A 53666-nucleotide genomic window follows, 5' to 3' on the forward strand; every position below is an offset into this window, starting at 1 on the left:
AATAGCGCGGTGGTCCCACCTGACCCCATGCCGAACTCAGAAGTGAAACGCCGTAGCGCCGATGGTAGTGTGGGGTCTCCCCATGCGAGAGTAGGACACTGCCAGGCATCAAACAAAGCAAAAAGCCTCATGCGAAAGCATGGGGCTTTTTGTTTTGTCTGTTATCTGGCGTTCTGCTCGAGCATGGGCATGCGAAAGGCCCGTCGGGAACGGGCCTTAACGCCGCGTGCGGCGGCCCCGGAGGGGAGAGTCTCAGGATGAGACGAATTGTGTAGGACACTGCCAGGCATCAAATAAAGCCGAAAGCCCTGAACTGACGTTCAGGGATTTTTGCTGTGCGTAAAATGGAAAATCCCCGTTGTAATCCGCTTCAGCTTTCATCGTACTGTTTAATATTCATCACAAAACCAACGCATTGTTTCTCTGAATGTCAGATATTCTTCGTCCGCTATTAAGTTTGGCTGTTAACTTATAAATAACAATAAAGTAACAACCAGGGCGGCAGGAAGCCAAATTTCATCATTGTTATGGCTCGGAGAATACATCATGACAGAAACAACATCGGCTCTTGGGGATGAGCACGGCGTCGAACAGGGGGCGCTGGATAACAAGAAACGCATTTTCGCTATCGTCGGGGCTTCATCAGGCAATCTGGTGGAGTGGTTTGATTTTTACGTTTACTCCTTCTGTTCCATTTATTTTGCCGCCTCGTTCTTTCCAGCGGGCAACAGCACCACGCAGCTGCTGCAAACCGCCGGTGTTTTCGCCGCCGGCTTCTTTATGCGACCTATCGGCGGTTGGCTGTTCGGCTATATTGCCGACAAGCATGGCCGAAAAAACTCCATGCTGCTTTCAGTCTGCATGATGTGCGCCGGATCGCTGGTGATCGCCTGCCTGCCGACGTATGAATCGATCGGCAGCTGGGCGCCGGCGTTGCTGCTGATCGCCCGCCTGTTCCAGGGGCTGTCGGTAGGGGGAGAATACGGCACCAGCGCGACCTATATGAGCGAGGTGGCGATCAAGGGGCGACGCGGCTTTTACGCCTCGTTCCAGTACGTGACGCTGATCGGCGGGCAACTGTTGGCGTTGCTGGTCCTGGTGATCCTGCAGCAGATATTGCCCGCCGAAGAGCTGAAAGCCTGGGGATGGCGCATTCCGTTTGCCCTGGGGGCCGTGTTGGCGGTAGTTGCGCTGTACCTGCGCCGTTCGCTGAATGAAACCTCCGATGCGAAGACGCGTAACCACAAAGATGCCGGTTCGCTGACGGGCCTGTGGAAAAATCGCAAGGCGTTCCTGATGGTGCTGGGCTTTACCGCCGCCGGTTCGCTGACCTTCTACACCTTCACCACCTACATGCAGAAATATCTGGTGAATACCGCCGGTATGGACGCCAAGCTGGCCAGCGCCATCATGACCGTCGCGCTGTTCGTCTTTATGCTGCTGCAGCCTGCGGTAGGCGCGTTTTCGGACAAAATCGGCCGTCGCAGCTCGATGTTGATCTTCTCGGCCTTTGCCACGGTGTTGACGGTGCCGATCCTGTTCGCTCTGAAAGAGGTGAGTAATCCTTATATGGCGTTTGGCCTGATCGTGCTGGCGCTGTTCATCATCAGTTTTTACACCGCGATCAGCGGGCTGCTTAAAGCCGAAATGTTCCCGCCGGAGGTACGTGCTTTAGGGGTGGGCTTGTCTTATGCGGTGGCGAACGCCATGTTCGGCGGCTCGGCGGAATATGTCGCGCTGTCGCTTAAATCGTTTGGCGTGGAGAACGCTTTCTTCTGGTATGTCTCCGGCATGTGCCTGCTGGCGCTGCTGGTCTCGCTCCGGTTGCATCGCAAAGGCAAGGAGATACAGCTGTAATAAAAACCCCGGCCTTGGCCGGGGTCAGCATACCGCTTACAGGATACGGCTGATCAGCCGATCGATACGGATACGGCGCAGACGCCGAATCAGCTTACGCACCTTGATCGGATACTGCTGAATGCTTTGCAGTTCCTGATAATGGCCGACTACAGTGGTATGAGTACGGATGCATTCCAGCTCTTTCTGCCGTTGCTCGCGCAGCTCTTGCTTGGGATCGTGGATCAGAATGGCGTTTTCCAGATCCAGCCGCCAGGCGCGCGGGTTGAGGTTATTGCCGGTAATCAGCTGCCACTCTTCGTCTACCCACATGCCTTTCAGGTGATAGCTGTTATCGCCATCCTTCCACAAACGCACGATCAGTTGGCCGGTGTCGATGTAACGCTGCAACCGGCTCAGGAAGCGGCGCAGGTTGATCTCATACAGGTAGGGCAGCGCGCCGATGATTTTGAACGGCTGGTCTTCCGGAATATAGAAATCGTTGGCGGTTTTATCGCCGACGATGATTTCCACCTGCTTGCCCTGTCGCAGCAGATAAATGATGTTGCGCACCAGCAGCGCCGGCAGGTTGAAATAGGGAGTGCACAGCGTCAGTTTCTGGTCGGTGCATGACATCAGGTGATGAATGGTTTTATTCAGCACGCTTTGTTTGCCTAGCCCAACCATCGGCGTCACCGCCAGCTCATCGTTGCCAGCTTTGCCGCGGAAGTGGTAACCGGCACGGCGCAGGGCGAAACGGAACAGACGGGTTTCGTTTTTGATCTCCGGGCTTTTCGGCCGATCGCTGCGATCCAGGCGTTGTACGGCGCCGGCGGTGAGCAGATGCTGCTTGATGTAATCGATCAGGGTATCGGCCAGCACGCCGTTGGTGATCAACTGGTAGCGATCGTAACGGTATTTCTCATGCTGATGCAGATAGACGTCGTTGATGCTGGCGCCGCTGTAGATAACGGTATCGTCGACCACAAAACCTTTCAGATGCAATACGCCCAGCGCTTCGCGAGTATTGACCGGTACGCCGTAGATCGGCACCGATTGTTCCGGATGCTGGCTGGCCATGGCGCAGTACCAGTCGGCGTTGGTATTGGCGGCGGCGGCGCCGATGCGCCCGCGCTGTGCGCGGTGCCAGTCGACCAGCACGCAGATTTCCAGCTCGGGCCGCCGCTGTTTGGCTTGATACAGCGCGTTGAGGATCTCACGCCCGGCGTCGTCATGCTCCAGATACAGAGCCACCAGATAGATACGTTGGGTGGCGTTGGCGATGGAATCCAGCAGCGTGGCGCGAAAGTCGGACGGCGCGTACAGAGTACGAACATCAGCAACCGTCTGGGGGAGTTTGGGCAGTTGTGCAAGGTGTTGTTGATGTTTGCTACGTTTAAATTTTGACAACATCACAGTGCGCTTCTTCTCTCATGATTGATGGCCGGAACGCCACAGACTTAAAAACAATAAACCGAATAATCGGGCGATAATACCATTAGTTGCCTCGATTGTGCGTATGTTTTGGCGTTAAGTGGTGGATTCGTAGCGCATTGCGACGCAGGTCACTGCGCGTCGTCGGCCTGCAGCGGCAGCGTCAGATTGACGATGCCGTCCTCAAGCTGCACCTCGATGCCAAAGCCCAACCGCTGCGCCAGCGCGATCATGCCGCGGTTATTCGGCATGGTGATACCGCTCAGGCGGGTCAGGCCATGCGCGCGCGCATAGGCGATCATTTTCTCCAGCAGCTGGCGGCCGAGCCCCACGCCTTTTAGGTCGGAACGTACCAGCACGGCGAATTCGGCGTCGGTGTTGTCCGGATCGGACAGCGCGCGGGTCACGCCGATAATCTCGTCTGCCCGCACCGCCACAAAGGCCATTTCCCGATCGTAGTCGATCTGCGTCATGTTGGCCAAATCGTCATGGGTAAACTCGTTGATCTCGCTGAAGTAGCGATAATAGAGGTCTTCCTTGGTCACCCGGTCGATGAAATGCTTCAGCGCCGGCTCGTCTTCCGGCAGGATCGGGCGGAACAGGCATTGGCTGCCGTCTTTCAGCGCGATGGTCTCTTCCAGCTCATGCGGATAAGGCCGAATCGCCAGCCGCGCCTGCGGATCGCCGCTGAACGGTGCGAGCTGCATCGAAACGTCCAGCAGGGTGAACTCGCTGCCGGAAGCCAGCACCGGATGAATATCCAGTCGGGCGATCTCAGGGCAGTCAAGGATCAGGTTGGAAACCTGCACCAGCAAGCGGCTCAGCCCGGGGATATCTAAAGGCCGCAGTGCGCTGCGCCCGCGGATCTTGCCGCCTTTCACCGCCTGCAGCACCAGATAACGCGCCAGCGCCATATTCAACGGCGGCAGCGCGACCGCGACCTGATTTTCCTGGCGCCACTCTACGCCGCCTTCACCCAGCATGATCAACGGGCCGAAAATGGCATCCTGCTCCACGGCGATGCGCAGCTCCTGGGCGCCGGCGCGGTTGGCCATGCTCTGCACCAACAGGCCGTGGATGCGCGCCTGAGGATAGGTACGCTTCACGCGGTCGAGGATCGCCTCCGCCGCGCGCTGCACTTCGGTCGCGGTGCGCAGGTAGAGCATCACGCCCTGAACTTCCGACTTGTGCGGGATATCCGGCGAGCGCAGCTTCAGCGCTACCGGGTAGCCGATCTGCTCGGCGATGTGCACCGCTTCGGCGCTGTCTTCGGCGATCCAGGTCGGCAGGGTGCTCAGGTCATAAGCCTGCAGAATGGATTGCACCTCGTGGGTATCCAACTGGGTGGCGCCTTCGGCCAGCGCCTGATGGATCAGGCGGTGAGCGTCGGCGGTATTGGCGGTCAGGCCGACCGGCAGCGCCGGCGTCTCCTTCAGCTGCTTCTGGTTGCGGCGGTATTCCACCATATGCATAAAAGCGGTCACAGCGCCTTCCGGCGTGCGGTAAGTCGGAATGGCGGCCTCGGTAAACAGCCGGCGTGCCTCTTGCGAAGAGTATTCGCCGCACCAGTTGGTCAGCAGCGTGATGCGCTTGCCGCGCGCATGGCGATGCAGCGCGTCGATCAGCCGCTGCGCCGTGGCGGTGCCGGGCGCAGCGGCGCTCGGCGCGTGGATCAGCAGCAGCGCGTCATAGTCGTGGCTGTCGAGCAGCGCTTCGAGAGCCGCCAGATAACGCTGCGGCGTGGCGTCGTCGCGCAGGTCGAGCGGGTTGCCGGCGCGAATGAAGTCCGGCAGCGCGTCGCTCAGCGTCGCCAGGCTCTCCTCGCTCAGCGTCGCCAGCTTGCCGTTGCGGCCGAGCAGTTCGTCCAAGGCCATCGCCGCCGGCGCCGCCCCATTGCTGACGATCATCAGCCGTTCGCCGCGCAGCGGATGCATATGGCTGAGGGTTTCCACCGCCGAGAACAGCTCATGGGTATCCTGGACGCGCAGCAGGCCGGCGCGCTGGATGGCGGCGTCATAGGCGGCGTCCAGCCCCAGTTGGCTGTTGAGCAGTAATTGCGCCTGTTGGCTACGGCCGCTTTTGATCACCAGAATGGGCTTGTTGCGCGAGGCGCTGCGCGAGGCGGAGAGAAAGCGCCGCGCATCGCTGATGTTTTCCAGATACAGCAGGATGGCGCTGGTCTTGCTGTCGCGCGCCAGAAAGTCGAGCAGGTCGTCGACGTCGATATCCAGGCTGTCGCCCAGCGCGATGAAATAGGAGAAGCCGACTTCGCGCTGCTGTGCCCAGTCGAGAATGGTGTTGGCGACGGCGGCGGACTGCGAGATAAACGCCAGCTTGCCCTTTTGGATCGGCACCGGCGAGAAGCTGGCGTTGATGCCTTGCCACGGCGCCAGCAGCCCCAGACTGTTGGGGCCCAGCAGCCGCATGGCGTAACGCTGCGCGCAGGCTTTGAGCTCGGCGAACTGTTCCGGCGGCGAAGAGAGCACGATGGCGGTTTTGCAGCCGCGTTGGCCCAACGCTTCAATCAGCGCCAGATTACGGCTGGCGTGGGTGCAGATGATCGCCAGATCCGGCGTCAGCGGCAGGCTGGCGACGTCGGGATAGGCCATGACGCCGCATACCGCCTTGTAGCGCGGCGTCACCGGCAAGATGGGCCCGCCGAAACCGCCGGCCAGCAGGTTGCTCATCATCAGGTTGCCGGCGCGGCCCGGCTGCTGCGAAGCGCCCAGCACGGCGATCGATTTGGGACGTAGTAGCGCTTCTAACCCTCGCTGGCTCATGCACGGCTCCTTTTGGCAACGTTACGCCTGATTTTAGGCGCTTTATGGCTACATTGCTGTGACCGGTGCCTCCGGTCGGGTCGGTTTTCCCGCCAGATACTGTTGACGGAAATAGCGGAAATGCTGATTCAATCCGTCAGCGGCCGGCATATCGCCCGCCTGTTGCAGCAGGGCGGCGGCCACTTCCGCCGTGCAGTGTTGCTCGGCGCGGCTGGCTTCGCGCAGCTGGTAGGCCGATGCGGCGTCGACGTTGAGTGAAAACACCGGGAATTTATTGAGATACGGGCTTTTACGGAACATTTTGCGCGCTTCCGCCCAGGTGCCGTCCAGCATGATGAACAGCGGCGGTTTGCCGCCGACGGGCAGTTCGCTGAACACCGGCCGCTCGGCGTCGGCGTAGGATGCGGGGAACACCACGTAAGGCTGCCGTGTCGGATCGTTGATGGCCGCCAGCAGGGCGGGATCGACCTCGGTACGCGACCAGAGGAACGCCTGGGTGTCCGGCAGGATATCGGCGATCAGGCGCCCGGTGTTGCTGGGCTTGAGCGGCTCGGCGCCGAACATGATCAGGCAGAAACGGCTGCCGGCCTGCTGCGGGCGAATGGTGTCGCACAGGCAGTTCTTATGCGGCAGCAGGCACCCCTGACAACGCGCCACCCGGCAACCGCGCGCCAGAAAGGGGCGGGTGGCGCGGTCTAAACGGAATTGGCGCAGGCGAAGTACGGCGTTGTCGGTCATAACGATCCTGGGGAAAAACCGCTATTGTAACGCAGAAAAAAGCCCGCCGGGAGGGGCGGGCTCGATCGGGGCGCGTTCGCGCGCGATGGCGGGATACGGCCTATACTTGCCGAATCACACTAACTCGTTGAGCCAGTTGTCAAACGGCGCCTTCGGCATCGCGCCGTTGAGCATGTCGACCATCTTGCCCTGACGGAACACCATGATGGTCGGGATGCTGCGGATGCGGAAACGTGCGCTCAGTTCCGGCTCGGCTTCGGTGTTCACTTTCACGAAGCGCACTTTGCCGGCGCGCTCTTCGGCCACGTCTTCAAAGATCGGCGCAAAGCTGCGGCACGGGCCGCACCACGGCGCCCAAAAATCGACCACGACCGGCAGATCGTCCTGCAGCAACTGGTCCAGCGTGGCGGCGGTGGCGTTGATCACTTCACCGTCGAAGAGCTCATGGCCGCAGCGGCCGCATTTCGCGTTGTCCGCCAGACGTTCTTCCGGCACACGGTTGGTGGCATTGCAAGCTGCACAAACTGTATTCATGTTGACCTCGGGTACTGAGAAAGCCGGGTCCCCGCAACGCGGTTGCGGAGATGTTTCTTTAATGCTGACGATTATCGGCAAAACCCGGCGCATGAACAATGAGGTTTGTTCAATGGATGTGATAGTTGGGAGCTTTTAGCGCAAGTTGGTGGCTTCATGCACCAACATCAGGTAATCTTCGCGCCCTGCGCGTTGGTGGAGAAGACAATGAACGATTCATTTAGTGGCAAGAACGGTAAGGTCAAAGTGATGTACGTCCGCAGCGACGACGACAACGGCGACGACCGCAACAAGAATAAACGTCCGGCCGGCAAAGGCCGTCCGGCTGACGGTGCGCGCTCGGGCCGCACCGGTCAAGACAAGGCGCGCGGCGGCAATGACCGTCGCGGAGCCGATTCCCGCCGCAGTGAAAGCGATCGTCCTCGCCGTCCGGCGCGCTCTGAAGATCGCGGCGGCAACGAGTCGCCGTGGAGAACCGTGTCGCGCGCGCCGAGTGAAGAGCCGGCGTTCGATCACGGCGGCATCAGCGGCAAAAGCTTTATCGATCCGGAACAGCTGCGCCGCCAGCGCGCGGAAGAAACCCGCGTTTACGGTGAGAACGCCTGTCAGGCGCTGTTCGCCAGCCGTCCGGAAGCGATCGTGCGCGCCTGGTTCGTGCAGTCGGTCACGCCGCGCTTCCGTGAAGCGCTGCGCTGGATGGCGGCTAACCGCAAAGCCTACCACGTGGTGGATGAGGAAGAGCTGGCCAAGGCTTCCGGCACCGAGCACCACGGCGGCGTCTGCTTCCTGATCAAAAAGCGTCAGGGCCTGGATGCGCAGACCTACCTGAAAACTGCGCCGGCGACCGACTGCGTATTGGCGCTGGAAGAAGTCGGCAACCCGCATAACCTGGGCGCCATCGTCCGTTCGTGCGCCCACTTCGGCGTCAACGGCGTGCTGCTGCAGGATCCGGCGTTGCTGGAATCCGGCGCGGCGGTGCGTACCGCAGAAGGCGGCGCGGAGCACATCAAGGCGATCAACGCCGATGATTTCCTGTCGGTGCTGGATACCTTCCGCAAGGCGGGTTACACCATCGTCACCACCTCCAGCCACAAAGGCACCGCGCTGGCGCAGGCCAAGCTGCCGGCCAAGATGGTGCTGGTGCTTGGCCAGGAGCGCGACGGCCTCAGCGACAGCGCCTGGCAGCAGGGCGATATGAACGTGTCTATCGGCGGCACCGGCAAGGTAGAAAGCCTGAATGTTTCCGTGGCGACCGGCATTCTGCTGGCGGACTGGTGGCGTCAGAATCAGGCGTGATTTTCATTACGTCGAATAAAAAAACGGGCGCCTCAGGGCGCCCGTTTCGTTTATTGAAGCTTAGTGAGCGCCACCGCCCCCGCCGCCGCCGGAGCTGAATGGCGGTTTCGCTACCCACACCAGCGCCAGCAGCACCAGGAATACCCCGGCCGACAGCCAGAAAATCTCGTTGGCGGAGATGATCAGCCCCTGTGCCGTGATCTCGTTGGCGATGTAGGCCGACGCCTGCTGCTTGCTCATGCCGAGCTGCTCGAGCTGCCGGTACATCTCCTGCGACTGCGGATTGTACGGGTTGACGAACTCCGTCAGCTGCGCGTGATGCTGCGATTCGCGCTGCGTCCACAGGGTGGTGGTGATAGAGGTGCCGATCGACCCTGCCAGGGTTCGCGTAAAGTTCGACAGGCTCGATGCCGCCGCCATGCGTTCCGGCGGCAGGCCGGACAGCGTGATGGTGGTCAACGGCATGAAGAAGCAGGCGATGGCGAAACCTTGAACGAACTGCGGCCAGGCCGAAGCGCCGAAGTCCATGCCCGGTTCAAACGTATAGGCGCGCCAGTAGAAGCACACGGCATACATGATGAAGCTGAAAGTCACCAGCTTGCGCATGTCGAGCCGGTTGCCGAACTTACCGATGATCGGCGACAGCAGCACCGGGATCAGCCCGACCGGCGCCGACGCCAGCCCCGCCCAAGTGGCGGTATAGCCGTACACCTCTTGCAGCAGCTGCGGCAGCAGAACGATGGCGCCAAAATACAGCATGTACGCCAGGCTGATGCACAGACAGCCGATGGTAAAGTTGCGCGACTTGAACAGCGACAAATCCACCACCGGATGATCGTCCGTCAGTTCCCAGACCACCAGGAACAGCAGCGCCACGACCGCCACGACGGTCAGGGTGATGATCTCGGTCGAGTTGAACCAGTCCAGCTCCTTGCCCTGATCGAGCATCACCTGCAGCGAACCGATGCCGACGATCAACAGCACCAGACCGACGGTGTCGATCGGCTTGATCTCGGTTTTGGTTTCTCGCCCCTTCAGCGTCGCCATCGCCGCCAGGATAACGAAGGCGCCGATCGGGATGTTGATGAAGAAGATCCAACCCCAGTGGTAGTTGTCGCTGATGTAACCGCCGAGAATTGGCCCGAAGATCGGCGCGACGATCACGGTCATCGACCAGAGCGCCAGGGCCATCGCTCGCTTGGCGGGCGGGTAGTTGTTCAGCAACAGGCTCTGCGACAGCGGGATCAGCGGCCCGGCCACCACGCCCTGGATCACGCGGAAGAAGATCAGCATGCCGAGGCTGTTGGAGATGCCGCACAGCCAGGAGGCGAGAACGAACAGCGCGGTGGACCAGAGGAACAGCCGCACTTCGCCGATGCGCTTCGCCAGCCAGCCGGTGATCGGGATCGAGATGGCGTTCGCCACGCCGAACGAGGTGATCACCCAGGTGCCCTGCGAGTTGGAAGACCCGAGGTTACCGGCAATGGTGGGGATCGCCACGTTGGCGATGGTGGAGTCCAGCACCTGCATGAAGGTCGCCATGGCGAGCGCGACCGTCATCCAGGCAAGCTGGGCGCCTTCAAGCGGTTTCTGTGGCAAGATGGCCTCCCGCGCGCTTAGCCGGCGTTCGCATGGATCACGTCGGCGATCAGCTGGTTAACCGGCGCCAGATTCAACGCCAGCGCGTCGCTCTGATACAGCGGTTTGTCGCGCACCACGTCAGACAGCACGCGGCCGTCCAGGTTGGCGGTGTCGACGGTCACCAGCGTCGAAAGACCGATGCGCAGCGGATGATCGGCCACCTGCTTGGCGTCGAGCTCAATACGCACCGGCAGACGTTGCACCACCTTGATCCAGTTGCCGGTGGCGTTCTGGGCCGGCAGCAGCGAGAAGGCGCTGCCGGTGCCCATGTCGATACCGACCACTTTGCCTTGATACACCACGTCGTCGCCGTAGACGTCGCTGACCACCGTCGCCGGCTGGCCGATGCGCATATTGGCGATTTGCGTTTCCTTGAAGTTGGCGTCAACCCAGATGTGATCGGCCGGCACTACCGCCATCAGCGGCGAACCGGCGGCGATCTGCGCGCCGACCTGCACGCTGCGGCGCGAGACATAGCCGGTAATCGGGCTGATCACTTTGGTACGCTGCAGCGCCAGCCAGGCGTCGCGCATCTGCGCGGCGGCTTGCTGGATCGCCGGCTGCTGTTCCAGCGGGGTGTTCAGCACCATCGCCTGGTTGGCGTTGTATTGCTGCACCGCCACTTCCAGCGCGGCTTTGGCGCTGTCGACCGCATCGCGAGCGTGTTGCAGCTCTTCGCGGCCGATGGCGTCAACGCTGCCCAGCACCACGCGACGTTTCAGATCGTTCTCGGCCTTGCTCAGATCGGTCTTGCGCAAGGCGATGTTGGCCTGATACTGCTTACTGTTGATGATCAGCTGGTGGGTCTGACGCACGCTGTTGGCCAGGCCGGTTTTGGCGCGTTCAAACGCCTGCTCGGCATCGGTCGGATCGAGCGTCAGCAGCACGTCGCCCTGCTTGACGTAGTCGGTGTTGTCGAAGTTGACGCTGTTCACGCTGCCGGACACCTGGGCCATGATCTGCACCTGGTTGCCGGAGACGTAGGCGTCGTCGGTTTCCTGGTGATGACGCAGCACCAGGAACCAATACACTAAATAAGCCACCCCTATAACAATGAAAATAACCGTCAGCAACAGCAGCCAAAATTTGCGCTGCTTCTTTTTGCCGCTCGGCTGCTGCGGGTTTTGGGTTTCCGCGCTTGCGCTCATGGTGTTCTCCAAACCTTATATTATTATGCTTTCGAATCCGCTGCGGCCGGGGCCTGATAGCCACCGCCCAACGCGCGGATCAGTCCTATCTTCGCCTGCAGTAAATTGCTGCTGGCATTCAACTCCGCCTGTTGCTGCTGCAATAGCTGCGTCTGGCTGGTCAACAGATCGTCGCGCCCGATAATCCCTGCCTGGTAACGGGCGTTGGCGACCTGATACACCTGTTGCATCGACTGGGCCGCGGACGCCGCCTGCAGCTGCTGTTGTGCAGAGCTCTGCTGGATGGTGATGGCGTCGGCGGTTTCCTGTACCGCATTCAGGATGGTTTGGTTGTAGGATTCCACCGCTTCGTCATACAGCGCGGATTCCTCGCCCAGCTTGCTGCGCAGGGCCCCGGCGTGGAAGATCGGCAGCGAGATCGCCGGCATCACGTTCCAGGCCTGGCTGGCCGCTTCAAACAGATTCGGGCTGGTGCCACTGGTATTGGTGGTCATCAGGCCAGCGAAGGCTGAAATGGTCAGGCTGGGGTAAAACTCTTTACGCGCGGCGCTGACGCGCTGGCTGTAAGACTCCACCAGCTGGCGTTGCGCGGCGATGTCCGGGCGTTTGCCCAGCAGATCCGCCGTCAGTTCGCCCTGCGGCGCCATCAGGTTGTCTGCAGGTAGCGGCACCTGACGCAGGTGCTGCATGGCGTTCGGCCCCTGGCCCGCCAGCGCGGCGAGCTGGTGTCTGAGCTGTTCGATTTGCGACTGCAGCTGCAGAATCTGCTGTTTGGCGACGTCGGACTGCGCCTGGGTTTGTTGCGGCACGTCGACGCCGGTCAGGCCGGCCTGATAGCGCTGTTGGCGCAGCGCGGTCAGGCGCTCGTTGTTGTTCACTTCCTGCTGCAGCAGCTTCTCGAGCGCGAGATTGCTCTGCAGCTGATAATAGGCGGACGCCACCGAGCTGGTCAGCGTCAGCGCCGCCTGTTCCTGCTCGGCGCGCGCTGCGTTCACTTGCGCCTTGGCGGCGTTCACCTGGTTGCGGTATTTGCCCCACCAGTCGAACTCGTACGCCAGGTTCAACCCCAGCGAGTTGGAGCTTGAATAGATCGGCTTATGCGGATACCCCAGCCCCATATTGACGTTCTGCGGCACGCGCTGACGCTGGGTACTGGCGTTCAGATCCAGGTTCGGCCCGTTGGCGGCGTTGGCTTCGCCTACCACGCTCTGCGCTTCGCGCACGCGGGCGGCGGCCTGACGCAGGGTCGGCGAACTTTGCAGCGTTTGCGTCATCAAGGCGTCCAGCTGCGGATCCTTGAGGGCGCGCCACCACTGCGGGCTGACGGCCAGCGAACTGACTTTCGGCTGAGCCAACTGCAGGCTCTGCGGATCCATCAGCGTGGATTGCGGGGCAATATTATCGGTAGAAGCACACCCGGCCAGCAGCAACACGGCGAACAGCGGGGTGAATCTCCAGTGAAATGGGGATCGCATAAGTAGGTACCTGAACAGAAATTGTGAATTAGGGTAACTGTTCTGTGATTTCCATTTGATCCAGACGTGCCAGCAATTTGCGCGTCAGCTGTTCCAGCTGTTTTTGCTCATCGTCGGTCAGCGTGGACCACAGGAAATGCAGACATTGGTGCTGCGGCGGCAGCAGTTGACTGAGAAATTCTTCCCCCTGCGGCGTCAGATGCAGATGCAGGCAGCGGCGATCGTTGTCGCTTTCCCGGCGCTCGATCCAGCCGCGCTTCTCCAGCTCGTCGGCGATGCGGGTCGCATTGGTGCGCGAGGAGCCCAGGGCAGAGCTTAGCTCAGAAGGTTGGATGCTGTGGCTTTCCTGCGCATCCAGGGTAATCAGCGCCATAAACAGTGTTTCGTTAATCCCCTGCGCTTTCAGCATCTTATTGCGATTTTCCAGCAGCTTGCCTTGCATGTGCATGCACAGACGGGTCAGCAGGATTTCCTGATAAGGGAAATCTTTCTGCCGCGTGGCGCGGAAATTCAGCATTTGTTCTATGGGGGCAAACGAGCTTTCCATAATTTAGGGCCTCATTAATTTCGTTCGAGATAGTAACGACGGTGACAAATAATGTAAATGTTCAGCCGTGCGGATAATTTAGCAATTCGTGTCATTTGTCAGTGTTTGTAAAGATGTGACGCCTGAAAACGCCAGTGTGAAGCCAAACGGTCGGAGGCGGCGTCAGCCAGGACCGAAAAACATTAACAATTTTAATGTGACGCCAAAGGCCGTCGCGCCGAGCAGCGTCGACAGAATGATGCTTTTACTGCGGTAGAAACACAGCGCCAGCGCGGCGAACCCCGCTAACGTCGGCAGCAGCTTGTCCGGTTCGCGCATCACCACCGGCGTGCTGGAGACCACCAGCAGGGCGCAGATGGAGGCGATGCCGATGCTGTCGAGCAGCAGGGCGGCTTTGCCGCGTTTGATGCCGGGCTGAGCGCGCGCCGGCGCCAGCCGCAGCGGCAGATAACGGAACAGGTAGTTGGCGCAGCCCACCACCAGGCCGATCACCAACACATCAGTGTTCATGGCTGGCCTCCGCGTGCGGGGGTTGGAACAGGGCGGCGGCGCAGCCGGCGCCGATGCCGGCCAAAATGGCGACCGGAATGGAGAACAGCACCACGCCGAGCAGCGCGCCGGCCAGCGCGGCGGCGATGGTCAGGCTCTGCGGGCGCCGGAAAGCGGCCAGCAGGAAACTGAGAAACAGCGCCGGCAGCATGAAGGCGAGCGAGGCCTCGATCACCGGGAACTGCTCCAGCGGGCCGTTGCCGAACAGCGCGCCGAGCGCGGTGCCGGCCACCCAGGAGAGCCAGGAACAGAGCGCGATGCCCAGCATCCAGTTTTCGCTCCAGCTGCGGTTATTGCGCATCAGCCTGGCGGTGGCGGCGGCGAAGACCTCATCGGTCAGGCCAAAGGCCCACAGCGCCGTTTTGCCGGGCGACAGGCGCGAGACGATGCGGTGACGCAGCGCCGGGCCATACAACAGGTGGCGCACGTCCATCGCCATTACCGTCAGCGCGGAGACCCACAGCGACATGCCGGCGCTCAGCAGGGCGGTGATCACGAACTGGCTGGCGCCGGCGTAGATGATGCAGGAGAAGAAAATGCTTTCCAGCGGGGAAAAGCCCAGTTTGACGGCGCTGAGGCCGAAAGCGAACGCCACCGGCACGTACCCGATGACGATCGGCAAACTGTCGACGACGCCGTTGGCGAAGGTGGCGCTGACGGCGGGCGGAGTAAGGCTGTCTGCAGCTTGGCTTTGCATGGTTGTGGGTCGCAGGGTAGATAGGTCGTCAATAGTTTATGCCCAGAACATTACCAGAGAGTAAGTAATGTTTATACCCTGCACCGCTAATAAATTTCTTTAGTGACTATTTGCACGATAATCAGATTGCCGCCGGCCCCTGCGGATCGTGATGCTTGCCGAGCCACCAGGTCAGCAGGTTGAGCAGGCATAACACCCCTCCGACGGCGGCCACGCCGTACCAGCCGGCATGCTGATAGGCGGACGCGGAGAGCAGCGAACCGAGCGCGCCGCCGATAAAGTAGCTGGTCATGTAGCCGGCGGTCAGGCGGTTGCGCGCCTCCGGCATGATGCGATACATCACGCTCTGGTTGGTGACGTGTACCGCCTGCACCGCCAGATCGAGGATCAGGATGCCGGCGATCAGCGCCCACAGCGATTGTTTAGCCAGCGCGATAGGTATCCAGGACAGCAGCAGCAATACCAAGCCGACGGTGGTGGTCAACCCGGCCTTGCCTTTGTCCGCCAGATGCCCGGCGCGCGAAGCGGCCAGCGCTCCGGCGGCGCCCACCAGACCGAACAGTCCGATCACCCCTTCGGAATAGTTGAACGGCGGCGCGGCGAGCAGAAAGGCCATTGAGGTCCAGAGCACGCTGAAGTTGGCGAACGACAGGGCGCCGAGGATGGCGCGGGTGCGCAGCAGCGGCGTGCGGCAGAACAGGCTGAAGATCGAGGCCAGCAGCTGCGGGTAGTTCAGCCCGGAGTGTTGCTTATAGCGCGGCAGCGCGCGCCACAGGATCAGCGCCATCAGGATCATCAGCACGCTGGCGACCCAGTAGATGGTGCGCCAGCCGCCGAACGACGCCAAGGCGCCCGCGACGGTGCGCGCCAGCAGGATGCCGAGCAGCAGACCGCTCATGATGATGCCGACGGTCTTGCCGCGCTTTTCCGGGTGGGCCAGCGTGGCGGCCAGCGGCACCAGGATCTGCGCCACCACCGAGAACAGCCCGGTGAGCGCGGTGCCGAGGATCATCATCGGCAGCGTGGCTGAAGTGGCGGTGATCAGCATGCCCCCGGCGGCCAGCAGCGTCATGAACACGATCAGGCCGCGGCGTTCGAACATGTCGCCGAGCGGCACCAGCAGCAGCAGGCCGGTGGCGTAACCGAGCTGCGCGGCGGTGACGATAAAGCCGGCCTGGTTGACCGACAGGTTGAAACCGGTGGCGATGGTTTCCAGCAGCGGTTGCGCGTAATAGTTGCTGGCGACCGCCAGACCGGTTGCGATGGCAATCAGCACGGTCAGCGCCGGACTGAGGCCCGGATGGGCGTTTTGTTGGTTCATGTTTTTTTCATCACGGGAAGAAGATAGCGCGCAGTATCCGGCAACGCGTCTGCGGAAACCAATGTATAATTTTCATTTGATTTATCTCATTTCAAGATAGATGCCATGAACCTGAAACAGATCCGCTATGCGCTGGCGGTGGCGGAAGAACAGAGTTTCACCCGGGCGGCGCAGCGCTGCCATACGGTGCAGTCCGCGCTCAGCCACCAGATCGCCAAACTGGAAGAAGAGCTGGGCTGTACGCTGTTTGAGCGCACTTCGCGCCGGGTGCGGTTGACCCCTGCCGGCCAGGCTTTCATTCCGTCGGCGCAGCGCCTGTTGGCGGCGCAGCAGGCGCTGGTGGAAGAGGTGACCGCCGCCGGCGATGCGGTGTCCGGCACCCTGACCATCGGCACGATTTCAACCATAAACGCGATTGATCTGACCGAAAAGCTCGACAAGTTTCATCGCCACTATCCGGCGGTGAACATCCGCCTGTACGTTGGCATGAGCGAAGTCCTGCTGGAGGATGTGCGTCTGCAGAAGTGCGATATGGCGTTCGTCGGCATCTGGCCCGGCGATGTCGATCTGCTGCCGATGTCGCACCGGCAGTTGACCGATGAGCCGCTGGTGGCGCTGGTGGCGCCGCAGCACCCGCTGGCCAACCGCGAGCGGGTGAACCTGCAGGCGCTGGCGGAAGTGCCGCTGGTGGATTTCTACAGCGGCACCGGCGCGCGGCGCCAAACCGACCGCGCCTTTCAGGCGGCGGGCATCCGCCGGCACGTCAGTTTTGAAATCGATCATATCGAATGGCTGGAGAATCTGGTGCGGCGCGGGTTGGCGGCGGGCATCGTACCGATCTCGACCGCGCAACGCTTAAGCGCGCTGGTGTCGATTCCGATTGAAGACGGGCCGCGGCGCCAGGTGTATTGCATCTGGCCGCAGCCCTTGTCGAACGCCGCCGCCCGTTTTTTACAGTTCAGCGGCATCGATCTGGCGGGGTAGGGGTGCGGCAGAGGCGCCCCCGATCGGTTACGGCTTCGCCGCCTCGGCGGCGGTTTTCACCCAGCCGTCGAAGGTCGCCTGATGCGCCTTGATCCAACCGTTGACGTGGTTTTGGATGTCGGCCTCCGAAGCCTGGCCTTCATGCATGCGCAGGTTTTGCGCGTTGATGTCGGCGATCGGCAGCTTCATGATGGCGAACAGCTTGGCGGCCGCCGGGTTGGCTTCGGCCCACTGCTTGTTGGCGGCGATGCGCATGGTGTTGACCGGGAAGCCGTAGTTGGCGCCGTTAGGCAGCTTGGTATCGACGTTCTTCTGCTCGCCCGGCAAGGAAGAGAACGGTACCTGCAGCCAGACCACGTCGCGGCCCGGCACCATCACATCGCTGACCCAGTACGGCGTCCAGGTGTAATACAGTACCGGTTTGCCCTCTTTGTAGCGGGTGATGGTGTCGGCGATCATCGCCGCGTAGTTGCCCTGGTTGTGTTCGACGGTATTGCTCAGGCCATAGGCCTTGATGTGGTGGTTGATCACCGCCTCGCAGCCCCAGCCCGGGGTGCAGCCGGTCAGATCGGCCTTGCCGTCGCCGTTGGTGTCGAACAGCTTGGCGATCTTGGGATCCTTGAGCTGTTCGACGTTGGTGATGTGGTACTGCTCGGCGGTTTTCTTGTCGATCAGGTAGCCCTGCGCGGCGCCGTTGACGTAGACGCCTTCGCGGTAGAACTTGGCGTCGCCGCCGGCGGCCTTGTACTGATCGGCGTGCAGCGGATCCCAATTGACCGCGATAAAGGTGGCGTCGCCGGAGGCGATGGAGGTGTAGGCGACGTTGTAATCCACTTCGCGCGGTTCCTTCACGTCGTAACCCAGTTTTTCCAGCGCCTTGCTGACCAGCAGCGTCTGGAACGTCTCTTCGGAAATGGTGCTTTGCACCGGCTGTACCGCTATTCCCTTGCCGGGTAAATCCGCCGCGATGGCGCTCTGTGAGCCAATCAGTGTCGTCAGGGCGAGAGCCCAGATGCCCGTGGTGCGCATAGTGTTTCCCCTCTTTTGATGTGGTGGTGCCCTGGCCCGCCGGGGCCGCAGCCGCCGGCGGGAAAAGCGTCAGGCTTGTTTGATAAATGGACGGGTAAACAGCCCGATGGGGCCGCGACGGTACCAGCGGCCGATGCCCTTGCTGCGGCGATCGCGCCCCAGCGATTGGGTGAGGCGATCGAGAATGATCGCCAGGATCACGATGCCGACCCCGCCGATGGCGGCCAGGCCCATATCCAGCCGGCCGATGCCGCGCAGCACCATCTGGCCCAGACCGCCGACGGCGATCATCGAGGCGATGACGACCATCGACAGCGCCAACATCAGCGTCTGGTTCACGCCGGCCATGATGGTCGGCATCGCCAGCGGCAGCTGCACCTTGAACAGCAGCTGGCGCGGGCTGGCACCGAAGGATTCGGCGGCCTCGATCAGATCCTCCGGCACCTGCTTGATGCCAAGAATGGTCAGACGCACGATCGGCGGCAGCGCGAAGATAATGGTCACCACCACGCCCGGCACGTTGCCGATGCCGAACAGCATGACGATCGGCACCAGATAGACGAAGGCCGGGGTGGTTTGCATGGCGTCGAGCAGCGGCCTAATCACTTTGGCGGCATGCTTGCTGCGCGCCAGCCAGATGCCGAGCGGCAGGCCGATAAGGATGCAGAAGAACAGCGCGGTCAGCACCAGCGCCAGCGTAACCATCGCCTGCGACCAGGCGCCGATGGCGCCGATGGCGACCAGAGAGAGCAGCGTCGCGGCGCCCATGCCGAGGCCCGCGATCTGCCAGGCGACCAGCGAGAACACCAGAATGGCGATCGGCGCCGGCATGCCCAACAGCAATTGCTGGAAGCCGCTCAGGATCACGTCTACCGGCACGCGGATGCCCTGGAACAGCGGGCGGAAGTGCAGCACCAGCCAGTCGATACCTTGCGTGACCCAGGAATCAAACGGCACCCAGGCTTTGTGGAACGGATCAAGCAGGCTGAAGTGCTCAGGCTGCGCCGGGGCGCTGCTGAGCCAATCGGCGCCTTGCCCGGCGGCGTCATGAGCGGCCGGTGGCGGCGCGCTGGACCAGGCGTCGCCGGCGTTGGCGGCGGCATCGTGAGCGGGGGCCGCGCCGGCATCGGCCGGTGCGGTAGCCCAGGGATCTTGGGTTTGCGTGGTATCACTCATTGGCTGAGCCCTCCTTGTCCAACGCCTGCAGCAGCATGGCCTTGGAGATGATGCCGAGATAGTTATGTTCTTCGCCCACCACCGGCACCGCGCACGGCGCCTGGGCGACCAGGGAGATCAGATCGCTGAGCGGCGTGTCGGCCGGCACGGCGGCGGGGGCCTCAAGCAGGGCATCGTCCAGCGTTTGATTGGCGGACAGCGCCTTTTTCAGCGACTCTATCGACACCACGCCGATAAATTTCTTCCCGCGTTCAACAACATAACCATAATCACGGTCCTCATCGCGCAGCAGCTGCAGCGCCGAGCGGGGGCCAAAACCGGGGGTTTTGCGGATCAGCGTCACCGGACGCCGCTGGGCGATATCCTTGGCGCTGAACACATGACTGATGTCCACGCCGCGGAAGAAGGTGCGCACGTAGTCGTTGGCCGGATTATTGAGGATCTCGTCCGGCGTGCCGACCTGGATCACCTCGCCGCCCTGCATGATGGCGATGCGATCGCCAATGCGCATCGCTTCGTCCAAATCGTGGGAAATAAACACGATGGTGCGCTGATGCTGAGCCTGTAATTTCACCAGCTCATCCTGCATTTCGGTGCGAATTAACGGATCGAGCGCCGAGAAGGCTTCGTCCATCAATAATATATCCGGGTTATTGGCCATCGCGCGGGCTAATCCCACGCGCTGACGCATGCCGCCGGATAATTCATCCGGATAAGACAGCGAATAATTTTCCAGCCCGACCTGACGCAGGGCGTCTAGCGCTTTTTCCTGGCGTTCCTGCAGCGGCATTCCGGCTAATTCCATGCCAAAGGCGGTATTATTCAGAACATTCATGTGCGGCATTAGCGCGAATGACTGAAATACCATGCTGATCTTATTTCGCCGCACGGTGCGCAGCGCGGTGTCGGATATTTTGGCGATGTCCTCACCGTCGATCAGCACCTGACCGCGGGTGGGTTCTATCAGACGATTGAGAAGGCGTACCAGGGTGGACTTGCCGGAACCGGAGAGCCCCATGATGACAAATATCTCGCCTTCTTCAATGGCCAGAGTGGCGTCTTTTACGCCGAGCGATAAGCCGGTTTTTTCAAACAGCTGATCTTTTGTCAGACCTTTATCCAGCAGTTTGAATGCGCGTTCCGGGTGCTCGCCAAATATCTTATACAGGTTCTTTACTTCGAGTTTAATTGCCATGCAATTTGCTGTTTCCTCTGGTTTAATTAAAGCGTTATGGGCTGTCCTTAGCAAAATAAAAGAGCTTTTTACCCTAACACAGTGAATATCTGAAACAACCCTCAATGTCATTTAAATGGGATATTAGTGGTTTACATCAAGGTTTTAATTAGTTATGGTAATTTGGCCCGTGACTCAAAATTGACGGCCATTATTCGCCATAATGGTTTGGTTTTTGGGGAAATAATACGGTGTGGCGCAGAGAAATATTTGGGCGCCGCGCCTGCCGTTCGGATAATAAAAAACCCGACCAGAGGCCGGGCAAAAGTCATCAGTATTTCATCAGTTTTAACGACAGGTGCCGATATCGAGGGGGATATCGTCGAGCGTCATGTTATCGCCTTAGTATGACAGCCAGATGGCAGCCTTAGGCCTTGCGATACAGCCTGCGCGGATGGCCGATATTGCCGTACAGCATCTCCACCCGCACGAACTGGGTGGCGACGCAATATTCCAGATAACGGCGAGCGGTGGTTTTGCTGATGCCGACCTGTTCGACCACGTCTTCCACCGCATGCGCCACCGCCGGCTGGGCGATAAACAGCGCCTGCACCAGCTCCAGCGTGTTGGTTTCTATGCCTTTGGCGCTCGGTTCGCTGGAGAACTGCTTCGACTGCAGGTTGTACAGCGCATCGACATTGTCCTGATCGATGATTTTGAAGGTGCGCTGGGTCTGCACGAACTGCATGAAGCGCTCGAGCGAGTTGCGCAGCCGTTTGTAAGACACCGGCTTGATGATGTAGTCGAAGGCGCCGTTGCGGATCGCCTGGCTGCAGGTATGCATGTCGCTGGCGGCGGTGATGAAAATCACCGAACAGGCGGGATTCTTTACCGCCGGTTCTTCCATCAGCTCAATGCCCTGGCCGTCCGGCAGAAAGTTGTCCAGCAGGATCAGCCGCGGCTGATGCTCGTTGGCTTTGGCCCGCGCTTCGGCCAGCGTGGCGGCGTAGGCCACCACCCGCAGGTTGAAATTTTTCTCGATGAACTCTGCGTGCAGCGTCGCCAGTTGCGGCTCATCTTCCACGATCAGAACGTCCAGTGTTTGGTGTGACATAATCGGGTGCTCAAAAAAATCGGGTTATGGGTTTTATTTAGGGATAAATATAGAGAATATCGCGCCGTGCGGCTCGTTGTCCGACACTTCTATGCTGCCGTGCGCCTGCGCCACGTGGCTGGCGACCAGATGCAGGCCGATGCCGTGGTCGCTTTTATCCGCTTTGGTGGTCACGCCCTGTTCAAACAGCGTATCACGAATCTCCTCGGCGATGCCGGTGCCGCGATCCGCCACCTCGATCACCAGCTCGTCGCTGCCGTCGCTGATATAGAGTTCGATCGCGTCGTGCGGAGCCGGGCAGTGCAGCGTCGCCTCCACCGCATTATCCAGCAGGTTGCCGACGATCGACATCAGTTCGGTCTCATTCAGCGCCGCCGGGATCTGCCGCAGCTGGCAGGCCGGATCGAAACGCAGTTCGATGCCTTTCTCTCTGGCGCTGGAGTATTTGCCCAGCAACAGCCCGCACAGCGCCGCCGAACTGAAGCGCTGCGAGATGAAATCGAGGATCTCCTGCGCCCCCTCCGACTGGGCTTCCACATAGCGGATGGCCTCGTCGTAGCGCTGCATATGCAGCAGCCCGGCCAGCGTGGCGGTCCAGTTCAGCTGCTCGTGGCGCATGATGCGCAGGTTGTCGGCATAGCGTTTCACCTGGCTGAGCTGGCTGCTCAGGGTATTGATATCGTTCTTGTCGCGGAAGCTGATCACCCAGCCTTGCAGCTCCTGCTCCTGCATGATGCGCACCCGGCTGGCGATCACCCGCACGTGGTTGAAGCGGCACACCTCGTCATGGGTGTCGTGCTCCAAGTGCGCGACGGCGAAAAAGTCCGGCTGGGCCTGGATCACGTCGCCGATCGGCCGGCCCAGCAGGCCGGTGGCGGGCTGATGCAGATCCAACAGCTCACGCGCCGCATGGTTGATGGTGATGATTCGCAGCTGCGGATCGATGGCGATCACGCCCTCATAGATGGCTTCCAGCAGCGCTTTTTGCTGGCGCACCAGCAGCGCGATCTCTTTCGGCTCCAGCCAGAACATTTGGCGTTTGAGATTTTTCGACAGCAGCCAGGAAAAAACGAACAGGGCGATCAGCAGCAGCACGATGGAACCGATAATTTGCGTTAATGTCCTGGCATTTAAATTATCGATATGCGATTTCAAATAGCCGACGGAAACGATGCCGATGACGTGATTATTTTCATCCAGAATCGGCGCCTTGCTGCGTAATGAAACGCCGATGCCGCCCTTGCGAATGGAAATAATGCTTTTTCCTTCCAATACTTCTTTATTATCACCGCCGATCATCGGCGTGCCCAGGCGGCCCTCATATTCTGAATGATAGAGATGACGGGCATGATTATCACCGATGACGATATAGCTGGCGTCGCTGCTGGCGCGGATTTTTTTCATCAACGCAGCGATCCTGGCGGCGTCGTTTTTTTCTACGGCATCCACCAACGAAGGGATAAGGGCGATTTCACGCGCCTGCACCTGGGCGCGGGCGCCGAGATCGCGGTGCAGCTGCGCATCCAGCTGGTAATAGGTGTAGGCGCCGATGCAGCTCAGCAGCAGGCAGGAGAAGGCCACCAGGCACAGAAACAGCTTGATTTGAAATGAGAGTTTAAGGCGCATGGCGGAGCTTCACCGTAAAGAGATCCTGAAGCCTTACCCTATCACGAGATACGGGGTGTGTAATATTGCGCCCGATCAACTTGTGATCCCTCACACGGGATTAGAGTGAACCGGACGAGAATTGTTCGTCTGCGATAAAGTTGATAAGCTTTAAAATAAAAACGGCATTAACACCATTAAAACCACGCTGATTTTTACATAATCTTAATTAACCCCATAGAAACCATAACCACCATTAAAAACCCTTTTTAATTTTGAACATAATCACAGCAGATAATCCGTGCGCTTCTCTATGATGGCTGAACAAACTAATAAGAGGCCAGATTATGAGCACAACAGATGATTCTTACCTCGTAGCCAAAGACAAGGCCGCTGATATTCCTCTGCGTGAGAAATGGTGGCGGATACTGGATAATTATAAAGTAGGGATTATTCCGTTACCGTTCTTTATTCTGGCCGGCGTGTTGATTCTGCTCGACTGCCTGGAAGGCAAATTGCCGAGCGATATCGTGGTGATGGTCGCCACCCTGGCGTTCTTCGGTTTCGCCTGCGGCGAATTCGGCAAGCGCCTGCCGCTGATCGGCAAAATGGGCGCGGCGGCGATCTGCGCCACCTTCATTCCTTCCGCGCTGGTGCACTATGGCTTGCTGCCGGACGTGGTGGTGGAGTCGACCACCAAGTTCTACAAATCGACCAACATTCTTTACCTCTACATCTGCTGCATCATCGTCGGCAGCATCATGAGCATGAACCGCCAGGTGCTGATCCAGGGCTTCCTGCGCATCTTCATCCCCATGCTGTGCGGCGAGATCGTCGGCATGCTGGTGGGGATGGGCGTCGGCATGGCGCTGGGCCTGGAACCGTTCCAGATCTTCTTCTTCCTGATCCTGCCGATCATGGCCGGCGGCGTAGGTGAAGGGGCGATCCCGCTGTCGATGGGCTATGCCGCGATCCTGCACATGGAGCAGGGCGTGGCGCTGGGGCGCATTCTGCCTATCGTGATGCTCGGCAGCCTGACCGCTATCGTCATCGCCGGCCTGCTCAACCAGCTGGGCAAGCGTTATCCGCACCTGACCGGCGAAGGCAGCCTGATGCCGAGCAAGCAGGGTGAAAGCGACATGAGCGCGGTGGAAAAAATCAGCGGCAAGGTGGACGTCAGCACCATCGCCTGCGGCGCGCTGTTGGCCATTCTGCTGTATATGGTGGGCATGCTGCTGCACCGTCTGATCGGCCTGCCGGCGCCGGTGGGCATGCTGTTCGCCGCCGTGGCGGTGAAGTTGGCGCACGGGGTGTCGCCGCGCATTCAGGAAGGCTCGCAGGTGGTGTACAAATTCTTCCGCACCGCCGTGACCTATCCCATCCTGTTCGCCGTCGGGGTAGCCATCACGCCGTGGCAGGAACTGGTGGACGCGTTCACCGTACAGAATCTGATCGTGATCGTCACCACCGTCAGCGCGCTGGTAGCGACCGGTTTCTTCGTCGGCAAGAAAATCGGCATGCATCCTATCGACGTGGCGATCGTCTCCTGCTGCCAGAGCGGGCAGGGCGGGACCGGCGACGTCGCGATCCTCACCGCCGGCAACCGCATGTCGTTGATGCCATTCGCCCAGATCGCAACCCGTATCGGCGGCGCTATCAACGTTTCGCTGTCGCTGCTGGTGTTGGCCAAGTTCTTCGTATAACTCCTATAAATCCTTAGCGTTACTTTGCCTTTCCCCGCCCCCGCGGGGATTTTTTTTGCCCGCGCGCCGGCCCGACGCGCGGGCGGGGAACTGCCGGTTACGCCGCTTGCTTCATGGCGGCGTCGTACCACGCGAAGTAGCGCTCTACGCCGCGACGGCCGGATTCGATCAGCGCGCGTTTCTTCTCCTCGCTGATGCCGAACTCCAGAGTGCCGACGTCGAGCGTGTCGACATACACGGTGCGCTTCCAGTCATCGCTGTCCAGATGCACCTTGGTTTGGATGTCCAGCATCACGTTGGCCACCGCCAGGGTGAAATCAAACAGGTTGTTGACCGGCGTGCGCGGGCCGGCCTGACCGGCGGCCTGAGCGATTTCACTGGCGGAGTCCAGGCGAATGCCCAGCGTACGGGTGTTGATGCGCTGGCTGGTGCTGTCGATGTAAGGCGGCGTGGCGGAGAAGTCATAGTCGAACAGCCGCACCGGGTAGTTGTCGATCATGCCGCCGTCGATGCACAGGTCGCCCAGGGCATTTTTCTTCGCCACGAAGGCGAACGGGAACGACATCGAAATGCGCAGGCCATCCGCCACTTTCATGCGCGGCGTGGTACGGTGAGAATAAACCTCTCGCTGGCCGCTGTTGAGGTTGGCGCCGATAAAGTAAATCGACTTGAACCCTTTCGCCGCCTTCATCGCTTCGAACTGTTCGAAGGTAATATCCGGGTTGCCGGTATATTGTTTGATAATATCGCGTGACCATTGATAGAAATAATCGCCGGGCGCGATGCCGTATTGATTGAACAGGCGATAGGCGTCCTGGAGCGTGCCGAAAAAACCGCCGTTATAATCGAGGAATTTTTTAAAATCCATCGCCGACAGAATCTTGGTCACGTCGGCCGAGCTGCAGCCCAGCCCGACCAGCAGCGCGGCGATGGCGCCCGCTGAGGCGCCGGAAGTTTGCTTGATCTGCGGCATGATGCCTTTGGCCTCCAGCAATTCCAGTGCGCCGCCATAGGCGATGCCTTTTACGCCGCCGCCTTCAAAGACCAGGTTTTCGAATTGATAGCTCATCATATTTCCTTACTCGTGGTTTAGGGAGTAAGAAAAATAACGAAGCGGCGCACGAGAAAATATGGATTGGGGTTGTGTGGCTTGGCAAACAAAATTATTCATAATGAATATATTATTTATATATTTATCAAAGGCATTTATTAAACAGGCGCATCGGACTTTTTGCGTCAATACTTAGCGCTGTTCAATTCTCACAAGGAGTCATCATGTTCTGGAAACGTTGTCTGTTGGGCGCGGCGCTGGCCGTTATGTCGTTACAGGCCGGCGCCGCCGCGCCGCAGGCCAAAACCCCGACGCCGGGATTTTACCGCATCATGCTGGGCAGCTTTGAAGTGACCGCGTTGTCCGACGGCATTATTCGCCTGCCGGCGGATAAGCTGTTACTGGGCCGTACGCCGCAGCAGATCGCCGCCGGGGTAGCCGAGCAGCATCAAAGCCTGCCGGTGGTCACGTCGGTCAATGCTTATCTGATCAATACCGGCGACAAGCTGGTGATGATCGACAGCGGCGCCGGCCAACTGCTGGGCGACGGCCTGGGCAAGCTGGTGGATAACCTGCGTGCGGCGGGCTACCAGCCGGAGCAGGTGGATGAGATCTACCTGACCCACATGCACCCGGACCACCTCGGCGGGCTGACGCACGACGGCAAGGCGGTATTCCCCAATGCGGTGGTGCGCGCCGCCAGCCAGGACGCGGACTTCTGGCTAAGCGCGGACAAACTGAAACAGGCTAGCGCGGGCAGTAAAAGCAACTTCGAAAGGGCTCAGGCAGTGATCAAGCCGTATCAGGCGGCCGGCCACTTTAAGCCGTTCAGCGGCGACGGTGAGCTTTCCCCGGGCATTGCCGCCTTTGCCGCCCACGGCCATACGCCGGGGCATAGCGTGTATCAGGTGACCAGCCAGGGCCAGAAGCTGTTGCTGCTGGGGGATCTGATCCACGTGGCGGCGGTGCAGATGCCGCATCCGAAGGTGGCTATCAGCTTTGATAATGACGCCAAGGCGGCGGTCGCTCAGCGGCTGCGGATATTTGGTGACAGCGCGCGGCAGAGCGAGCTGGTGGGGGGCGCACACCTGTCGTTCCCGGGGTTGGGGTATTTGAACCGCCAGGGCGACGGTTACACTTGGGTGCCATTGAACTACGGCGCGCTGTAATGGAGATGGCCGCCCAACGGGCGGCCATCGTAAGCGCCTTGGGGACATTGTTCGATAATTTGGGATGATGATGCCAGAGAATCGGGGCTTATTCGCCGTGATAAAGAGTGCATGATTAACGTTACCCTCGTCGTTTTCTTTAAGGATCTCCCGATGAATCAGAAAACTCCCTCCGTCGCCATCGTCACCGGCGCATCGCGCGGTATCGGCGCGGCCATCGCCGAGCGTCTGGCCGCCGATGGCTTCACCGTCATCATCAACTATTCGGGCAACCCGGCGCCGGCCGATGAGCTGGTGCGCAAGATTGAACAGGGCGGCGGCCGCGCCTTGAGCGTCAAAGCCGACGTCAGCGATGCATCTGCGGTCGCCCGCCTGTTCGACAGCGCCGAACAGGCGTTTGGCGGCGTCGACGTGCTGGTCAATAACGCCGGGGTGATCGCGTTGGCGCCGGTGGCGGACATGCGTGATGAAGACGTAGATCGCCTGCTCGACATCAACCTGAAAGGCAGCTTCAATGCGATGCGCGAGGCGGCGAAGCGCCTGCGCGACAACGGCCGCATCATCAACTTCTCCTCCAGCGTGGTAGGATTGCTGCAGCCGGGTTACGGCATGTATGCCGCCAGTAAGGCGGCGATCGAAGCGCTGACCAGCGTGCTGGCGAAAGAGCTGCGCGGCCGCAATATCACGGTGAACGCCGTCGCGCCGGGACCGACCGCCACCGGTTTGTTCCTCGACGGCAAAACCCCGGAGCTTATCGAGCGGCTGGCGAAGATGGCGCCGCTGGAGCGCCTGGGCACGCCGGACGATATCGCTGCGGCGGTGGCCTTCCTCGCGGGGGCCGACGGCGGTTGGGTCAACGGCCAAACCCTGCGCGCCAACGGCGGCATCATCTGATTGACGACGCGCCGCCGCAGGATCGGGTATCCTGTGGCGGAACTCATCACATCAAGGGCAGCGTATGGCGGGCGACAATCAGCAGTTTCATCCCGGCGTCAGGTCGCCCTGCGTCAGCCTGTGTCGGATCGACGACGAAACCCAGCAGTGCCGCGGATGCCGGCGCACGCGGGCGGAGATCGCCGCCTGGCCGACCGCCAGCGATGTGGAGAAACGCGCTATCTGGCGGCGGCTAGAGCTGCGTCAATCGGTGAAATAATCCTCTGCATTATTGCGCTGCCAGACTGCATGTAGCACAATTGAGCTACATGTGATTGACCGACGTTAGGAGCGATTATGTCGACGACGACCATTCGTATTCCAGATGAGCTTAAAGCCCGAGTCGCTGCCGTCGCCGAGCAGGTTGGCGTAACGTCTCACAGCTTTATTTTGCAGGCAATAGCGGAGAAAACGCAGCAGGAAGAGTTGCGCCGCGACTTTGAGAATGAAGCGGAAAAACGCTATGCCAAGATAATTGCGACGGGAGAGACGGTCTCTTGGAAAGAGATGCGCGGTTATTTGGAAAATTACGCAGCGGGTGATACTGCCGCTGTCAAACCTCCGGTTAAAAAATTGGGGCGCTGATGGCAAATGTCGAGTTGGCGCCAGAGGTCAGGGATGATATCGAATGTATTCTCGCTCATTTGGCTCAGTATGGCGCTGCGGATTCAGGGCGGCGCATTCAGGAAATCATCCAGGCAATTGCGGTATTGGAACATAATCCATTGATCGGACGGTCCCTTGGCGCAGGGCTGCGTGAATTGATTATTGGGCAGCAAGCTCGCGGTTATTTGGCGCTCTACAAATACATTCCTGATATCGATACGGCGTTTGTTCTGGCGATCCGCAGTCAGAAAGAACAAGGGTATTGAATGCACGATACCGGCCTGAAAGACCGGCATCGCTGTCATGTCCTCAGAAGTCCCAGTCCTCATCCTCGGTGTTGACCGCCTTGCCGATGACGTAGGACGACCCTGAACCGGAGAAGAAGTCGTGGTTTTCGTCGGCGTTCGGCGACAGCGCCGACAGGATCGCCGGGTTGACCTCCGCCATCGCCGGTGGGAACAGCGCTTCATATCCCAGGTTCATCAGCGCTTTGTTGGCGTTGTAGTGCAGGAAGGTCTTCACGTCTTCCGTCCAGCCGACGCCGTCGTACAGTTCCTCGGTGTAGCGCACCTCGTTGTCGTACAGATCCTGCATCAGGTCGAAGGCGAAATTTTTCACCTGTTGGCGCCGTGCGGCGTCCACTTTCTCCAGCCCTTTCTGGAACTTATAGCCGATATAGTAGCCGTGCACCGCCTCGTCGCGAATGATCAGGCGGATCAGATCGGCGGTGTTGGTCAGCTTGGCGCGGCTGGACCAGTACATCGGCAGGTAAAAGCCCGAATAGAACAGGAACGACTCGAGGAATACGCTGGCGACTTTTTTCAGCAGCGGATCGTCGCTGCGGTAGTGCGCCAGAATGATGCCGGCTTTCTTCTGCAGCGCGCGGTTTTCCTCGCTCCAGCGATAGGCGTCATCCACGTCCGGCGTTTGGCACAGGGTAGAGAAGATTGAGCTGTAAGAGCGGGCGTGCACCGCCTCCATAAAGCTGATGTTGGAGTACACCGCCTCTTCGTGCGGCGTCAGCGCATCGGCGATCAGGGCCGGCGCGCCGACGGTGTTCTGGATGGTGTCCAGCAGCGTCAGCCCGGTAAACACCCGAATGGTCAGCTGCTGCTCCTTCGGCGTCAGCGTGGCCCAGGACGGGATATCGTTGGACAGCGGCACCTTCTCCGGCAGCCAGAAGTTGGAGGTCAGGCGGTTCCACACCTCCAGATCCTTGTCGTCTTCGATGATGTTCCAGTTGATGGCGCGCACCAGCGGCGCCGATGTTACGGTCGTCATAAGTTGCCTCACAGCGCGCAGGACACGCAGCCCTGCACCTCGGTGCCTTCCAGCGCCATCTGGCGCAGGCGGATGTAGTAAATGGTCTTGATGCCTTTGCGCCAGGCGTAGATCTGCGCGCGGTTGATGTCGCGGGTGGTGGCGGTATCGCGGAAGAACAACGTCAGCGACAGCCCCTGATCGACGTGCTGCGTCGCGGCGGCATAGGTATCGATGATTTTTTCCGGGCCAATCTCGTAGGCATCCTGGTAATACGCCAGGTTGTCGTTGGTCATGTACGGCGCCGGATAGTAAACGCGGCCGATCTTGCCTTCCTTGCGGATCTCGATGCGCGAGACGATCGGATGGATGCTGGAGGTGGCGTTGTTGATGTACGAGATGGAGCCGGTCGGCGGCACCGCCTGCAGATTCTGATTGTACAGCCCGTGCATCATCACCGACTGGCGCAGCGCGCGCCACTCGTCGCGGCCCGGAATAGCGATGCCGGCGGCGGCGAACAGCTCGCGCACCCGCTCGGTTTGCGGCAGCCAGTCGCGTTCGGTGTACTTGTCGAAGTACTCGCCGCTGGCATAGCGCGAGTGCTCAAAGCCGTCGAACGTGCCGCCGCGTTCGATCGCCAGCCGGTTCGAGGCGCGGATGGCGTGATAGGCCACGGTATAGAAATAGAGATTGGTGAAGTCGATGCCTTCTTCCGAGCCGTAGAAGATGCGCTCGCGCGCCAGGTAACCGTGCAGGTTCATCTGGCCCAGACCGATGGCGCGGGCGCTGCGGTTGCCTTCGGCGATCGACGGCACCGAGCGGATATCGCTCATGTCGGCCACCGCGGTCAGCGCGCGGATCGCGGTCTCGATCGCCTTGCCGAAGTCCGGCGCGTCCATGGTTTTGGCGATGTTCAGCGAGCCGAGGTTGCAGGAGATATCCTTGCCGATGCGATCGTAGCTCAGATCCTCGTGATAGGTGCTGGCGCGGTTGACCTGCAGGATCTCCGAACACAGGTTGCTCATGTTGATGCGCCCGGCGATCGGATTCTCCCGGTTGACCGTGTCCTCGAACATGACGTAGGGGTAGCCGGATTCGAACTGGATCTCCGCCAGCACCTGGAAGAACTCACGCGCGTTGATGCGCGACTTGCGGATGCGCTTGTCGTCCACCATCTCGCGGTATTTTTCACTGACGCTGATTTCAGACAGCGGCGTGCCATACACCCGTTCGACGTCGTAGGGCGAGAACAGGTACATTTCTTCGTTGTTCTTCGCCAGCTCGAAGGTGATGTCCGGGATCACTACCCCCAGCGACAGCGTTTTGATGCGGATCTTCTCGTCGGCGTTTTCCCGCTTGGTGTCGAGAAAACGCAGGATATCCGGGTGGTGGGCGTTGAGATACACCGCGCCGGCCCCCTGGCGCGCGCCGAGCTGGTTGGCGTAGGAGAAGGCGTCTTCGAGCATTTTCATGATCGGAATGACGCCGGAGGACTGGTTCTCGATGCGCTTGATCGGCGCGCCCACCTCACGAATATTGCTCAGCATGAAGGCCACGCCGCCGCCGCGTTTCGACAGCTGCAGCGCGGAGTTCACCGCCCGGCCGATCGATTCCATATTGTCTTCGATGCGCAGCAGGAAGCAGGAGACCAGCTCACCGCGCTGGCGTTTGCCGCAGTTGAGGAAGGTCGGCGTGGCCGGCTGGAAGCGGCCCGAAATCATCTCTTCCACCAGATCCTGCGCCAGTGCGGTGTCGCCCGCCGCCAGCGTCAGCGCCACCATGCACACCCGATCTTCGTAACGCTCCAGATAGCGCTTGCCGTCGAAGGTTTTGAGTGTATAGCTGGTGTAGTACTTGAAGGCGCCGAGGAAAGTCTCGAAGCGGAATTTTTTGGCGTAGGCCTGCTGGAACAGCTGCTTGATAAACGGGAATTCGTACTGCGCCAGCACCTGCGGCTCGTAGTAGCCTTCTTCCACCAGATAGCGCAGCTTTTCCTCCAGGTTATGGAAGAACACGGTGTTTTGGTTGACGTGCTGCAGGAAGTAGTGCCGCGCCGCCAGCCGATCTTTATCGAACTGGATCCGGCCTTCCGCATCGTAAAGATTGAGCATCGCGTTGAGCGAATGGTAATCCAGCGCGCCCGTCTCGGGCCTGGTCAGTTCTGTCGTTGCCAAAATGCGGTTACTCCCTGTCTAACGTTTTCAACGTCTTGCGTAGTGCCGAGCAGCTCGAAGCGGTACAAGAAAGGCACCTGGCATTTTTTGGCGATGATGTCGCCGGCGATGCCGTATGCTGCGCCGAAGTTGGTGTTCCCGGCGGCGATGACGCCGCGCAGGTATGAACGGTTTTGCGGAACGTTGAGAAAGCGGATCACCTGGATCGGCACCGCGCCGACGGCGCTGCCGCCGCCATAGCTGGGCACGATCAAGATATAGGGCTGTTCCATCAGCAATTTGCTGCGGGCGCCGGCGATCGGAATGCGGATCGCCGGCAGGCCCAGTTTCTCAACGAATCGGTGGGTGTTCTCCGAGCTGCTGGAGAAATAGACCAGCGGATTCATCGTCGGGCCTCAGCAGGTGAGCGCCAGCGCGCCGATTTTGTCCGGCCGGAAACCGGCCCAGTGATCGTCACCGGCGATAATCACCGGAACTTGCTGATAACCTAAGGATTTAACGTGGTCCAGCGCCTGCGGATCTTGAGTGAGGTCGATCACCTGATAATCAATCCCCTGTTTATCAAATGCGCGATAGGTGGCGTTGCACTGGACACAGTCCGGCTTACTGTAAATAATAATGCTCATGATTCGCATTTACCTTTAAGCTGAGGGAAAGGCGGACAAGTCAGAGAACGGAGCATTGTTCCTGGCGTTTCTGACGGCGTTATCAGCCGAACAACATTCCCTGCGGCTGATAGATAAAATACTATATGTTGATATTTGTTTTATCAACCACGCTATATATGGTGTTTTGTCGGGTTTTGCGCGCAGGCCGCGCCGGGGCTGGAAAAGGCGAGGGGAAAAATTTTTGCGGGTGTGAAATTCCCCCTCAGAGTCAAGAGGGGGAGGCGAGCGCATTACTGACGCATGCTGACGGCCAGCCGGTTGAAGGCGTTCATGATGCTGATGGCGAAAGTAAGATCGGCGATCTCGGTATCGCTGAAGTGCGCTTTCAGCGCCTCGAAAGCGCTGTCTGGCGCGCCGGTGGCGGCGATCAGCGTAACCGACTCGGCCCATTCCAGCGCGGCGCGTTCGCGCTCGCTGAATTCATGGCTGACGCGCCAGCCCGCCAGCGTATCCAGCTTGGCATGGCTGAAGCCGCTTTCGCGCAGCGCTTTGCCGTGCATGTCCAGGCAGTAGGCGCAGCCGTTGATCTGCGAAACGCGCATAAACATCAACTCGATGGTCGCCTTGTCCAGGGCACCTTTCTCCAGCGCCATCAGCGCGCTCACCATATTTTTGTACGGGGCGGGCGCCAGCTCGGCATAGTTCAAACGTTGCTTAATCATGGTCAACCTCAATCGGTAGTAACGAAATCATGTCGCTACTTTAGCGGCCTTATGGTCTATGCTATAGAGCCATAAAATGATTATTTAACCGGGCCATGATGCCAACTTTCCTGACCTCGCTGCGGCTGGACAGCCGGCTTGCCGAGCCGCTGTACCGGCAGATTTACCAGCGGATTAAAGACGCCATTACCCAGGGCAGCCTGACGGCGGGCAGCCGGCTGCCTTCGGTGCGCGGGTTGGCGAGCGATCTGGGTGTGGCGCGCGCCACGGTGGAAAGTGCCTACGCGCAACTTATCGCCGAAGGTTTCTTGCAGAGTCGCGGGCAGGCGGGCACCTATGTCTCGCCGCAGCTGCCGCACATGCCGCCGGGCGCGGTATCCTCTGCGCCACCGCTGGCGGCGATGGCGCCCGATCCGCTGCAACCGCAGGGCATGCTGCAGTCTTTCCAGCTGGGGGTGCCCGCGCTGGATGCGTTTCCACGGGCGCTGTGGCAGCGCATTGTCGCCCGTCAGCTGCGCGGTTCCACAGTGGCTTCCCTGGCGCTGCCGCCGGTCAGCGGCCTGCCTGAACTGCGTGAGGCGATCGCCCATTATCTGCATTTGTCGCGTGGCATCAGCTGCCGGCCGGAGCAAATTTTCCTCTGTGCCGGTTATCCGGCGTTGTTGGATTGGGTGACGGAGACGCTGTTACATGCCGGCGACGCGGTATGGATCGAAGATCCCGGCTATCCGGTCACGCGTCCGCTGCTGCAGGCCGCCGGCGTCAGGCCGGTCGCCGTGCCGGTGGATGAACAGGGCATGGATGTGGCCGCGGGTATGCTGACGGCGCCTGAGGCGCGGCTGGCGGTGGTGACGCCAACCCATCAAAGCCCGCTCGGCGTCTCGCTCAGCCTGGCGCGGCGGATGGCGCTGCTCGACTGGGCGCAGCAGCGCAGGGCCTGGATCCTCGAGGATGACTACGACAGCGAGTTTCGCTATCACGGGCGGCCATTGCCGCCGCTGAAAAGCCTCGATGTTCAGGGACGGGTGTTGTACGCCGGCACCTTCAGCAAAACGCTGTTCCCGGCGCTGCGCATGGCTTATTTAGTGGTGCCCGTCGGCCTGACGGAGGCCTTTGCGCGCAGCAGCCGGCTGCGTGGCTGCGGTTGCCCGCCGCTGCTGCAGGCCGGCGTGGCGGATTTTATCCGGCAAGGGCATTTCTACCGCCACCTGAAACGCATGCGGCCGTTGTACCGCCAGCGGCGCGAGTGGCTGACGCAGGCGTTGGAACGGCAACTGGGGGCGTGGCTGACAGTGGTGCCGCAGCAAGGCGGCATTCAGCTGTTGGCGCGGCTGCGCGACGGCTTGGCGGATGCGCCACTAGCGGCGCAAGCCTGGCAGCAGGGGTTGGCGGTGCAGGCGTTGTCGGACTGGCGAATCGACCATCCGGCGGGGCAGGGGTTACTGCTGGGGTTCGCCAATTTCAGCCGGCGAGAGGAGGCGGAGCGGGCGGTACAGGGGCTGGCACAGCTGTTTAAACACGCAAATTAAACGGCCCGCGATTTCCGCGGGCCAGACGCACATCTGTTTTATCTTTATGACTGCAGGGGTGTTAACGCCGGGCTAGCAGCACGCCGAGCACGATGCCGACGGCGGCACCGATCCCTACGCCCTGCCAAGGTTTGTCACGCACATAGCTGTCGGCTTGATCGACCGCGTCGCGCGCATGTTGTGTCAGACTGGTGGAGCCGTTGAATCGCGCTCGCGCGTCGCGCAGCACGCCTTTTGCCTTGCTGTGCAGCTCTTTCAGTTCCTCTTTGGTCTTGTCACCGGACTCGCGCAACACTTCATCCAGTGTATCGGCCAACAGAGTCACATCCTGATCGATATCGCGTTCTGTTCTTTCCGCTTTCTTAAACATTCAGCTCTCCATTTCGACACATGTCTTTTAAGTGTAGACCATGCCGAGATTTGTGTGGCCGATCACGGAAAAAAACCGCCGTCACGCAGGTGTTTGCCGGCACCTGGGCTTTGTACATTTGGTTACTCGGCGAAACCAATCACTCACGGAAACGGCCGTTTGATTCCACTAGTATCTGTTTCAACGGCTCCACCGGAGCTTACCGAAACAACACTCTGAGGATTTAAAGATGAAAAAAGTATTAGCGCTGATCGTTGCTGCCACTATGGGTCTGTCTTCTGTTGCTTTCGCTGCTGATACTGCAGCTACTGCTCCGGCTACCACCACCGCGCCAGCTGCGACCACCACTACCGCTGCGCCAGCGGCTGCTGCTGAAAAAGCGCCAGCTAAAGCAACGCACCACAAGAAAGCCAAGCACCACAAAAAAGCGCCAGCCCAGAAAGCTCAGGCCGCTAAAAAGCACCACAAAAAAGCGCCAGCTCAGAAAGCCCAGGCTGCTAAAAAACACCACAAAAAAGCGCCAGTGCAGAAAGCTCAGGCCGCTAAAAAACACCACAAAAAAGCCGGTAAAAAAGCTTAATTAAGTGATGTTTGCGGAACCGACAAGGTTCCGCACTCTACAGCCCGTATTCCAGACACCCGGTCTTTCCGGGTGTCTTCTTTTGAGGCTACTCACGATGATCCATCGCTATCTGTTTGAAGTCATTTTCAGCGCGGTAACCCTGTGCGGGGTGATCGTCGGTTGGGAACTGTTTCTGGCCGGCAGCTTCCTGTAATTATTGCGCCGCGGCGGTTTCGTGCAAATGCCGCCAGCCGAGCGCGTCGGGCAGGCGTTCAAACACCACCGTGGAGTAGCGCAGCGTGGCGCTTTGCCCCGGCAGGCTCTGTTTTTCCCGGTAGCTGACTACCGCGCCAGTCGGCCATTCGGCCACCAGCTTCATCTCTTCTATCTCGATTTCCAGTCCCGGTTTGGCGGCGCGATGCGCGCGGAAAAAAGCGCACAGCGCGGTGAAATCCAGCGGGGCGCCGTTCAGCGCGATCATGCTGAAATCCGGCGTAAAGCGCGCCAGCAGCGCTTGCTCCTCTCCGGCGCCTTTGCCCAGCCAGCGTTCAATGGCGATGTGGGCGTCGATCACTTCGGTAAAATACGGGTTCATAAAGCATCCTGTTGAGCATTGAGTTGGCGCACGATGGCGCGGTTGGCGAGGCGCAGACACAGCAACAGCGGGATAAGTGCGCTGGCGCCCGCCAGAATGAAGCAGGTTCGGTAAGCCGCCGCGGGCGGCAACACGGTCAGCAGCAGATTCAGCAGCAGGCTGAGCAGCGCCACGCCGAGGCAAAAACTGAGCTGGCGGTTGATATTCCACAGTGCGCTGGCGTCCGCCAATTGGCCGTCGGGGATCTGCAGAAACGCGCTGCTCTGCGCGGTGCTGCTGCACAGACTGCCGCCGAACCCCATCAGGGCGAAGGCGGCGATCTGCAACGCGTGCTGCCCGGCCTGATCGATCTGGGCCAACGTCAGCATGCCGGCGCCTTGCAACAGGCAGCCGGCGATCAGCAGCGGCCGCGGGCCGAGGCGATTAAAGCTTTTGCCGGTCAACGTGATGGCCAGGAACGACGCCAGCGCCCAGGGCAGCATCAGGCCGCCGACCTGCGCGGCGGGCATCCCCAGCTGGTTTTGCAAATACAGCATCGCCACCAGGCTGACGCCGATGAACAGGCCGGGAATGCACAAATAAACCGCCATGGCGTTGCGCAGCAGCGGATCGCCGACCAGCCGCAGGTTCAGCAGCGGCTGCGGGGTGCGCAGGCTATGGCGTAGATAATAGGCCAGCACCAGCAGCCCGGCGGCCAGCAGCGCCGCGCCGGAAACCTGATGACCGGCTTCGCTCAGCCGGGTCAGGCCGAGCAGCAGCAGCGTCAGCGCCGCGCAGGCGCTCAGTAATCCTGTCGCGTCGAGCGGTTTGCACGCCGCCGTCGGCGTTTCCGCACGTAGCCACAGCGCCGCCAGCGCCAGGGCCAGGGCCGCCAGCGGCAGGTTGGCGAAAAACACCCAGCGCCAGTCCAGGCTATCGACGAGCCAGCCGCCCAGCGCCGGTGACAGCGCCGGCGCCAGCAGCCCCACCAACATGATGGCGGCCGACAGCCCGGCGCGTTCATGGCTGCGGTACAGCTGATAGGTCAGCGTCTGGCCGATGGGGATCAGCAAACCGCCGCCCATGCCTTGCAGGGTGCGCCAGCCGATCAGCGCGCCGATGCTGTCGGCGTTGCCCGCGCCGAGGGTGGCCAGCATGAACAGCGCCAGCGAGAGCAGAAACACCCGCCGCCCGCCGATGCGCTGCGCCAGCCAGGCGCTGAGCGGGATCACCAGCGTCAGGCCGAGAATATAGCCGTTGCTGACCCACGCCAGCTGGCTGACCGACGCCGCCATCGCCTGGCCGATGGCGGGGTAGGCGACGTTGGCGATAAACATATTGATCAGATCGACGAAAAAGCCGAGCAGATAGACGATTGCCACTTTGCTGCGATAAGACATGGTGCCTCCGGTTGAAGGCGAGCAGTGTATCGGGGGGAAAAGTGCGGATAAATCGGCGGCGGGCGATTACACTGTCAAAATGATTTTGACAATAAGGGCGGCGAAATGCTGAATTTGCAGCGTCTGGCGATCTTCGCGGCGGTGGTGGAAGCGGGCAGCTTTACCGCGGCGGCGGCGGCGCTGGGGCAAACCAAGGCGGTGGTGAGCTTTAACGTCAAGCAGCTGGAGAATGAGCTGGGGGTGTCACTGCTGGCGCGCAGCACCCGCCGATTGTCGCTGACCGATGCCGGCGAACGCTTCTACCAGCGCAGCCTGCAGCTGTTGCAGGAGGCCGAGAACGTGCTCGACGACGTGCGACGCGATCATCACGGGCTGAGCGGCGTGCTGCGTATCACCAGCACGCCTGAGTATGGCGCGCAGGTCGTGGTGCCGGCGCTGGCGGCGTTTTCGCGGCAGCATCCGCGCCTGCGCATCCAGCATGTGTCTTCCTCTTATCATGCCGATCTGATCTCTGAGCGCTTCGACGTGGCGATCCGCCTGGGCCAGCTGGCGGATTCCAGCCACCGCGCGGCGCTGATCGACAGCTTCGCCATCTTTCCGGTGGCGGCGCCGAATTATCTGGCCGAGCGGCCGATTCATTCGCTGACGGATCTGGCGCAGGCGCAGTGGATCGCCCACAGCCGGCTCAGTTCGCCCCTCAGCTGGCAGGTGGTCACGCCGCAGCGCGACGCGGTGCTGTTCAAGGTCGCGGATGCGGCGACGCTCACCGGCGACAGCGCCGCCGCATTGCTGGCGTTCGCCCTGCATGGCGCCGGGGTAGCGCTGCTGCCGGCGTGGCTGGCGCAGCCCGACATCGACGCCGGCAGGCTGCAACGGTTGCTGCCGGATCACCGTTTCCCCGAGCAGAGCATCTATGCGCTCTATCCGAACACGCGCCACGTGCCGGAGAAGGTGCGGGCGTTTATCGATTTTCTGCGTGCGCGGGTGGCGGCAAACCGTTAGCGAGATAATAATTCGTTATCACTCTCTCATTTATCATCAAATCTCGTCGGGGTATGCTGGCAATCTCTGTCTACCCCGTCCGATGCGAGCCGCCTTCGATGACCGCAGAAAATAACCTCCAACTGAACCGACGCATTCTGTCCGTGGTGATGTTCACCTTCGTCTGCTACCTGACCATCGGCCTGCCGCTGGCGGTGTTGCCGGGATTTGTGCATGACCACCTGGGCTACAACTCGGTGTTGGCGGGCCTTATCATCAGCGCGCAATACTTCGCCACGCTGTTCAGCCGCCCGCACGCCGGGCGTTACGCCGATCAGCTGGGGCCGAAGAAGGTGGTGCTGTTCGGCCTGGCCTGCTGCGGCGCCAGCGGCCTGTTTTACGCGCTCGCGTTCGGCGTTGACGGTTGGCCATGGCTCAGCCTGCTGCTGCTGTGCGTGGGGCGGGTGTTTCTCGGCGTCGGCGAAAGCTTCGCCAGCACCGGTTCCACGCTGTGGGGCATCGGCCGGGTTGGGGCGATGCACACCGCGCGGGTGATCTCCTGGAACGGCGTCGCCACCTACGGCGCGATGGCGGCCGGCGCGCCGCTCGGCGTGTATCTGAATCAGCAGTGGGGCTTGGCCGGGGTGGCGGCGCTGATCGTGCTGGCGGTCGCAGTGGCGCTGCTGTTGGCGAGCGGCAAGCCGGACGTCTCGATCGCCGCCGGGCAACGCATCGCCTTTCGCGCGGTGTTCGGCCGCATTTGGGCCTATGGTCTCGGGCTGGCGATGGGCACCGTCGGCTTCGGCGTGATCGCCACGTTCATCACCCTTTACTACGCCGACAAAGGCTGGAGCGGCGCGGCGTTTTCGCTGACGCTGTTCAGCTGCGCCTTCGTCGGCATTCGCCTGATCTTCAGCAATGTCATCAACCGCCATGGCGGGTTGAAGGTGACGCTGGCGTCGTTTCTGGTTGAGATCGTCGGGCTGCTGTTGATTTGGCAGGCCGGCGAACCCTGGATGGTGCAAACCGGCGCATTGCTGGCCGGCGCCGGTTTTTCGCTGGTGTTCCCGGCGCTGGGCGTTGAGGCGGTGAAACAGGTGCCGCCGCAGAATCAGGGCACGGCGCTCGGTACCTATTCGGCGTTCCTCGACCTGGCGTTGGGCATCACCGGCCCGCTGGCCGGGCTGCTGATCGGGCAGGCGGGCGTGCCGTCGATTTATCTGGCGGCGGCGCTGCTGGTGGCGCTCGGGGTGTTGCTCACTCTGCGCCTGCTGCAGCGCAGCCGGGTCTGATTCAGGAATAGTCCGAAACCCGGATTCCTCCCCAGAAAATCATTGTTTCGGTGAATGATTACGGTAAGGTCGCTCAGCGGTCCAGAATGAGAGGAGGAATCGATGTATTTACGGCCGGATGAAGTGGCTAAAGTGTTGGAGAATACCGGCTTTGAGCGTGATTATGTCACCGATCAGGCCTATGGTTACCGCAAGGGTGCACACTACGTGTATGTGAATCGCGAAGCGCGGATGGGCAGAACCGCGTTGGTGATCCACCCGGCGTTGAAAGAGAAAAGCGTGCATTTCGCCACGCCGACCTCGCCGGTGCGCACCAGCGAGCAATATCTGGAATTTCCCCTGGATTTAAGCAGCGACGCGCCGAATCAGCGTTACGGCATCGCACACGGCTTCAGCTCGCGCGAAGCGCTGTCGCGTTACCTCTACAGCATGTTCCTGTAAACGGTCCCCCGCCAGGGGGACGCTATCAGCCGTGGGCCAACGCTTCGCGGTTGAAACGCTCGTTGTAGGCGCGGCGGAACTGCGCCAGTTCAAACGCATCGATATCCAACTCGGCGAAGTAAAACAGCGCCGCTTCGGTGTGCTCGGCGTGCAGCTCCGGCGACAGCCCGGCGCGCAGCAGCACGTCGCGCCAATGGCCAATCTGCTCGTCGTCCGCCTGTTTGATGAACGTCAGGTAGATGAACAGCAGGTAAGCGGCCTGGTGCATCTCTTCGGTATAGCCGTTGTTCAGCATGCGGATAAAGGTCTGGCTTTGGCGGCCGCCCATTTCCTGGATCATCGATTCGATCAGCATCGGTTTGACCCTTAGCAGATGGGCCAGCGAATCGATGGCTTTACGGGTGTCGGACGTCAAAATGCGGTAACCGATGATGAATACGACGATCAGGGCGGCGAGGATGATCCAGGTCATTTAGGCTTTATTACACTCTCAGTACGCCAGAAGAGGGGCGGGAGGCGCTGTGCGACAGCGCCCGCTATCAATGCTGTTCGCCGCTGAAATTACCGACCGCGCTCTGTTGGCGCAGGTGGTGATTGAAGGTGGCCGCGTCTTTGGCCAGCGCGTCCAGATGGGCGCCGAGCATTTTGATCTGCTTGACCAGCGCATGCTGCTCCGGCACCGAACTGGCGGTGCTCAGTTTGCGCGCCAGTTGTTCATTCTGCGCCCGCAGCGCGGCTTCGCGCTGTTTGGCTTCTTCCAGCAGTTGCTGCAGCGCCTGGTAGCTCCGCTGCCATTCGCGGTGTTGCCGTTCGAAGCTGCTCTGCAACTCATTCATCGCATTTTGAAACTGGATTTCCAGCTCGCGCATTGTCATGGGCTCGATCCTTTGCGGCACTCAATGATGGCTTAGCAGTATAGCGAAAACTGCTCGCAAGCTCACCCGTTGACGACAATTGAGACAAATGCCGCTGACAATTCCCGGCTTGCAACCGCGCCAAGGCGTCTTACAATCGTCCCCATCCCCGGCCGTAAAGGCTGCCGTTCAAGAGAGGTGGAACATGAGCGAGCAGGAAAAAGACTTTTTTGAACAGGCGATGGCGGACGTGGTGCCGCTGGCGAGCGGACGGCAGACGCTGTACCTCAAGCCGCAGGAGGCGATGGACAAAAGCGCGCGGCGCGAAGCGCAGCGGCTGATGCAGGAAAACTTCCTCAGCACCGATTTTCTCGAGGTGATCCCCTGCGAACAGCCGCTGGAGTTTAAAGGGGAAGGCATTCAGCAGGGCGTGCTGGACAAGCTGCGCAATGGGCGTTACCCGCCGCAGGCGTCGCTGAATTTGCTGCGTCAGCCGGTTGAAGCCAGCCGGCAGGCGCTGTTCCGTTTCATTATGCAGGCGGAGGCGCAAAACCTGCGTTCGCTGCTTATCGTGCACGGCCGCGGGCGGCAGAACGAAAGCCATCCGAATATCGTGCGCAGTTACGTCGCCAAATGGCTGGCGCAGTTTGAACAGGTGCAGGCGTTTTGCCGCGCCTTACCGCGCGACGGCGGCGAGGGCGCCTGCTATGTCACGCTGCGTAAATCGGCGCAGGCCAGGGCGGAAAACTTTGAGCGCCACGCCAAGCGCAGCCGGTGAAAGGATAGCCGAAATAAAATGGCCGGCGCATATCGCCGGCCATCGATGAATTATTTATTAAATATTTTATAGTCCAGCGAATAACGGCCGGCGCCAGTCACCGCCAGCAGCAGCAAACCGCCAATGATGCTGATGTTTTTAAAGAAGTTGATTTCGTTGCCCATCATTTCCATGCCGGTCATTTTCCAGAACGGATGGCCGATAAACGCGGTGCCCAACACATACAGGGCAAAAATGACCGCGATAGGGCGAGTAAACAGGCCGAGAATAAGCGCGATGCCGAAAATAAACTCCACCACCACGGCGACAATCGCCGCCAAATAAGGCATCGGCGTGCCATAGCCTTCCATCGCCGTGACGGTCGCACCGAAGTTGACCAGTTTCATCCAGCCGAAAATGATAAACAGAACCATCAGTAGAATGCGGGACAGCAGAATTACGCCGTCTTTTGAGCTATCACCCATTTCGAACTCCTTAGCCACTGTCGGAATTATCTTGTCTTGCTGAATAAAGATTAGAACAATTTACGGTTTTTTCTAGCTGCGACGGGCGGTTGCGCCACTTTTTTCGGCGGACGAGATGCGTGGTGAAGCCGGCGGCATTGCCTATACTTGAGCCTGGAGCAAAAACAATAAAACGGGCAATGTGAGGCCATGATGGATGAAGAATTGACCGCCGCCGGTTACCGCCGTTATTCCGGCGACAAGATTGACGTTTATTTTAACAGCGCGATATGCCGCCATTCCGCCAACTGCGTGCGTGGCAACGCGGCTATTTTTACCCTGAACCGCCGGCCGTGGATTATGCCGGACAATGCCGACGCGGCCGAAGTGAAACGCGTTATCGATACTTGCCCCAGCGGCGCACTGAAATATAGGGAGAAATAATATGGATCATAAAATACTGGCGGACGAGAAGCGTTTTTATATCAATGACGAGCACGGCAAGTTGATCGCCGAGATCTCTTTCGTGCCGAGCGGCGACAAGCTGACCATTATCGATCACACCTGGGTGGATGAGTCATTGAAGGGGCAGGGCGTCGGCAAAAAGCTGGTGGCGCTGGTGGTGGAGAAAATGCGCGCGGAGCAGCGCAAAATCATTCCGCTGTGCCCGTTCGCCAAGCATGAGTTCGATACCACCCCAGCCTATCAGGACATTCGCGCCTGAGGCGATAACGGGGCGCGGCGCGCCCCGATCATTCAGCAGACGCCGAAATCGCCGTCTTCGTGGTACAGCGCCACCTCGTTGGCCTGCACTTCCGTGCGCTGCTCTTTACCCAGTTCATTCCAGCTGCAAACCAGGGTTTCGCCGTCGATCGCCACCACGGTCATCTTCGGGCCGCCGGTGGTGCGTTGTACAAAATCACCGATATTGAATGCCATGCGTTCCTCCACAACAGATTAAACCTCATCTATTGATAACACAGAATGGCGCCGCCGTTGGCAGGTGTTTCGTTATGTATTAAATTATACAGCGATTATTACCAGGGAGAGCAAACTAACATGCCGGGATTATTGATGTTTTATGTGGGCGGTACGGCGCCGGGCGCCAATATTGAGTTGCACGACGTGCAGTTCGCGGCGGCGGATCGGCCGGAAGAAGCGTATCCGCTGCTGCGTGAAAAGTGGTTCGGCGATAAGCGTAAGGTGCATGTCGACGGCTATGCGCGCATCGACTGGGCGGACGGTTACGACGTGAGCCTGGAGCCTGCGCCGTTTGCCGGCGAAGAGAGGCTGTTTTTCGTCAACGTGGGCGGCTACCGCAGCGATGAGCTGGCGGAATTGCACCAGTTCGGCCTTTTTGTGGCGCGCTCCGCCGACGAGGCGAAGGAGAAAGCCAAACGGGCGCTGCTGACGGACAGCGCGCAGCAGCACAAGGATGACCTGGCCGAGGTGGACGACTGCCTGCTGCTGCAGGCGCTGCAGGGCTACCACGTTCATCTGCGCGCCAACCCGCACGGCGAACCGGCCCGGCCGCTGTGGCAGGGGTATCTGCCGATCGGCGAACCCGCGTTATAACGCCGCTTCGAACACCCGCGGCAGGTTGAGATCGAGGCGTTTCAAATCCAGATGCATGATATTCATTGCCTGTTGATGAAAATGCCGTTCATGCAGCATGAGAGGCGCTGTATGCTGGCAAGCACGGCCATCAACTCACACGGGACTTGCCATGACCATTGAGATTTACCCGGCGCAAAAAAGCGACGCCAAACTGATTCTGGATATGATTATCGAGCTGGCGGTGTACGAAAAGGCGCGCGAGCAGGTGCGGGCCAGCGTGGAGGACATCGAACGCAGCCTGTTTGGGCCGGGCGCCTGTTCCGAAGCGCTGATTTGTACGGTGAACGGCGAGCCGGCGGGTTATGCGGTGTTCTTTATGAGTTACTCCACCTGGCTGGGTAAAAACGGCATCTATCTGGAAGACCTGTACGTGGCGCCGAAGCATCGCGGCGCGGGCGCCGGTAAAACGCTGCTGCGGCACATCGCCCAACTGGCGTGCGAGCGGCAGTGCGGCCGCCTGGAGTGGAGCGTGCTGGACTGGAATCAGCCGGCTATCGATTTCTACCTCAGCATCGGCGCGCAGCCGCAGGGCGAGTGGGTGCGCTATCGCATGGAAGGCGAGGCGCTGACGCACTTCGCGGCGCACGGGGCGGCGTTGCCGGCATAAGAGCCGTTGGGGGGAGGCGGCCTCCCCAACTGTGGTGGTGTGAACGGTTTACTGCGGATCAATCAGGCGGGCTTGCGGGCGGCGAGAATAAAGATCATCGGGCGTTCCTGCTCTTCGTCCAACGCCGGGTTAGCGGCGATTTGCTGCGCGCTGGGGCCCCATTCGTTCAAATGCTGGATGATAAACCCTTGCTGCGCCAGCGGGTTGATATAGCCGCCAAGCGTACGGTGCTGCTTGATGACGCCTTCCGCCAGCCAGTTGGAAACGCGCTGGCCTTCTCGCTGGTAACCGTTGACCGGCCAGGATTTCTGCCCGTTGCCGTCGGTCAGCCAGCCCTGCTGCGCCGGGGCGGTGTAGATCGGGTGCTCGGCGGTGAAGATGAACTGCCCGCCAGGTTTCAGCGCGGCGTACACCGTGGCGAACAGGGTGGACAAATCCTCGAGGTAGTGCAGCGTCAGCGAGCTGTAGACCAGATCGTAACGGTTCACAGGCAGCTGCAGCTGCGCCAAATCCTGCCGACGATACTCAATGCCCGCGTCGGCGGTCATCTCCCGCGCCTTGGCCAGCATCTTGTCCGAGACGTCCAATCCCAGCACGTCGTCGGCGCCCTGTTCGCGTGCGCTGCGGCAGAACCAGCCGTAGCCGCAGCCGAGATCGACCACGCTTTTGCCCTGCAAATCCGGCAGGATACGGCGGATGGCGGGCCATTCCGGCGCGCCGTCCAGGCCGTGCTGCGAGCGGCTGAGCTGCGCGTAGCCGTCGAAGAAGGCCTGATTGTCATAGATGTTTTGCGTCATGGTGACTCCTTGGGGTGAATGACGGCGGCGGAATGCCGCTGCCATACCGTGCATATTGCTGCATAATTCTACGCTGACAACATGAATAACGGGAATGACGATGGACATGATTTCGGTGCGGCAAGCGCCCGAGCTGGCGCCGCGCGCCATTGCGTATTTTCAGCGGCACTGGGCCACGGCAGAGACGCTGATGATGTATGAAGACGCCATCAACCGCAGCCTCGGCGCCGCCAACCCGCTGCCGCAGTGGTACCTGCTGATGGAAAATGACCGGATCCTCGGCTGCGCGGGGCTCATCACCAACGACTTTATCAGCCGAGGGGAGTTGTATCCCTGGCTGTGCGCGCTCTACGTAGAGGAAACGCAGCGCGGCCGGGGCTGCGGCGCCAAACTGATTGAGCATGTGGCGGCGGAAACTCGCCGGTTGGGATTCCCTCAGCTGCACCTGTGCACCGATCTGGAGGGTTACTACGAGCGCAACGGCTTCGTTTATAACGGGCTCGGCTATCACCCCTGGGGTGAAGCCTCGCGGGTCTATTCGCGGGCGCTGTGATCGCCGCCGCCGGGGGCGAGCAAGACAAATCTGACTTTTCTTTCACCTCATCGCGCAACGCGGGTTACACTGGCCGCTTGTTCGCCACCGACCGGGTTAATTCACCGCCGCGATGAGAGTGCCACGCCAGCTACAGCAACGCTTTACCGCCTGCATCGCCATTATGGCGGTGCTGTTGCTGTTTGTGGCGCCGGTGGTGTCGAAATCGCTGATGCACCACCCGATGATGGGCGGCATGGCGCAGACGGACGCTACCATGCCGCACGACATGCACGCGATGGCGATGCCCGCCGCCGAGCATGCCGGCCACCACGGCATGGATCCTGCGGAGATGATTTTCTGTGGCTATTGCGAGCTGCTGATCCACGTGCCGCTGCTGCTGTGGGCATTCGTCCCGCTGCTGTGGCTGATGGCGCGTATCGCGCGCCTGCCTTGCGCGCCGCGCATCGTTTCTCCACCCCTTCGGCGCCTTACTCTGCGGCCGAGCCCGCGCGGGCCACCCGGCCAACCGTTTTTCCCTATTGCTTGATCATGGGTAACGCCGTCCGTATCGCTGCGGACGGTTTGCCTGCGCGCACAGTTTGAAAAACGAGAAAGGCCATGTCTTCAATAACCAAAACTCCACCTGCCGCATCGCCGCGTGGCGCGATGCTGAACCTGATCAGACGGCTGCATTTTTATATCGGCCTGCTGGTCGCTCCTTTTATTCTGGTCGCCGCACTGTCCGGCACGCTGTATGTGCTGACCCCGCAGCTTGAAGAGGCGCTGTATCGCGATGCGCTTTTCACCGAACCGCACGGGCAGGCGAGATCGCTGGCCGACCAAATCGCCGCCGCCCGCCGTGAAGCGGGTGACGAGGCGCGCATTTACGCCGTGCGCCCGGCGCCCGGTGCAACGGACACCACTCGCGTGCAGTTCGTCGGCGCCGATCTGGGCGCTTCCGAGTCGCGCGCGCTGTTTGTCGACCCTTACACCCTGGCGATCAAGGGCGATATGACGGTGTACGGCACCTCCGGCGTGCTGCCGCTGCGCACCTGGCTGGATAAGTTGCACAGCAGCCTGCTGCTCGGCGATCTGGGCCGCAACTACAGCGAGCTGGCGGCCTCCTGGCTGTGGGTGGCCGCGCTGGGCGGCGTGGCGCTGTGGCTGGCGACGCGGCCGAAGCGCAAGCTGAAAAGGGTGAAAGGGGGCTTCGCCGCTAACCGCCATTGGCATATCACGCTGGGCGTGGCGCTGCTGGCCGGGCTGCTGTTCTTCTCGGCTACCGGGCTGACCTGGTCGCAGTGGGCCGGCGGCAACATCGACGCGTTGCGGGCCAACCTGGGCTGGCTGACGCCGCAGGTCAACGCCAGCCTGCAGGCCGATGCGCCGCAGACGCCGGCCGATCCGCACGCCGAGCACCGCGGGATGATGCCTGGCATGAAGATGGGCCCTGCCGCGCAAAGCAATGCGCTGAACGGCGATTGGGATCGGGCTCTGCACGCCGCGCGCGCCGCCGGAATAGACGCCGCTAAGGTCGAGCTGCGCCAGCCGAAAGGCGAGGGCAAAGCCTGGACGGTGACCGAAGTAGATCGCAGCTGGCCGACGCAGGTGGACGCGGTTGCCATCGCGCCGCAAAGCTTCGCCGTCGTCGACCAGGTGCGGTTCGACACCTTCCCGCTCATCGCCAAGCTGACCCGCTGGGGCATCGACGCCCACATGGGCATTCTGTTCGGCTTGCCGAATCAGCTGCTGCTGGCGGCGTTCGGCCTCGGGCTGTGCTTAACGATCGTGCTGGGTTACCGCATGTGGTGGAGTCGCCGCCCGGCGGCGGGGACGCAGCATCCGGTGCAGACCCTGGTTGCCGCCTGGCTGGCGCTTTCCCTGCCTGCCCGCGCCGTCACGCTGCTGGTAGCAGCGGCGCTGGGTTATTGCCTGCCGGTAATGGGCGTGAGCCTCGCGGCGTTGCTGCTGGTGGACGTAGGGCGCTGGCGCGGCCAGCGGCAAGGGCTTCGGGACGAAACGCCGGAAGCGGCCGCCCGCCGCGCCGAGGTGCGCAAGTTCCGCGCGGCGGTGGCGACAGTGGCGGTGGCGGTCTGCTGCGTGATGGGCCGGGCGATCCTCGGCGGCACCGTCGAACAATTCCAGCTGCCGATCGGTGACTGGAGCGCCCAGATGGTGATCATGCAGAGCCTGATGGTGCTGCTGTATACGCTGGTGTTCACCCTGCTGCTTTCCATTCCGCTGTGGTATTTCTTCCTGGGGGAGAAAGAGGGGCGGTGAGGAGCGTCCGGCATGCCTGCGGGCATGCCAGATATTTGGGAATGGGGCTTAAGCGCGTATCATCTCACCAAAGGGTAATCTCCACTGAAAGGAAGCGAACGATGACGTTTGAACAACAAAGGGATAAGGCGATAGCGCTGATGGAGGAAAAGAAGATGTGGCGGAGCAACTATGCGCCGCCAATCTTGCGTCTGCTGTGGCGAATGGACGTGAATATGCCACCGCCGCCGTTTGCGCCTTTCTGGCTGAATATGCTGTTCTTCGGCATTTGGTTTGGCCCGCTGTGGGGCGTGCTGATGTGGTTCATGGTATGGAAAAGTCAGGGATATACCGGTGAAGAGGCCCTGACATTAAGCCTCGCCGCCGGCCTGTTGTTTGGCTTTTTTATGGCGCTTTTCCACTACAGGCGGAAAAAGGCGAACAGGCTGCCGGACTGGAACGATCTTTGACACGTTGGTGACGAACAGACACAAAAAAGCCCGCAACCGAAGTTGTGGGCTTTTTCGCTATTATCGCCGGGTCTATCTGGTTCACTGGCGACGTATTTGGCTGACGTCCTTGTAATTGGCGGGGTAGATTGTTGATTTTGTTGTTGATTTTTATTTTTCGCGGGGAAGGGAAGGCGCAAAAAGAGTGGTGATGATGTTGATATAGAAGGGGTTTTTGTATCTATTTGATTTTTAAGTTGATTGTTGGGAGTGGGATTTTCCTTGCTAGTTTAGGCTCTGGTGGACGCTACAGGCTTGTCGTTCGTTTCCGGAGGTGAGTGTTTCTGTCGGATAATTCACTCTCTTGAATTTTCCAGACGGTAGAGCATGCTCATCTAATACATACTAACAACCGAAGGCGATACAGGTAGTTGGTCTTTGGTACATCCAATGATGTCCCTTTAACAATAAGAGAGCACAATGCTTGAACTCCGTCCTATGTGATAAAGATCTGCCACCTGAATCAAAAGAGGCATACATCTGTTCATTCGAATGCACATTTTGCGTCGATTGCGTAACCCAACGGCTTAATGGCCCGTTCCCGAACTGCGGAGGGGGAAGTGGTCAAATTCAAGGTCGGCTAAGATTGGCGATAGACAATATGGGTATTAAGTAGCAGAATCAGGAGACACACAGAGCAGAGCAAAGTGAGAATAAAATCAATGAATAAGGATAAAAAAAAACCAAAGCAGCAACGCCAGTATCGGCTAAAAAAGTCTATCTCTTCCCAAAAAACAACGAAAAGCAAAAAGAAAAAGATTGCAAAGTCAGCAGCTGAAAAGAATAAAGCTGAAGGCATGACATTTCTGAAAAGTAGTGCGGAGGGGCATGCAGGAGAATTCTTATTTGCCTATTGGATCTCACGGTATTTTAAATGGCCCTGTCGCTTGCTTGATATAGATATGGGTCTCGATGCACAGGTTGAAATTTATAAAAATGAATTGTCTACAGGTATGTTCATTGGGGTTCAGGTGAAAACCACTTCTCGTAAAATGGAAGATAAATTAGGGATTCAGATACCGTATAAAAATATAAAATATTGGGGGGATTGTGACTTCCCTATAGTTATCACTTTAATATGTCTAAATGAAGATAATGATGGAGAAGAGCCTGAAATATATTGGAAGCACTTAGATAAAAAACAAATTTCCAAATTAAGCAGTAAAGCATCTAAGAACCTTTCTGGATGCACCTCTGTTACCTTTAGCAAGAATGATGATTATCTTGCTGAATACGCGGACAAACCGAAATGGGTCGATATGTGGATGACTGAAGAGGATAAAAAGATCATTGAGATAGCGAGGAGTGTCAACGATAAATTGTCGGTGTTAGGAAAGACTATGGAAGAACATGATGATGACTATTCAGGTAGTTCCTATCTGTGTAGTCCAGATCTTTACATTCCAGACTTGAATAATTTACTAAATGATTATGAGAAAATAAACAATTATATCTTATTTAAAAGTCGATTAATTGATCTTAATCCTGATGTTGCAAACTGCATTAGTAACTACAATAAGTACATACAAAAAGCGCTTGATTATTTTGAACACCTGGTTTGCTCTAGCATAGGAGCATATCCTATTACGGAGGATTTCAATACGTGGGATACTATAAACCCTATTCTAAATCGAATAATTAAAGAGAACTATCTTTACTAAAGATAACTAATGTTTTTATATCATTGGCACAAGTAATACTGTGTATAATAGCTCACAACAAGAGAACTAAATGGTAAAGGATACTAAACCTGGTAGCGCATTAATCAGCGCTATAAAATCTGAATCTGTAGTCGATCTTGGGAAAGAGTATGCCGAGCTAGGCATAGATGCCTTACTTGAGTCTAATGCTCTTGAATCTATACCCTTTGTAAATACTGTAGTTGGTCTGTACAAAGCTGCAGGTCATGTTCGTGACCAGATCTTCACAGATAAATTTGTTCGATTCTTGACCCCACTATCAGACATGCCTGAAGAAGAGCGTATCGAAATGGCCGAACGGTTGAATGAAGATGATAAATTTGCCGGGAAAGCTGGAGCTAGACTTATTGAAATTATCGACCGTATGGAAAGCGAGAATAAGCCAGAGTTGGCGGCTAATTTCATCAAGGCTTTTGCCAGGAAAGAGGTCGATTTTGATACTCTGAGGCATTTGCTGTTTGCTCTTGAAAGGATTCCGGCCTTTGACATCTGTGAGTTGGCACTGTTTTCGTCTAATAATGGAGTGGGGACGAGAACAAATGGCGATCCTCTTATGGTTGGTTTCGTGGGTGCCGGGTTAGGGATTAATAATGGTGCAACGGATGGTGGCTACATAGTACCGACGCAACTTTGCAGAAGCTTTGTTGAGGCTGGACGGTTGAAAGTAAAAAATGTAAAGAACGATCTCGAAACAATGTTTGATTAGATATGAACGGAGCCATTAGCGCCTCCGTTTACTAACTGCAAGCAGATATTCCCTAAAGAGCTGGCCATCGGCGCATATCTCATCTTCGGGTATTCCTGCATGAAGTTTGATTTGTCGGAAGATTTCTAAAAATGAATGGTTCGGTTAAACGGGATACTTACAGACGGTAACGCACGGCAACGAAAACATCATGATCTCTGATGCCATCTTACTATCGGCTAGGAGCAAGAAAACTACATTGAACTCACAATGTACGAAGCGATTCGAAGGGTCTAATGAGAGTTATTGACCTGCCCCCAGGATTAGATACAACCTTCAGTTAGTAATGTCGGTTGGTTTTTCTTCATATTTCCTGTTTCGCCAGTCCGTTGCGAATTCAGCTGGTGTCTGGTAATCCAGCGATGAATGGGGACGGCACTCGTTATAATCCTGCCGCCAGTCATTAATCGTTTTCCGGGCATGAAGAATATCGCTGAACCAGTGTTCATTCAGACACTCATCGCGAAAGCGTCCGTTAAAACTCTCAATAAATCCGTTCTGCGTTGGCTTACCTGGCTGGATAAGCCGTAGTTCCACACTATTCTCAAAGGCCCATTGATCGAGCGCGCGGCAGGTAAATTCCGGGCCCTGATCGGTTCTTATCGTCGTCGGATACCCCCGAAACAACGCGATGCTGTCCAGAATACGCGTGACCTGAACGCCTGAAATACCGAAAGCAGCGGTGATCGTCAGACACTCCTTCGTGAAATCATCCACACAGGTCAGGCACTTGATCCTGCGACCGTTGGCCAGTGCATCCATAACGAAATCCATCGACCATGTAAGGTTCGGTGCATCCGGGCGCAGAAGCGGAAACCGTTCGGTCGCCAGCCCTTTACGGCGTCGTCTGCGTTTTACGCTCAGTCCATTAAGGTGGTAAATACGGTATACCCGCTTGTGATTGACGTGAAGGCCCTCCCTACGCAGCAACTGCCAGATGCGCCGATAACCAAAACGTCTGCGTTCAAGCGCCAGCTCAGTAATACGCCCTGATAAATGTGCATCAGCAGCTGGACGCTGAGCATCATAACGGCAGGTCGACAGGGACAAACCTGTAAGCCGGCAGGCACGACGTTGCGACAGACCGGTCGCATCACACATCAACACCACGGCTTCCCGCTTCTGGCCTGTCGTCAGTACTTTCGCCCCAGAGCCACCTGAAGCGCCTCCTTATCCAGCATGGCTTCGGCAAGCAGCTTCTTGAGCCTGGCGTTCTCTTCCTCAAGCGACTTCAGGCGCTTAACCTCGGGCACCTCCATACCGCCATACTTCTTACGCCAGGTGTAAAAGGTGGCGTCGGAAATGGCGTGCTTACGGCAGAGCTCACGGGCAGAAACCCCGGCTTCAGCCTCGCGGAGGATACTGATGATCTGTTCGTCGGAAAAACGCTTCTTCATGGGGATGTCCTCATGTGGCTTATGAAGACATTACTAACATCGCGGTGTATTAATCAACGGGGAGCAGGTCACGCCGCCGCTATCAGCGCCGCCGGCGCGAAGTCTGGCCAGTTGAAAACCAAGTACGCGCCAGTGATTGGATAGGTTAGAAGTAGACGTTATAGCGCTGGTTTGCATGTGAGGGGAAGTTCATACTATAGGGTAGGATCATCTACCAGGGGCGGGGCAATAGTATGCCCCGCCTTCAAGGTGGTGTCTGAATAGGGTATTTATTACAAGCTAGTTGCGGGTAGACAATGATTATTACAGACTTTCTTATGATGAACCAATCTACAGATGCGATAGTCAGAGCTATCGAGTCACTTCGACCTACTGCTGATTATGTGAAAGATTATATTTTCCCTGTAACTTTGGCGTTCGGTTCAGCCTTACTTGGTGGCTTATCTGCTGTATATATCAATAAAAAACAGGATCAGCAAAAAGTTACCAGAGACAACCTTGTTACGTCCATAGAGTTGGTTGCTCTTGCTCAGGACTGCCTTAGTTCCCTAGTTTCCATTAAGGCCAACTACCTTAACATCGACAGTGATGACCCTTTAACGAGGGCGAGGAATTTCCCGACGATAATTTCAACGTTTGAAGAAGTAAAATTTAGCACCGGAAGTCTATATTTTATTCGCCCCATACCTACAGAAAACAAAAAAATCCTCGAATCTATCATATGGATAACAAAACATCGTATATTGCGGATGAAGGTTAAAATCCCACCCGCAGAGAAGTTAAGAAGAACGTGGAGAAACAGCGTCAGAATTGGTGCTATGTTCGGAAACTATAACCAAGTAATGGGGCTATTAGCCTACAGAAATAGAGTTAATGAGGAAGTCAAAGAAATAGTTTCCAGCCATAAAGATGGAATAAAACCTGACGATGCTCAAGGAATTCTTGGAGATAAACTTTGTGGTGGTTATGTTG

General features: G+C 59.1%; 58 protein-coding genes, 1 rRNA gene and 1 pseudogene (1 of these 60 running past the window's edge). 29 read left to right on the top strand and 31 right to left on the bottom strand.

All coding sequences use genetic code 11. The features are described 5' to 3' along the window. Window positions 1-107: ribosomal RNA gene (rrf, locus tag ACJ8J1_RS00005) — 5S ribosomal RNA — on the top strand; the annotation flags it as partial. Between the two features lie 439 nt (window positions 108-546). Further along, complete coding sequence (locus tag ACJ8J1_RS00010) at window positions 547-1857, top strand: MFS family transporter (protein WP_033644171.1); 1311 nt, start codon at window positions 547-549, stop codon at window positions 1855-1857. A 36-nt stretch (window positions 1858-1893) separates the two neighbouring features. On the opposite strand, the gene pssA is transcribed toward ACJ8J1_RS00010, so the two are convergent. From pssA to trxC, 4 genes are all read right to left on the bottom strand, one after another. After that, a complete protein-coding gene (pssA, locus tag ACJ8J1_RS00015) occupies window positions 1894-3249 on the bottom strand; it encodes a CDP-diacylglycerol--serine O-phosphatidyltransferase (RefSeq protein WP_033644170.1) in 1356 nt (451 codons plus the stop codon). 152 nt (window positions 3250-3401) lie between these two features. Beyond that, complete coding sequence (locus ACJ8J1_RS00020) at window positions 3402-6050, bottom strand: bifunctional acetate--CoA ligase family protein/GNAT family N-acetyltransferase (RefSeq protein ID WP_033644169.1); 2649 nt, start codon at window positions 6048-6050, stop codon at window positions 3402-3404. Between the two features lie 48 nt (window positions 6051-6098). Next, window positions 6099-6788: a tRNA-uridine aminocarboxypropyltransferase gene (locus ACJ8J1_RS00025; protein WP_033644168.1), complete on the bottom strand. Its 690-nt coding sequence runs from the start codon at window positions 6786-6788 to the stop codon at window positions 6099-6101. Window positions 6789-6902: 114 nt separating this feature from the next. Beyond that, the gene (gene trxC, locus ACJ8J1_RS00030; RefSeq protein WP_004928868.1) at window positions 6903-7322 is read right to left on the bottom strand and encodes a thioredoxin TrxC; all 420 of its coding nucleotides are present in this window, start codon (window positions 7320-7322) and stop codon (window positions 6903-6905) included. Between the two features lie 207 nt (window positions 7323-7529). Here trxC and ACJ8J1_RS00035 point away from each other — a divergent pair, with 207 nt between their 5' ends. Further along, window positions 7530-8618 carry a tRNA/rRNA methyltransferase gene (locus tag ACJ8J1_RS00035; RefSeq protein WP_033644167.1) on the top strand — a complete coding sequence of 363 codons (1089 nt, stop codon included), beginning with the start codon at window positions 7530-7532 and terminating at the stop codon, window positions 8616-8618. 60 nt (window positions 8619-8678) lie between these two features. On the opposite strand, the gene emrB is transcribed toward ACJ8J1_RS00035, so the two are convergent. The 7 genes from emrB to ACJ8J1_RS00070 form a co-directional block, all read right to left on the bottom strand. Then, a complete protein-coding gene (gene emrB, locus ACJ8J1_RS00040; RefSeq protein ID WP_033644166.1) occupies window positions 8679-10217 on the bottom strand; it encodes a multidrug efflux MFS transporter permease subunit EmrB in 1539 nt (512 codons plus the stop codon). 17 nt (window positions 10218-10234) lie between these two features. Beyond that, the gene (emrA, locus tag ACJ8J1_RS00045; protein WP_016929855.1) at window positions 10235-11407 is read right to left on the bottom strand and encodes a multidrug efflux MFS transporter periplasmic adaptor subunit EmrA; all 1173 of its coding nucleotides are present in this window, start codon (window positions 11405-11407) and stop codon (window positions 10235-10237) included. A 23-nt stretch (window positions 11408-11430) separates the two neighbouring features. Further along, window positions 11431-12882, bottom strand: coding sequence for an efflux transporter outer membrane subunit (locus ACJ8J1_RS00050; protein WP_033644165.1), 1452 nt, complete (start codon window positions 12880-12882; stop codon window positions 11431-11433). Window positions 12883-12910: 28 nt separating this feature from the next. After that, entirely contained in the window at window positions 12911-13429 is a 519-nt protein-coding gene (mprA, locus tag ACJ8J1_RS00055; protein WP_004928879.1) for a transcriptional repressor MprA, read from the bottom strand. 162 nt (window positions 13430-13591) lie between these two features. After that, complete coding sequence (ygaH, locus tag ACJ8J1_RS00060; protein ID WP_033644164.1) at window positions 13592-13939, bottom strand: L-valine transporter subunit YgaH; 348 nt, start codon at window positions 13937-13939, stop codon at window positions 13592-13594. After that, window positions 13929-14675 (bottom strand): AzlC family ABC transporter permease, encoded by a 747-nt coding sequence (locus ACJ8J1_RS00065; RefSeq protein ID WP_033644163.1) that lies wholly within the window; start codon window positions 14673-14675, stop codon window positions 13929-13931. The genes ygaH and ACJ8J1_RS00065 overlap by 11 nt, the downstream gene beginning before the upstream one ends. Before the next feature lie 121 nt (window positions 14676-14796). Continuing rightward, the gene (locus ACJ8J1_RS00070; RefSeq protein WP_033644162.1) at window positions 14797-15996 is read right to left on the bottom strand and encodes an MFS transporter; all 1200 of its coding nucleotides are present in this window, start codon (window positions 15994-15996) and stop codon (window positions 14797-14799) included. Between the two features lie 105 nt (window positions 15997-16101). Between ACJ8J1_RS00070 and ACJ8J1_RS00075 the strand changes: the two genes are divergently transcribed. Continuing rightward, complete coding sequence (locus tag ACJ8J1_RS00075; protein WP_033644161.1) at window positions 16102-16980, top strand: LysR family transcriptional regulator; 879 nt, start codon at window positions 16102-16104, stop codon at window positions 16978-16980. 27 nt (window positions 16981-17007) lie between these two features. Here ACJ8J1_RS00075 and proX read toward each other — a convergent pair whose 3' ends face one another. From proX to proV, 3 genes are all read right to left on the bottom strand, one after another. Further along, window positions 17008-18009, bottom strand: coding sequence for a glycine betaine/L-proline ABC transporter substrate-binding protein ProX (proX, locus tag ACJ8J1_RS00080; RefSeq protein ID WP_033644160.1), 1002 nt, complete (start codon window positions 18007-18009; stop codon window positions 17008-17010). 69 nt (window positions 18010-18078) lie between these two features. Then, on the bottom strand, window positions 18079-19185 hold the full coding sequence (gene proW, locus ACJ8J1_RS00085; protein WP_033644159.1) for a glycine betaine/L-proline ABC transporter permease ProW: 1107 nt from the start codon (window positions 19183-19185) through the stop codon (window positions 18079-18081). Further along, the gene (gene proV / locus ACJ8J1_RS00090) at window positions 19178-20380 is read right to left on the bottom strand and encodes a glycine betaine/L-proline ABC transporter ATP-binding protein ProV (RefSeq protein WP_033644158.1); all 1203 of its coding nucleotides are present in this window, start codon (window positions 20378-20380) and stop codon (window positions 19178-19180) included. Before proV ends, proW begins: the two co-directional genes overlap by 8 nt. A gap of 126 nt (window positions 20381-20506) precedes the next feature. Here proV and ACJ8J1_RS00095 point away from each other — a divergent pair, with 126 nt between their 5' ends. Beyond that, entirely contained in the window at window positions 20507-20770 is a 264-nt protein-coding gene (locus ACJ8J1_RS00095; RefSeq protein ID WP_145957278.1) for a hypothetical protein, read from the top strand. 16 nt (window positions 20771-20786) lie between these two features. On the opposite strand, the gene ACJ8J1_RS00100 is transcribed toward ACJ8J1_RS00095, so the two are convergent. Both ACJ8J1_RS00100 and ACJ8J1_RS00105 read right to left on the bottom strand, forming a co-directional pair. Further along, window positions 20787-21473 carry a response regulator gene (locus ACJ8J1_RS00100; protein WP_033644157.1) on the bottom strand — a complete coding sequence of 229 codons (687 nt, stop codon included), beginning with the start codon at window positions 21471-21473 and terminating at the stop codon, window positions 20787-20789. Between the two features lie 33 nt (window positions 21474-21506). After that, complete coding sequence (locus tag ACJ8J1_RS00105) at window positions 21507-23099, bottom strand: ATP-binding protein (RefSeq protein ID WP_033644156.1); 1593 nt, start codon at window positions 23097-23099, stop codon at window positions 21507-21509. A 326-nt stretch (window positions 23100-23425) separates the two neighbouring features. On the opposite strand from ACJ8J1_RS00105, the gene ACJ8J1_RS00110 reads away from it, so the two are divergent. Beyond that, a complete protein-coding gene (locus ACJ8J1_RS00110) occupies window positions 23426-24781 on the top strand; it encodes a 2-hydroxycarboxylate transporter family protein (RefSeq protein ID WP_033644155.1) in 1356 nt (451 codons plus the stop codon). A 97-nt stretch (window positions 24782-24878) separates the two neighbouring features. On the opposite strand, the gene ACJ8J1_RS00115 is transcribed toward ACJ8J1_RS00110, so the two are convergent. Then, window positions 24879-25850 (bottom strand): patatin-like phospholipase family protein, encoded by a 972-nt coding sequence (locus ACJ8J1_RS00115; RefSeq protein WP_033644154.1) that lies wholly within the window; start codon window positions 25848-25850, stop codon window positions 24879-24881. Between the two features lie 206 nt (window positions 25851-26056). Between ACJ8J1_RS00115 and ACJ8J1_RS00120 the strand changes: the two genes are divergently transcribed. The 5 genes from ACJ8J1_RS00120 (at window position 26057) to ACJ8J1_RS00140 (ending at window position 28806) form a co-directional block, all read left to right on the top strand. After that, window positions 26057-27001, top strand: coding sequence for an MBL fold metallo-hydrolase (locus ACJ8J1_RS00120; RefSeq protein ID WP_033644153.1), 945 nt, complete (start codon window positions 26057-26059; stop codon window positions 26999-27001). A 153-nt stretch (window positions 27002-27154) separates the two neighbouring features. Next, entirely contained in the window at window positions 27155-27895 is a 741-nt protein-coding gene (locus ACJ8J1_RS00125) for an SDR family oxidoreductase (RefSeq protein WP_033644152.1), read from the top strand. 64 nt (window positions 27896-27959) lie between these two features. Next, on the top strand, window positions 27960-28154 hold the full coding sequence (locus ACJ8J1_RS00130; protein WP_033644151.1) for a DUF1289 domain-containing protein: 195 nt from the start codon (window positions 27960-27962) through the stop codon (window positions 28152-28154). A 77-nt stretch (window positions 28155-28231) separates the two neighbouring features. After that, the gene (locus ACJ8J1_RS00135; protein WP_033639547.1) at window positions 28232-28519 is read left to right on the top strand and encodes a CopG family ribbon-helix-helix protein; all 288 of its coding nucleotides are present in this window, start codon (window positions 28232-28234) and stop codon (window positions 28517-28519) included. Then, window positions 28519-28806 carry a type II toxin-antitoxin system RelE/ParE family toxin gene (locus ACJ8J1_RS00140; protein ID WP_033644150.1) on the top strand — a complete coding sequence of 96 codons (288 nt, stop codon included), beginning with the start codon at window positions 28519-28521 and terminating at the stop codon, window positions 28804-28806. The genes ACJ8J1_RS00135 and ACJ8J1_RS00140 overlap by 1 nt, the downstream gene beginning before the upstream one ends. Window positions 28807-28849: 43 nt before the next feature. Here the strand turns inward: ACJ8J1_RS00140 and nrdF are convergent, their stop codons facing one another. The 5 genes from nrdF to ACJ8J1_RS00165 all read right to left on the bottom strand — a co-directional run bounded on the left by nrdF (window position 28850) and on the right by ACJ8J1_RS00165 (window position 33304). Further along, window positions 28850-29821 (bottom strand): class 1b ribonucleoside-diphosphate reductase subunit beta, encoded by a 972-nt coding sequence (gene nrdF / locus ACJ8J1_RS00145; RefSeq protein WP_033639549.1) that lies wholly within the window; start codon window positions 29819-29821, stop codon window positions 28850-28852. An 8-nt stretch (window positions 29822-29829) separates the two neighbouring features. Continuing rightward, complete coding sequence (nrdE, locus tag ACJ8J1_RS00150) at window positions 29830-31974, bottom strand: class 1b ribonucleoside-diphosphate reductase subunit alpha (protein ID WP_071991659.1); 2145 nt, start codon at window positions 31972-31974, stop codon at window positions 29830-29832. Further along, the gene (gene nrdI / locus ACJ8J1_RS00155; protein ID WP_004928930.1) at window positions 31956-32360 is read right to left on the bottom strand and encodes a class Ib ribonucleoside-diphosphate reductase assembly flavoprotein NrdI; all 405 of its coding nucleotides are present in this window, start codon (window positions 32358-32360) and stop codon (window positions 31956-31958) included. Before nrdI ends, nrdE begins: the two co-directional genes overlap by 19 nt. A 9-nt stretch (window positions 32361-32369) precedes the next feature. After that, entirely contained in the window at window positions 32370-32600 is a 231-nt protein-coding gene (locus ACJ8J1_RS00160; RefSeq protein ID WP_033644148.1) for a redoxin NrdH, read from the bottom strand. A 272-nt stretch (window positions 32601-32872) separates the two neighbouring features. Beyond that, window positions 32873-33304: a carboxymuconolactone decarboxylase family protein gene (locus tag ACJ8J1_RS00165; RefSeq protein ID WP_015378864.1), complete on the bottom strand. Its 432-nt coding sequence runs from the start codon at window positions 33302-33304 to the stop codon at window positions 32873-32875. A gap of 95 nt (window positions 33305-33399) precedes the next feature. On the opposite strand from ACJ8J1_RS00165, the gene pdxR reads away from it, so the two are divergent. Continuing rightward, complete coding sequence (pdxR, locus tag ACJ8J1_RS00170) at window positions 33400-34833, top strand: MocR-like pyridoxine biosynthesis transcription factor PdxR (protein WP_033644147.1); 1434 nt, start codon at window positions 33400-33402, stop codon at window positions 34831-34833. Between the two features lie 61 nt (window positions 34834-34894). On the opposite strand, the gene ACJ8J1_RS00175 is transcribed toward pdxR, so the two are convergent. Further along, window positions 34895-35203: a DUF883 family protein gene (locus ACJ8J1_RS00175; protein WP_004928950.1), complete on the bottom strand. Its 309-nt coding sequence runs from the start codon at window positions 35201-35203 to the stop codon at window positions 34895-34897. A 229-nt stretch (window positions 35204-35432) separates the two neighbouring features. Here ACJ8J1_RS00175 and asr point away from each other — a divergent pair, with 229 nt between their 5' ends. Next, entirely contained in the window at window positions 35433-35783 is a 351-nt protein-coding gene (asr, locus tag ACJ8J1_RS00180) for an acid resistance repetitive basic protein Asr (protein ID WP_004928953.1), read from the top strand. A gap of 196 nt (window positions 35784-35979) precedes the next feature. On the opposite strand, the gene ACJ8J1_RS00185 is transcribed toward asr, so the two are convergent. Further along, entirely contained in the window at window positions 35980-36360 is a 381-nt protein-coding gene (locus ACJ8J1_RS00185; protein WP_004928958.1) for a DUF4440 domain-containing protein, read from the bottom strand. Continuing rightward, on the bottom strand, window positions 36357-37739 hold the full coding sequence (locus ACJ8J1_RS00190) for an MFS transporter (protein ID WP_033644146.1): 1383 nt from the start codon (window positions 37737-37739) through the stop codon (window positions 36357-36359). Before ACJ8J1_RS00190 ends, ACJ8J1_RS00185 begins: the two co-directional genes overlap by 4 nt. 105 nt (window positions 37740-37844) lie before the next feature. Here ACJ8J1_RS00190 and ACJ8J1_RS00195 point away from each other — a divergent pair, with 105 nt between their 5' ends. From ACJ8J1_RS00195 to ACJ8J1_RS00205, 3 genes are all read left to right on the top strand, one after another. Next, a complete protein-coding gene (locus ACJ8J1_RS00195) occupies window positions 37845-38741 on the top strand; it encodes a LysR family transcriptional regulator (RefSeq protein ID WP_033644145.1) in 897 nt (298 codons plus the stop codon). 98 nt (window positions 38742-38839) lie between these two features. Then, the gene (locus ACJ8J1_RS00200; protein ID WP_033644144.1) at window positions 38840-40012 is read left to right on the top strand and encodes an MFS transporter; all 1173 of its coding nucleotides are present in this window, start codon (window positions 38840-38842) and stop codon (window positions 40010-40012) included. A 102-nt stretch (window positions 40013-40114) separates the two neighbouring features. Next, entirely contained in the window at window positions 40115-40453 is a 339-nt protein-coding gene (locus tag ACJ8J1_RS00205) for a DUF2002 family protein (protein ID WP_033644143.1), read from the top strand. Window positions 40454-40478: 25 nt separating this feature from the next. Here ACJ8J1_RS00205 and ACJ8J1_RS00210 read toward each other — a convergent pair whose 3' ends face one another. Together ACJ8J1_RS00210 and ACJ8J1_RS00215 are read right to left on the bottom strand one after the other, a co-directional pair. Further along, the gene (locus ACJ8J1_RS00210; RefSeq protein WP_033644142.1) at window positions 40479-40925 is read right to left on the bottom strand and encodes a DUF1198 family protein; all 447 of its coding nucleotides are present in this window, start codon (window positions 40923-40925) and stop codon (window positions 40479-40481) included. A gap of 67 nt (window positions 40926-40992) precedes the next feature. After that, on the bottom strand, window positions 40993-41328 hold the full coding sequence (locus ACJ8J1_RS00215; protein WP_033644141.1) for an MbeD/MobD family mobilization/exclusion protein: 336 nt from the start codon (window positions 41326-41328) through the stop codon (window positions 40993-40995). A 184-nt stretch (window positions 41329-41512) separates the two neighbouring features. Between ACJ8J1_RS00215 and smrA the strand changes: the two genes are divergently transcribed. Then, the gene (gene smrA / locus ACJ8J1_RS00220) at window positions 41513-42085 is read left to right on the top strand and encodes a DNA endonuclease SmrA (protein WP_033644140.1); all 573 of its coding nucleotides are present in this window, start codon (window positions 41513-41515) and stop codon (window positions 42083-42085) included. A 50-nt stretch (window positions 42086-42135) separates the two neighbouring features. Here smrA and ACJ8J1_RS00225 read toward each other — a convergent pair whose 3' ends face one another. Continuing rightward, complete coding sequence (locus ACJ8J1_RS00225) at window positions 42136-42549, bottom strand: DoxX family protein (RefSeq protein WP_016929826.1); 414 nt, start codon at window positions 42547-42549, stop codon at window positions 42136-42138. A gap of 192 nt (window positions 42550-42741) precedes the next feature. Between ACJ8J1_RS00225 and ACJ8J1_RS00230 the strand changes: the two genes are divergently transcribed. Next, on the top strand, window positions 42742-42972 hold the full coding sequence (locus ACJ8J1_RS00230) for a (4Fe-4S)-binding protein (RefSeq protein ID WP_016929825.1): 231 nt from the start codon (window positions 42742-42744) through the stop codon (window positions 42970-42972). A gap of 1 nt (window position 42973) precedes the next feature. Then, window positions 42974-43252, top strand: coding sequence for a GNAT family N-acetyltransferase (locus ACJ8J1_RS00235; RefSeq protein WP_033644139.1), 279 nt, complete (start codon window positions 42974-42976; stop codon window positions 43250-43252). 32 nt (window positions 43253-43284) lie between these two features. On the opposite strand, the gene ACJ8J1_RS00240 is transcribed toward ACJ8J1_RS00235, so the two are convergent. Then, on the bottom strand, window positions 43285-43467 hold the full coding sequence (locus ACJ8J1_RS00240) for a YodC family protein (protein ID WP_016929823.1): 183 nt from the start codon (window positions 43465-43467) through the stop codon (window positions 43285-43287). Between the two features lie 120 nt (window positions 43468-43587). Here ACJ8J1_RS00240 and ACJ8J1_RS00245 point away from each other — a divergent pair, with 120 nt between their 5' ends. Together ACJ8J1_RS00245 and ACJ8J1_RS00250 are read left to right on the top strand one after the other, a co-directional pair. Beyond that, window positions 43588-44103: a DUF1543 domain-containing protein gene (locus ACJ8J1_RS00245; RefSeq protein ID WP_033644138.1), complete on the top strand. Its 516-nt coding sequence runs from the start codon at window positions 43588-43590 to the stop codon at window positions 44101-44103. A gap of 151 nt (window positions 44104-44254) precedes the next feature. Next, entirely contained in the window at window positions 44255-44752 is a 498-nt protein-coding gene (locus ACJ8J1_RS00250) for a GNAT family N-acetyltransferase (protein WP_033644137.1), read from the top strand. Window positions 44753-44814: 62 nt separating this feature from the next. Here ACJ8J1_RS00250 and ACJ8J1_RS00255 read toward each other — a convergent pair whose 3' ends face one another. Further along, window positions 44815-45549, bottom strand: coding sequence for a class I SAM-dependent methyltransferase (locus ACJ8J1_RS00255; protein WP_033644136.1), 735 nt, complete (start codon window positions 45547-45549; stop codon window positions 44815-44817). A gap of 100 nt (window positions 45550-45649) precedes the next feature. Between ACJ8J1_RS00255 and ACJ8J1_RS00260 the strand changes: the two genes are divergently transcribed. From ACJ8J1_RS00260 to ACJ8J1_RS00290, 7 genes and pseudogenes are all read left to right on the top strand, one after another. Beyond that, window positions 45650-46102, top strand: coding sequence for a GNAT family N-acetyltransferase (locus ACJ8J1_RS00260; RefSeq protein WP_080273414.1), 453 nt, complete (start codon window positions 45650-45652; stop codon window positions 46100-46102). 112 nt (window positions 46103-46214) lie between these two features. After that, the gene (locus ACJ8J1_RS00265) at window positions 46215-46631 is read left to right on the top strand and encodes a DUF2946 domain-containing protein (RefSeq protein WP_229597904.1); all 417 of its coding nucleotides are present in this window, start codon (window positions 46215-46217) and stop codon (window positions 46629-46631) included. 71 nt (window positions 46632-46702) lie between these two features. Then, window positions 46703-48364: a DUF2534 family protein gene (locus ACJ8J1_RS00270; protein WP_033644133.1), complete on the top strand. Its 1662-nt coding sequence runs from the start codon at window positions 46703-46705 to the stop codon at window positions 48362-48364. 101 nt (window positions 48365-48465) lie between these two features. After that, window positions 48466-48813 (top strand): DUF6404 family protein, encoded by a 348-nt coding sequence (locus ACJ8J1_RS00275; protein ID WP_033644132.1) that lies wholly within the window; start codon window positions 48466-48468, stop codon window positions 48811-48813. 463 nt (window positions 48814-49276) lie between these two features. Then, window positions 49277-49408: pseudogene (locus tag ACJ8J1_RS00280) on the top strand (DUF1272 domain-containing protein); the annotation flags it as partial. Between the two features lie 106 nt (window positions 49409-49514). Beyond that, a complete protein-coding gene (locus ACJ8J1_RS00285) occupies window positions 49515-50513 on the top strand; it encodes a DUF4365 domain-containing protein (RefSeq protein WP_050594444.1) in 999 nt (332 codons plus the stop codon). A 70-nt stretch (window positions 50514-50583) separates the two neighbouring features. Then, on the top strand, window positions 50584-51258 hold the full coding sequence (locus ACJ8J1_RS00290) for a hypothetical protein (RefSeq protein WP_050594443.1): 675 nt from the start codon (window positions 50584-50586) through the stop codon (window positions 51256-51258). Window positions 51259-51573: 315 nt separating this feature from the next. Here the strand turns inward: ACJ8J1_RS00290 and ACJ8J1_RS00295 are convergent. Further along, a protein-coding gene (locus ACJ8J1_RS00295; RefSeq protein WP_103682169.1) for an IS3 family transposase occupies window positions 51574-52694 on the bottom strand; the annotation gives its coding sequence in 2 pieces (ribosomal slippage) (window positions 51574-52436 and window positions 52436-52694; 1122 coding nt in all). A gap of 317 nt (window positions 52695-53011) precedes the next feature. On the opposite strand from ACJ8J1_RS00295, the gene ACJ8J1_RS00300 reads away from it, so the two are divergent. Continuing rightward, window positions 53012-53666, top strand: partial view of a hypothetical protein gene (locus tag ACJ8J1_RS00300; protein ID WP_146049830.1) — the 5' portion only. It continues 272 nt past the right edge of the window; only the first 655 of its 927 coding nucleotides appear in the window; the start codon lies at window positions 53012-53014; its stop codon lies beyond the right edge, outside the window.

The sequence above is a fragment of the Serratia sp. CY37869 genome (genome assembly GCF_052168895.1).
Taxonomy (GTDB): Bacteria; Pseudomonadota; Gammaproteobacteria; order Enterobacterales; family Enterobacteriaceae; genus Serratia; species Serratia ureilytica.

Bases quoted from the DNA above. Each gene is read 5' to 3' on its own strand.
- ACJ8J1_RS00010 (WP_033644171.1), top strand. From the start codon at position 547: ATGACAGAAACAACATCGGCTCTTGGGGATGAGCACGGCGTCGAACAG.
- pssA (WP_033644170.1), bottom strand. From the start codon at position 3,249: ATGTTGTCAAAATTTAAACGTAGCAAACATCAACAACACCTTGCACAA.
- ACJ8J1_RS00020 (WP_033644169.1), bottom strand. From the start codon at position 6,050: ATGAGCCAGCGAGGGTTAGAAGCGCTACTACGTCCCAAATCGATCGCC.
- ACJ8J1_RS00025 (WP_033644168.1), bottom strand. From the start codon at position 6,788: ATGACCGACAACGCCGTACTTCGCCTGCGCCAATTCCGTTTAGACCGC.
- trxC (WP_004928868.1), bottom strand. From the start codon at position 7,322: ATGAATACAGTTTGTGCAGCTTGCAATGCCACCAACCGTGTGCCGGAA.
- ACJ8J1_RS00035 (WP_033644167.1), top strand. From the start codon at position 7,530: ATGAACGATTCATTTAGTGGCAAGAACGGTAAGGTCAAAGTGATGTAC.
- emrA (WP_016929855.1), bottom strand. From the start codon at position 11,407: ATGAGCGCAAGCGCGGAAACCCAAAACCCGCAGCAGCCGAGCGGCAAA.
- ACJ8J1_RS00050 (WP_033644165.1), bottom strand. From the start codon at position 12,882: ATGCGATCCCCATTTCACTGGAGATTCACCCCGCTGTTCGCCGTGTTG.
- mprA (WP_004928879.1), bottom strand. From the start codon at position 13,429: ATGGAAAGCTCGTTTGCCCCCATAGAACAAATGCTGAATTTCCGCGCC.
- ygaH (WP_033644164.1), bottom strand. From the start codon at position 13,939: ATGAACACTGATGTGTTGGTGATCGGCCTGGTGGTGGGCTGCGCCAAC.
- ACJ8J1_RS00065 (WP_033644163.1), bottom strand. From the start codon at position 14,675: ATGCAAAGCCAAGCTGCAGACAGCCTTACTCCGCCCGCCGTCAGCGCC.
- ACJ8J1_RS00070 (WP_033644162.1), bottom strand. From the start codon at position 15,996: ATGAACCAACAAAACGCCCATCCGGGCCTCAGTCCGGCGCTGACCGTG.
- ACJ8J1_RS00075 (WP_033644161.1), top strand. From the start codon at position 16,102: ATGAACCTGAAACAGATCCGCTATGCGCTGGCGGTGGCGGAAGAACAG.
- proX (WP_033644160.1), bottom strand. From the start codon at position 18,009: ATGCGCACCACGGGCATCTGGGCTCTCGCCCTGACGACACTGATTGGC.
- proW (WP_033644159.1), bottom strand. From the start codon at position 19,185: ATGAGTGATACCACGCAAACCCAAGATCCCTGGGCTACCGCACCGGCC.
- proV (WP_033644158.1), bottom strand. From the start codon at position 20,380: ATGGCAATTAAACTCGAAGTAAAGAACCTGTATAAGATATTTGGCGAG.
- ACJ8J1_RS00100 (WP_033644157.1), bottom strand. From the start codon at position 21,473: ATGTCACACCAAACACTGGACGTTCTGATCGTGGAAGATGAGCCGCAA.
- ACJ8J1_RS00105 (WP_033644156.1), bottom strand. From the start codon at position 23,099: ATGCGCCTTAAACTCTCATTTCAAATCAAGCTGTTTCTGTGCCTGGTG.
- ACJ8J1_RS00110 (WP_033644155.1), top strand. From the start codon at position 23,426: ATGAGCACAACAGATGATTCTTACCTCGTAGCCAAAGACAAGGCCGCT.
- ACJ8J1_RS00115 (WP_033644154.1), bottom strand. From the start codon at position 25,850: ATGAGCTATCAATTCGAAAACCTGGTCTTTGAAGGCGGCGGCGTAAAA.
- ACJ8J1_RS00120 (WP_033644153.1), top strand. From the start codon at position 26,057: ATGTTCTGGAAACGTTGTCTGTTGGGCGCGGCGCTGGCCGTTATGTCG.
- ACJ8J1_RS00125 (WP_033644152.1), top strand. From the start codon at position 27,155: ATGAATCAGAAAACTCCCTCCGTCGCCATCGTCACCGGCGCATCGCGC.
- ACJ8J1_RS00130 (WP_033644151.1), top strand. From the start codon at position 27,960: ATGGCGGGCGACAATCAGCAGTTTCATCCCGGCGTCAGGTCGCCCTGC.
- ACJ8J1_RS00135 (WP_033639547.1), top strand. From the start codon at position 28,232: ATGTCGACGACGACCATTCGTATTCCAGATGAGCTTAAAGCCCGAGTC.
- ACJ8J1_RS00140 (WP_033644150.1), top strand. From the start codon at position 28,519: ATGGCAAATGTCGAGTTGGCGCCAGAGGTCAGGGATGATATCGAATGT.
- nrdF (WP_033639549.1), bottom strand. From the start codon at position 29,821: ATGACGACCGTAACATCGGCGCCGCTGGTGCGCGCCATCAACTGGAAC.
- nrdI (WP_004928930.1), bottom strand. From the start codon at position 32,360: ATGAATCCGCTGGTCTATTTCTCCAGCAGCTCGGAGAACACCCACCGA.
- ACJ8J1_RS00160 (WP_033644148.1), bottom strand. From the start codon at position 32,600: ATGAGCATTATTATTTACAGTAAGCCGGACTGTGTCCAGTGCAACGCC.
- ACJ8J1_RS00165 (WP_015378864.1), bottom strand. From the start codon at position 33,304: ATGATTAAGCAACGTTTGAACTATGCCGAGCTGGCGCCCGCCCCGTAC.
- pdxR (WP_033644147.1), top strand. From the start codon at position 33,400: ATGATGCCAACTTTCCTGACCTCGCTGCGGCTGGACAGCCGGCTTGCC.
- ACJ8J1_RS00175 (WP_004928950.1), bottom strand. From the start codon at position 35,203: ATGTTTAAGAAAGCGGAAAGAACAGAACGCGATATCGATCAGGATGTG.
- asr (WP_004928953.1), top strand. From the start codon at position 35,433: ATGAAAAAAGTATTAGCGCTGATCGTTGCTGCCACTATGGGTCTGTCT.
- ACJ8J1_RS00185 (WP_004928958.1), bottom strand. From the start codon at position 36,360: ATGAACCCGTATTTTACCGAAGTGATCGACGCCCACATCGCCATTGAA.
- ACJ8J1_RS00190 (WP_033644146.1), bottom strand. From the start codon at position 37,739: ATGTCTTATCGCAGCAAAGTGGCAATCGTCTATCTGCTCGGCTTTTTC.
- ACJ8J1_RS00195 (WP_033644145.1), top strand. From the start codon at position 37,845: ATGCTGAATTTGCAGCGTCTGGCGATCTTCGCGGCGGTGGTGGAAGCG.
- ACJ8J1_RS00200 (WP_033644144.1), top strand. From the start codon at position 38,840: ATGACCGCAGAAAATAACCTCCAACTGAACCGACGCATTCTGTCCGTG.
- ACJ8J1_RS00205 (WP_033644143.1), top strand. From the start codon at position 40,115: ATGTATTTACGGCCGGATGAAGTGGCTAAAGTGTTGGAGAATACCGGC.
- ACJ8J1_RS00210 (WP_033644142.1), bottom strand. From the start codon at position 40,925: ATGACCTGGATCATCCTCGCCGCCCTGATCGTCGTATTCATCATCGGT.
- ACJ8J1_RS00215 (WP_033644141.1), bottom strand. From the start codon at position 41,328: ATGACAATGCGCGAGCTGGAAATCCAGTTTCAAAATGCGATGAATGAG.
- smrA (WP_033644140.1), top strand. From the start codon at position 41,513: ATGAGCGAGCAGGAAAAAGACTTTTTTGAACAGGCGATGGCGGACGTG.
- ACJ8J1_RS00225 (WP_016929826.1), bottom strand. From the start codon at position 42,549: ATGGGTGATAGCTCAAAAGACGGCGTAATTCTGCTGTCCCGCATTCTA.
- ACJ8J1_RS00230 (WP_016929825.1), top strand. From the start codon at position 42,742: ATGGATGAAGAATTGACCGCCGCCGGTTACCGCCGTTATTCCGGCGAC.
- ACJ8J1_RS00235 (WP_033644139.1), top strand. From the start codon at position 42,974: ATGGATCATAAAATACTGGCGGACGAGAAGCGTTTTTATATCAATGAC.
- ACJ8J1_RS00240 (WP_016929823.1), bottom strand. From the start codon at position 43,467: ATGGCATTCAATATCGGTGATTTTGTACAACGCACCACCGGCGGCCCG.
- ACJ8J1_RS00245 (WP_033644138.1), top strand. From the start codon at position 43,588: ATGCCGGGATTATTGATGTTTTATGTGGGCGGTACGGCGCCGGGCGCC.
- ACJ8J1_RS00250 (WP_033644137.1), top strand. From the start codon at position 44,255: ATGACCATTGAGATTTACCCGGCGCAAAAAAGCGACGCCAAACTGATT.
- ACJ8J1_RS00255 (WP_033644136.1), bottom strand. From the start codon at position 45,549: ATGACGCAAAACATCTATGACAATCAGGCCTTCTTCGACGGCTACGCG.
- ACJ8J1_RS00260 (WP_080273414.1), top strand. From the start codon at position 45,650: ATGGACATGATTTCGGTGCGGCAAGCGCCCGAGCTGGCGCCGCGCGCC.
- ACJ8J1_RS00265 (WP_229597904.1), top strand. From the start codon at position 46,215: ATGAGAGTGCCACGCCAGCTACAGCAACGCTTTACCGCCTGCATCGCC.
- ACJ8J1_RS00270 (WP_033644133.1), top strand. From the start codon at position 46,703: ATGTCTTCAATAACCAAAACTCCACCTGCCGCATCGCCGCGTGGCGCG.
- ACJ8J1_RS00275 (WP_033644132.1), top strand. From the start codon at position 48,466: ATGACGTTTGAACAACAAAGGGATAAGGCGATAGCGCTGATGGAGGAA.
- ACJ8J1_RS00285 (WP_050594444.1), top strand. From the start codon at position 49,515: ATGAATAAGGATAAAAAAAAACCAAAGCAGCAACGCCAGTATCGGCTA.
- ACJ8J1_RS00290 (WP_050594443.1), top strand. From the start codon at position 50,584: ATGGTAAAGGATACTAAACCTGGTAGCGCATTAATCAGCGCTATAAAA.